The organism is Embleya hyalina (assembly GCF_003967355.1).
Lineage (GTDB): Bacteria > Actinomycetota > Actinomycetes > Streptomycetales > Streptomycetaceae > Embleya > Embleya hyalina.
The window spans coordinates 230131-287801 of record NZ_BIFH01000025.1; the positions used below are offsets into that span (position 1 = coordinate 230131).

The following is a 57671-nucleotide window of genomic DNA, read 5'->3' on the forward strand; positions in this document are numbered from 1 at the left end:
GTGCGTCGACCGCGGCCCGCGTGTCGACGATCGTCATGGCGTTGCCGTACGACCGAGCGCACCGGACCCGGCACGGACCGGCGCGGGACACCTCGCGCCCGCGGCCGGGCCGCCGCACCGGAGGGTGCGTGTTCCCCACTCCGACGACACGTCGATCGCCCACCCGTCCCCGTCGACGGACCGCGGGACCGCCCCGGGACGCAGCGGCGTACCGGGCCCGGGTCCGGACACCCGGGAACGCCGCGTGGGCGTGGCGAGTCGGTCGCGACGGGGTCGCGGGTCTGTTCCTGCGGGCACGTCACGCGTAGTACGTTGAGCATTGCTCCGAGTCTTCGCGCGTCTCGTCCCTCATCGAGGAGGCAGCCTGATGTCCGAGGGTGCTCGTTCCGGTCCGCGTCCGTGGGGTTTGCGTCACCTGACCGGGTACGGGCCCGGGGCGACGGTGAATCTGCCGTACTGCGGCGTCGAGCTCGATCCGGTGACCCAGACCACCCGCTACCGCGATGCGGACGGGCGGATCGTGACGATGGGCGATCACGCCAAGACCGCGCCGGCCACCAACACCATGGAGGCGACCGGCGGTTCGGACGGCAGGGATCCGGGGCAGGGCGGGGCACCGGACCACCGCCCCGTGACGAAGACCGACGAGGATTGAGTACGCATTCGTACGGGACCGGACCGTGCCGCCCGGTCCTGGTGTGTGCCCCGCTCGGTGATCGCAGCGCGGACGCCGTGATCGAGGCGCTGGGCCGACGCGAGGTGCCCGTGGCGCGCATCGACCCGGGCGTGGATTTTCCCCTCGGGTCGACCCTGTCCGCCTGCTTCGACCCCGGCCGCGGAATGACGGGCGTACTGGAGACGACGAGTCGTCGCGTCCTTCTGGACGCGGTGCGCGCGGTGTATCACCGGCAAGCGACCGACTACGGGCCGGCATTCACGCATCTGTCCGACCAGGACGCCCTGTTCGCCGTCGCGCAGGCGCGGCACGGTCTGGGTGGTGTGTTGGCCGCGTTGCCGTGCCTGCACGTGAACCATCCGCACGCGGCGACGGCCGCCTCGTACAAGCCGGTGGGTCTGGCCGCCGCGCTGCGCGTGGGTCTGAGCGTGCCGCCCACCCTGATCACCTCGGATCCCGAAGCCGCCCGGGCGTTCGCGAAGCGGCACGGGCCGATCGTCTACAAGGTGCTGCGAACCGTGCGCTACCGCGACCCGGACGACCGGCCGCTGACCGTATGGACCACGGCCGTGGACCCCGACGACATCGACGACGCGGTCGCCGGGACGGCCCACCTGTTCCAGGCACGCGTGGATGCCGTCGCCGATCTGCGGGTGACGTTCGTGGGCGGGCGGATGTTCGTCGCGCGCATCGACTCGGGCCTGCTCGACTGGCGCAGCGACTACGACCGGCACCGGTACGACGTCGTCGACCTTCCCGAGCCGGTGGCGGCGGCCGTCACCCGGTACATGCGCGATCAACGCCTGTGCTACGGAGCTCTGGACCTGGCGGTGACCTCGTCCGGAGAGCATCTGTTCTACGAGTGCAATCCCCTGGGCCGGTACGGATGGATCGAGGCGGCGACCGGGATGCCGATCTCCGCGGCGATCGCCGACCTCCTGCGGAACGGATCCCCGCCGTGAACGCTCCTCCCTCCTCCCCGGCCCCGGCCACGGACGCCGTCGTGTTGCGGCGGCGCCTCGCGGACGCGCTGGCCGCGACCGGTGATCTGCGCGGTCCCGCATGGCGGGCGGCGGTGGAGTCGGTGCCGCGGGAGGTGTTCGCGCCCGCGTGGTTCGAGCGCAGCGACACCGAGCGGGGCACGATGTGGTCCCCTGTGGTCGGGGACGCCGCGACGTTGGCGCGGGTGTACGAGGACACCACGCTGGTGACCCAGCTCGACGGCGGGGTGGCCCCCGGGGACGTGGAGGGTCCGGTGTTCGGCGCGCCGTCGTCGTCGTCGACGCTGCCCGGTCTGGTCGTGGGGATGTTGGAGGATCTGGGTGTCGAGGACGGTGATCGCGTTCTGGAGATCGGCAGCGGCACCGGATACTCCACCGCCCTGCTGGCCCGGCGCCTGGGCGACGACCTCGTGACGTCGATCGAGGTCGATCCGGAAACCGCTCGACGGGCGGCCGCAGCTCTGAAGGCGGCCGGATTCGAGCCGCACCTGGTGGTGGGTGACGGCCTCGACGGGGTCCCGGACCGGGCCCCGTTCGATCGGCTGATCGCGACCTGCTCGGTACGCGAGATCCCCCGCCCGTGGCTGGAGCAGTCCCGGCCCGGCACGGTGATCCTCGCCAACCTCACCGGCTGGCTCTACGCGTTCGGGCAGGCCCGTGTGACGGTGACCGGGCCCGGTCGTGCCGCCGGCGAATTCCTGCCGGGCACCGTCTCGTTCATGCCCGCCCGCCGGCACACCCCGCCTGCCCCCGACACCGGGGCGGCCCTGGCCGCCGCAGGCCCGGACAGGCCCACCGAGCTCGGGCCGGAGATCCTGCGGGACTGGGTCGGCCGATTCGTCGTCCAGGGCGCGCTGCCGAACTCGCAGCAGGTCACCGCGCAGGTCGGCGACGGTCCCTGTCTCGACCACGTCCTGGACGTCGACGGCTCCCACGCCACACTGCTGCCGCAGCAGGACGGATCGTGGCGGGTTCGCGAAGGCGGGCCCCGCCGGCTCTGGTCCCTCGCGGAGCGGGCCGTGACCGCGTGGCGGGCCCAGGGTTCACCACCCATCGACGCCTTCCGCCTGTCGATCGATCCCGACCGGCACACGATCCACCTCCCCGATCGATCGCTGAGCTGGGACCTCCCCCGCCTCGAACAGCGGCGCCGTTGACACCTTCTTCCGGGCGGGTGATCTCCCACGCCGGGTTCGGCCCCGGCCCGGGTCGGGGCTCCGTCGCGTCGACCATGTGCGAGAGGTGCGATGTTTCGGATACGCCGCCTCTGGCGCCTTCGGGGAGACCGGGCCGCGGATCACGGCGGGAGGGGTGCTCCCCAGGGCGAGAGGTCGAGGGTTGGGTAGCGCTGTGCCATGGCGCGCAGCGTGTCGGGGTTCCAGAACGGGTGCCCGGCGGGCGGGAATCCGAACAGGGCGAGTTGGCTCGCCGTCGCGCGTTCGACGAACCGGTACCAGGCGGTGTCGTGGCTGCGGTCCGCCCACGGTCCGCGCAGGGCCCAATCGGCCGATGCCGGACGGTAGTTGACGTGCATGGTGAAGCGTGCCCCTCGGGGGCGGGTCAGTCCGGTGCCGCGATGGAAGGTGTCGAGTCCGAAGGCTACGACGGTGCCGGCCGGGCCGGCGGCGGACACCTCCGCGTCGTAGAGCGCGCCGGTGTCGCCGGCGGTGACGAACGCGCGCAGGTCGTCGTCGGGGGCGGCCCCGGGATCGGCCCCGGGGCGCAGGTACCAGTTGGGGCGGGCGGGGAGGTGCCGGGTGTGCTCGCGGGGGACCAGATGCGGCGGTCCCAGGTCCTCCGGCACGTCGCACAGGTAGACGAACATCTCCACCTGGCGGCACCCGGCGGCGACGGTGGGGACCAGGACGGTGTGGTTGAGGTAGTCCCGGTGCAGGTCCTGGTCGTAGTCGGCGGCACCGGTGTACTTCGCCCACACCTCGGCCTGGTACATCCGCAGGTCGTCGTCCCCCGCGAGCGCGGCGGCCAGGCCCGTCAGGCGAGGGTGTACCGCCAACAGGCTCAGTTCGGGGGAGGCGAAGGGGAACGTGTCGATCCCCGCGAACTCGTCGTCGACGTATCTGCGGCGGCGGGGGTCGAGCCCGTCGTGGAAGTCCGCGGCCGTCGGGTGGAGCGCTTCGAGACCGGCCTGTGCGGACGCCAGATCCTCGGCCGGGACAAACCCCGGCAACACGACGAACCCGTCCCGCGACCATCGCGCGCAGACCTCGTTGGTGTCCATTGACCCAGAGTGCGCCGAACTCCCCATCCGGACAAACGAATTCGAGCAGGGAACGCCCCTCCTGCAGGGAGCCACCGGGGACGGCGCAGACCGTCTCGAAGGTCGCGCCCGTGAGCCTGAAGCGGTAGAGCCGGCCGCGCTCGGGACCCGGCCACCTCGGTCCCGACGGCCGCGGTCGGGCACGCCACGGCAGTTCGAGGCAGTTCGTTCTCGGAACTCGAAGGCGTGCCACCGCCTTTGCCGTTTTCTCGGCATCGAGCCCGATCGCTTTCTTGTGATTCCCGGTCGTCCCGAACGGCGACCGCCACTCCGATCGTGCAGGGCGGACCGGGAGCGTTGGTTAACAGAACGAAACCTCGGCGTCACTAGGTTCGGAGCCGTCCGAGATTGTCGAACGCAGCCGAATGGAGCGTGACTTCGTGGGTTTTCGAGATCGGGTGGTGGGATCGCGACGCGGTTCCCTGCTGGCGGTCTGTGTGTCCGTCGTCTTCGGGGTGACGGTGGTTCCCGCCGCGGCGGAGGATCCCGGGCCCGGGTCGTTCCCGGGGCAACGGGCGTCCTGGGCGCCGTGCGTTCCCGGCCCGCCCCCACCCGACGTTCCGCAGGAGGAGTGGAACAAGCGGTGGGCCGGGATGGACTGCGCCACACTCACCGTCCCGATGAACTACCGCCGCCCCGGCGACGGCCGACTCGACATCGCGGTCAGCCGCCGCAAGGCCAACTTTCCGGACAGGCGAAAGGGTGTCCTGCTACTGAATCCGGGTGGTCCCGGCGGCGAAGGACTGGCGTTGCCGACCGAACTGGCGGGCGAGGCGATCGCCGACCGTTTCGACCTGATCGGCTTCGACCCGCGCGGGGTGGGCCGGTCCACTCGCCTGCACTGCGATGCCGTGGAGCAGGACCCGCCGCGGCCGACCCGCCCGACGGACGCGCAGTTCGCCGCGCTGGCGGCCGCCGCGCTCCAACGGGAACAGGCATGTCAACGAGCGGGCGGTTTCCTGCGGCCGTTCGTCAGCACCGCGAACACCGCGCGGGACATGGACGTGATCCGGGCCGCGCTGGGCGAGAAGAAGATCAACTACCTCGGCTTCTCCTACGGCACCTACCTCGGCGCCGTCTACGGCACGCTGTTCCCCGGAAGGCTCAACCGCAGTGTGCTCGACTCGTCCATGCACCCGGACTGGCTCTACTACGAACAGTTCAAGCAACAGGCCGTCGCATCCCGGCGAAACGTCGAGGCCTGGGCCGCCTGGGTGGCCGAACGGGACAACACCTACCACCTGGGCAACTCGCTCGCGCGGGTGATGGCCACCCTCGACACGATCGGCGAGCGACTGGCGGTCGAACCGATACCGTCGCCCGGGCATCCCGAGGACCCGCCGATCGACCGCAACTACTTCGACCGGATGCTGGGCCACGAGACCGTTCCGCGTGCCGTCTGGGCGCTGGAAGCCGAACTGGTCGTCGCGATCGGGAAGGCGGTCGGCGGAACGCTGTCCGCCGACGCGGGCAAAGCCCTCGCCGCGCTCGCCAAGGCATCCGCTCCGGCGACGGTCGACGGCACGTACCAGGCGGTGACCTGTGAGGCCGACTGGCCCAGGGACCTGAACGTCTACTACGAGCAGATGCGAATCTTCCGCGACCGGTACCCGTACGGCAGGGGCGCGGCGGCGACCGAGCCGACCGAGTGCACCTTCCGGTCGTTCACACCCCCGGAGCGGATCACCGACCTGAAACGCAAGGGGTATCCGACCGGAGTCGTGGTGCAGGCCGAGTTCGACCCGGCCACCGGATACGACGGCGGACCCGCGATGGCGAACCGGCTGGACGACAACCTGATCACGGTCACCGACGAGGGCACACACAGCCTGTACGGCCGCAACGCCTGCGTCACCAAGAAGATCGACGACTACCTGATCGACGGCGTACTCCCCGGCTCCCGCGCGAGTTGTGCCGGTCCCCCGCGGCCGGATGTACCCGCCGACGGAACGGCCGCCCGCTCCACACGTCCATCGAACCGGTCGCTGGAGGAACGCGCCCACGAACTGATCGAGGCATACAAACTCGACCGCCGATTCTGAACCCCTTGGACTGCCACCGCCCCCGTTCCGCCGAAGCGCGCGGGGGCGGGCGACTCCCGTACGTCGGCCGCCCGCCCGAGAATTCGGCGCGGGCGGCCCCGCGCGGGTCCGGAGCCGGGGCAACCCTCGCCGAGCGATCAACTCGGCCGGCGGTGTCTCACGCGCCACCACCGTGGTCCGGCGGATCATCGAGGCCGGTGACACACAGCAACAACGGCTCGTTCTCGGAGTCCGCGGCGGCAACCGCCTCGAAGCGGACGTCCGTCGCTTCGCGGGCGGCGTGGACGTCGCCGTGGGATTCGGGATCGGCGGCATCGAAGTACTCGGGTATCAAAGGGATCTCCTGGCGCGGCCACAGTGAGGTGCGGGTGTGAGGGGGCGACGAGGCGCGAAGCGGCGACCTGTCCGGGCTCAGCCGAACACGGTCCCGGAGTTCGCGCTGTTGATACTGCGTCGGCGGGAGAACGTGCCCAGGTCTATGGTCTCGCCGGTGTACGGACCGACGAAGCGCACCGGATGGGCGTCGTGGTCCGCCCCGTTGTCCACCGCCTCGATCAGCGTGGCCATCATCCGCCCCACCAGCGGGGCGTTCTTGAACTGGTTCCCGCTGGTGCCCATGGCCACGAAGTAGCCGTCCAGTTCGGTCCGGTCGTAGATCGGCGTCCAGTCGTCGGCGACGTCGTACACCCCGACCACCCCGCACGCCCGGTTCGGCACGGTCAGCCCGCTCAACCGCCGGGCCGCCCGGGTCACCTGCGCCTCGAACACGGCCGATGTCGGGTTGGGGTTCACCGCGTCCGGGTCGTCGACCCACTCGAGTGGGTCGCATTCCGGCTCGGTCCCGCCGATCAGGAGCCCGCCACCGACCTCGCCGCGGATGTACACCCCCAGGTCCATGTCGGCCACGGCGATCCCGGACGATCCCTTCGGGTCGAGGCCGCCGGACGCCCGGAGGTGGGCGACCTCCTGTCGCAAGGGTCGGACTCCGATGGTGAAGTCCGAGCCCACCCCGGCCAGATCGTTGATCCGCCCGGACCAGGGGCCGGCCGCGTTGACCACCGTCGCACAGCCCAACCGGGACCCGTCGTCGAGCACCACGGCGGTGACCCGCCCGCCGGTCGACTCGACTGCGGTCACCGCGCGCCGGAACCGGAATTCGGTACCGTGCCGCTCCGCGGCGGAGGCCAGGTTCAGCGCCGCCAACTGCGGATCGCCGACATACCCCGCGTCGGGGGTGAACACTGCCCCGAGCGTGCCGGTCGCCGGCGCCCAGAACGCGTCGTCGTCCAGTCGTTTGGGCGGCCAGTACCGCCCGGCGTCCAGACCCGGGACCCTGGCCGACAGGGTGGCCGCGTCCCACTCCTCGTAGCGGACCCCGACCGCGTCGAACAGCGGCAGGTAGACGGCGCGGGGCGCGGCGTCCACGTCCAGCACGGCCATCCCACAGCGCTCGAAACGTACGGGATCGGGGACCACGCAGCCCAGATGTTCCTCCCATGCCCGCCAGCAGAAGTGCGCCTCCCACGACGCGGCCACTCCGGCGTGCGTGGAGAAGTTGAACCGCACGATGGCACTGGAGGCACCGGTGGACCCCAGGCCGACACCGCCGGCCTTGTCCACCACGGTCACCCGCCGCCCCGCGCGGGCGAGTTCGAGGGCGATCGAGGAACCCATCACCCCCGCGCCGATCACCACGACATCCGTATTCATCCGTACTTCCTCCCTCGCCCTACGACGGCGTGGTGACGTCTTGTCGGCCCGCCGAGACCGGAGATCACAGGGGCAGCCGCGTGCCGACGCCGTGCTCGAGCGCATGGTGCATGATCGCGTGACCCACCGCGATGTCGCAGACGGCCATGCCGATGTTGCTGTTGACGATGATCTCGTCGGCGTGCTCCCGACCGGGCTTCACACCGGCCAGCACCTCGCCGGTCTCGGCGACGACCTCGGGCAGGCCGTCGGGGAAGTACCCCATCGACGCGAACAGTTCGTGTTCCTCGATGCTGTCGACGAGGTACTTGTCCGCGCGGTGGGCGGTGCGCGGATCCCAGAAGGTGTTCAGGTCACACGGCAGGATCGTCTGGCCGGCGGTCACCCACTCGTCCTTCACCACCGCGAGCGGCCGACGCAGGATGACCGTCGCCGAGCTCAGCACCTGCGCGCTCTTGACGATCGCTTCGGGCGATTCACCCTTGACGATCCGCAGGTCCAGGTCGGGCCGCAGCTTCGCGATCAGCGCGTCGGCGGCCGCCTCGTCGGTGTCGTAGACGTGGATGGTCTCCAGCTTGGGCATCGCCAGGGCCGCGTAGCGGACATGCTCGATGCCCTGCACGCCGCAGCCGAACATCGCGAACGTGGTGGCGTCGGGGTGCAGCGCCGCGGCGGCCAGAACCGTCACCGCCGGGGTGCGCATCGCGGTCAGCCACGCCGAGTCCATGACGGCCAGCGGCACCCCGCTGTCCACGTCGTTGAGGACGAGCAGCCCGGTGGTCTGCGGAAGGTCGAACGTGCGCGGGTTGTCCGGGTAGCACTCGATCCACTTCATGCCCACGATCCCCGGCCCCGGCAGGTAGGCCGGCATGGCGTGGTAGAAGACGTTGTCGTACGGGTGGACGCCGATCTTGGCCGGCATCTCGTAGCGGCGGTGGCCGTGCTCGACCAGGGCCTGGCGGGTCAGCTCCAGGATGGCGTCCCGCGTCAGGTGCAGATGTTCGACGTCCCGCCGGGACAGGTAGAGCAGTTCCGAGCCGATCCGCAACCGGCTTGCGACACGCTCTCGGTTCGTGGGGAGGGTCATGTGTGGGTTTCCTTCGGGCTCGATCCTCACCCGGCGGCCGCCGGCCGGGTCCGTACAGCCTCCAGCCGCCGGACCCCCACCGGCATCGGCACGGATCAGGAACCTCCCCGGCGTTGTTCCTCTCCCCGTAGCAACGCCGGAATGCCGCTGTCGAGGAGGCGCCGCATCTTCAGTCCCAGGTGCAAGGTCAACCGATCACGGCCGTTCTTCAGGCTCCACCCGGTCCTGTTCTCGATCTGGGCCAGCCGGTAGTACAGCGTCGTCCGGTGGATCATCAGCCGCTCCGATGCCGTCGCGGTGTCCCCCGCGGCATCCAGGAACACCTCGGCGGTGTGGGCCGGCGAGTCGGCGCGTCCAGGGGTACCGAGGTCGGCGATCCGGGGCGGCACGACCGACTCGGGAGACGCCACCGCGGCGAGCATGAGCGGACCGTAGACACCGGTGTCCCGCCAGGAGGAAACCGGTGCCAACTCCGGGAACTCGGCGGCGGCGAAGGCCGCCAGCACGGCTTGCCGCCAGAGATCCGGGGCCTGACCGAGCGAGCCGGTGTCGCTCAGACCGACGAAGACGCCGTCGTCTCGCGCGTCGCGCCGCCGCACACCTTTCCGGATCGCCTCGGCCAGCCGTGCCGCCGTGCGTTCCACCTGGGTTCGGCCGGTGACCAGGACCGCACCGCGATCGCCCGGCGCGGCCGTGAGCGGGCCGATGGCCGGCCCGTCGTGGCCGGCCCGGCCGGTCGAATCCATGATCACGGCCGCGACCGTCTCGGGGTCGGTGGTCGCGTCGGTGGCGATGACCACGATCTCGTCCCGGGCGTCGACGAGCCCCCGATCGACCAGGTCCTTCGCGGCACGAGCGGAGTCCTCGCCCCCGCCCAGGAGGTCGGCCACCAGGGCCCGGCGTCGCCTTTCCTCCTCGGCCACCTGGAGCATCCGCTCCCGCATCCGCGCCGACAGCCGGAGCACGTACGCACCGACCAGCTCGTCCAAGCGCTCCGCGCCTTCGTCGATCAGCCACAGATAGCCGAGCAGCCGTCCGTGATCACGGATCGGATAGCACCGTCGGGAATCGAGGCCGAGGGCCGGACTGCCGGGTATCGACAGGGGCTTGTCGGAGGTGGAGATGCCGAAGCCGTCGAGGTATTCGGCGACGCGGGCCGGCAGGTGCCGGGACAGCACCACGTCGATACGGAGCCTGTCCTCGTCACCGTAGTGGCGGCTGGACACGATGAGGCTGCCGCGCTGGTCGTCCACGGCGACCGACCGGTGGATCCGCGCGGCGAGCGAGTCGACCAGTTGCTGGATCGCGTCTGTGTACGGAGGGATCACCGCGGCACCGCCGACGCGACGCCGCGGCGCGATCCCACCGACCGATCTCGGACACTCACGAAGTCCTCCTCCATGCAGATGGGTTCCACGGGTGACGGCACGGTTCGGCGCGGCCCGGCGAACCGTGTCCGACACCCTGTGAGAACGCGCCGCGGGCGAGCCGGCGTTCGGCGACGCCCGCGGCGACGGCGAGCCGTCGGCCGTCCTGCGCCTTGACCGGACCCGTGCCCGGCCGGGGTTGCCCGGCCGGGCACGCGGGGCTGCCGTGGGCAGTACAGCTAGGTCCCCGGATGCGTCGGGGGGTTCGTGTTCGCGAGTGCCCATGTACGGACGGGGGCGAGGTCGATCGGCACGACCTCGGGGAACTCGGTCATCTGCGGTTGCGGGAAGCGGTTGTCGATGCCGAGCAGTACCGCGTCGAAGTAGGCGCGGATGAAGGCGTTCACGAGGTCGATCGTGCGTTGCGCCTCGGCCTTTCCGCCGCCGGGCAGTACGGTCGCGCGGTCGTGGGCCGGGATCAGCACGAGATCCGTCAGTTCGAGGTGGCTCACATCGGTCATCCGCAGTCGGTGCACGTCCCGTCTCGTGCCTGCGGTGCGAAGGGGTTCGAAGAAGAACTCGTTGGCGTCGAGCGCGGTGACGGGCGGGAAGCCCATCGTCTCCAGCTGCACGCGCATGTCGGTCGCGAGGTGGAGCAACGGAACGCGGATGTCGGTGTCGAGCAGATCGGACAGGAATTGCCCGCCGTCGAGGTTGACCACCGCCTTCACCCGGTGATCCTGCTGTGCCGTCGAGGCCGCCGCCGCGGCGCCGAAGGACATGCCGAACACACCCGTTCGGGCGGTGTCGCCGGCGCCGGCCAGGTCGGCGGCGGCGCCGGAGACCATACCCGTCTCGAGCGCGTCGATCACCGCGCGCATGTCGTCGACCCAGCGCTGCGACCACGGCCCCATGGTGTGCTCGTCCAGGAACGCCGGCGTCAGCGCGAAGCGCGTCGCGACGTCACCGGTGATCCTGTCCAGGTAGTGCGGGTCCGCGACCGTGCCGAGGAACGTTTTGTTGAACGCGTCGTCGTATCTGACCGTGTCGCCGTTGGGATAGCGCACGCCGCACGCCTCTCCCGGGTGCGCGACGCTCCACACGATGTATCCGTGGCTCGCGAGGTGTTCCATCAACGGCGTGTTCTGGGACACCCAGCCGACGGCGCCGTGCGAGAAGACGAGCGTCGGGAAGCCGCGGCCGGCCGGCTCCGCGCCGGCGACGCCGTGGGTCCGCACGTCGGCCAGCCGGTCCACCCATTCCCGGGGCGCGCCCGTCGCCTCGGTGAGCCACCGCAGTGACCGCGCCTCGTCGTCCACGAGGTAGGGGCGGCGGGTCCGGCCGTCGGTCTGTGCGGGGTACCAGACGCGCACCATGAGGCGGCGGCCGTTCGCGTCCTGGGGCCGCAGCGTGGGATATGCCGTGTCCAGGACCTCGCCGTCCCGCACTCCGACGGGGTAGGGGCCCGTCGGCGCGGCGTAGGTGAGCGCGGCCATCAGCAGGCGTCCTTGACGACGCGGCCGCCCTGGATCACCAGTGCCGCCTTGTCGGGTTCGCCGAACACCTCGGGGTGCTCCAGGGGGTCGCTCGCCCAAACGGTGAGGTCGGCGAGCTTGCCGACCTCGATGGTCCCCACCTTGTCGGCGATGCCCAGGATCCGGGCGTTGACGCGGGTGGCCGCCTCCAGCGCGAGCATCGGGCTCTCGATGTCCGAGCGCAGGGTCAACTCGCGGCCGCGGCCTCGTTGGTCGGCGCCGATGAGGTCGGAGCCCAGGCCGATCCTGACGCCGGCGGCCCGGGCGGCCCGCAGTCCGTCGATCTGGCCCTGGAGCACGGGGCCGACCCGGTCGGCGATCCCCGCAGGCAGGCCGGCCCGGGTGGGGTCCTCGAGAAGTGCGTGCATCGTCGCCAGTGTGGGCACCAGGTCCACTCCCTTCGCCGCCATCAGGCCGGCGGTCTCCTCGTCGATCTCGGAACCGTGTTCCACGCAGGTGACACCGGCGTGGATCGCGTTGCGGATGCCGGCGTTGTTGTGCGCGTGGACGGTGACGTACGTGGCGCGGGCCTTCGCCTCGGTCACGGCGACCGCGATCTCCTCGCTGGTGAACTGGGTGTCGCCGATCTTGTCGTGGGTCGACATCACACCGCCGGTCACGCACAGTTTGAGGAAGTCGGCGCCGCGGCGAAACGTCTCGCGGACGTTCCTGCGCATCTGTTCGGGCCCGTCGGACAGGAGCGATACCGACCGCAACCCGGGGATGTCGTGGTCGTACCAGTCCGCCGTCGGTTCCCACCGAGCGGCGAAGTGCCCGTGGCCGCCGGTCTGGCACTGGACCGGACCGCACTGCAGAATCCGCGGCCCGCGTACCTTTCCGCCCGACACCGCTCGGGCAAGCCCCGCGTCGATGCCCCCGGTGTCTCGTACCGTGGTGAAACCGGCGTCCAGGGTTCGGCCGCAGTTGTCGAACATGTCCGCCGCCAGTTCGGCGACCGACAACTCCCGGCGCAGGCTCGGGTCGATGTCACTGGACAGCCCGAGGTGGACGTGCGCGTCGATCAGCCCCGGCGTGATCGTCAGTCCCCGGGCGTCGAGCGTCCGCGCACCGGCGATCGGCCTGCCCAGCGCCGTGATGCGGTCGCCCTCGACGTGGATCGCCGGCCCGTGGACGGGATCCGCGCCCGTGCCGTCGACGATCCGCGCTCCCACGATCCAATAGTCAGACACTCGTCCGCTCCTTCTCCCGCTGCGTCGCGAGCGCGCCTTCGCCGGGCATGTAGCGCTCGAACCAGTCCAATACGCGGGTCATGAAGTCGATCTGCGCGGGGTAGGCCCGCACTCCGTGCCCCTCCTGCGGGTAGATCACCAGCACCGACGGCACCCCGTGTGCCCGAAGCGCGTGGTGGAACTCCTGTGCCTGGGTCGGCGGAGTGCAGTTGTCCAGGGCGCCGGCGACGTTCAGACACGGCGTGCGGGCCTGGCCGGCGTGCAGCACCGGGCTGCGCGTGTGCACGCGGGATCCGGGCTGGGTCGGATCGGCGTCGAGGAACCGGTTGCCCCACGCGGCGATGTTGCTCGTGAAGCCCTGGCTGTACCAGTCGGTCACCGGGGAGATGGGCACGGCCGCCGCGAACCGCGGGTCCTGGGTGACCAGCCACGACGACATGTAGCCTCCGTAGCTCGCGCCGATCAGGCCGACCCTGGACCCGTCGACGATGCCGCGTTCGACGAGCGCGTCGATCCCGGACAGGTAGTCCAGGGTGTCGTCGCCGCCCATGTCGCCCACGACCAGGCCCGCGAAGGCCTGTCCGCGACCGCTGCTGCCGCGGGGGTTGGGGTTGAGCACCGCGTATCCGCGCGACACCAGCAGCGGCACCCACGGGTACTTCATCGACCACATGTCGCGGAACTGCCAGATCGGGCCGCCGTGGATGTTCACGACCAGGGGGAAGGGCCCCTCGCCCGCGGGCCTGCACAGGATGCCGTCGATCTCCAGTCCGTCGGGGGCGCTCCAGGTCACCGGTTCCGCGGTGCCGGCCACCGACCTCAGGTAGTCGGTGCCCTCGTGGGCGGTGGACGCGAGTACTCGGTCGCCGTCCTTTCCGGACAACACCAGTTGTTGCGGAAGCCGGTAGGACTCCTGGATCGTGCACACGCGGCCGTCGTCGGTGAACGCGCCGTCGGTGTGGAACGTGCTGCCACCACAGGCGTTGGCGGTGGCGAGCACCTCGGACACGCTGCCGTCGTCGATCCGGACGATGCCGGCCACCGAGTCCAACCGGCGCTGCCCCAGATAGCCGAGCCGCTCGTCGTCGATCCACTCGAGGCGGGTCACGTCGGTGCCGAGGGTGTCGATCCGACGCACCGCACCGGAGGCGCCGTCGATCAGGAGGAGGTCACCGGCGACCAGCCAGCGGTCGCTGCACACCGCCTCCGCCACCGCCACCCAGCGGCCGTTCGGCGAGCCGGTCGGCAGCCCGAGTTGAACCTTGCTGTCCAACACCTCGTTTACCGCGCCGTCCAGGTCGATCAGGCTCAGGACCGCGCCGTACCAGGAGTCCTCCCAGGGAGCCTCGGAGGTGACGGCCGCGACACGACCGGGCCCGCACCACCCGGCTTCCCAGCAGTTCAGGCCCTCGGCGGACAGACGTTCGAGCACACCGGTGGCGGGCGTGTACAGCCACAGGCTGCGCCAGGCCTCGTCGGCGACGTCATCGTCGACGCGCGGGAACCACGGCGGCGCGTCGTCGATGCCCCCGCGGTTGGTGCCCGATCCCTGTCCGCCGGAGAGTTCCGCGCCGAGACCGGCGACGCCCAGCAGGATGCGCCGACCGTCCGGCGACCAGTGGAGGTATTCCACCGTTCCCGGGACCGCGGGCGCCGCCTCCGCCTCGCCCAGCCGATCCTCCGCCCACAGGTGCAACTGGTACACGCCCTTGTCCGCGCGGTCCGACAGGAACGCCAGCGTGCGCCCGTCGGGGGAGAACCGCCCCGACCGCGCCGAGGCACCGGGCGCCGACACCTGCCGGAATCGGCCGTCCTCCGCGGTGAAGAGGGCGGTTCGCGGCGCTCCCGCGAGCTTGTGCAGGACGTCCGCCGTCACCACCGTGCGGGTGCCGTCGCGCGTCACGTGCGGCTCCCGAAGGCTCGACGGCCGGCCGAAACCGGGCCGGTGCAGCGCACGCAGGTGCTCCAGAACCCTCTCGTACTGCATGGAGGCGCTCCGCTCTTCCAACAATGGCTTTTCCCTTCACATGATGTCCACGCCGCCGGTCTCCCCGGCCACCTCGATGAGAAGGGGCGGTACTCGGCGACACAGGGCGCGTTGTCGCCCATGGCCCGACCGGAGGTCGGACGATCGCCGTCTCGGCCTCTCGGCGTTTCGCGTTGACATTTGCTACCGTACATGTACGGTACTCGTACGGCTAGCGGCCTCGAGGGGTCGACGGGGCAAACCTCAGGAGCGACACCATGGACGACAGCCCTTCGAAACGCACCGCTCCGCGCAAACGCGCCCCTCGCGGAAGCCTCGACCGAGCGCGGGTGGTCGCGGCCGCGACGGCGATCATGGACTCGGAAGGCATCGACGCGATCACGATGCGGCGCATCGCCGACGACCTCGACGTGCGCCCGATGTCGCTGTACACCCACTTCCGCAGCAAGGACGAAGTCCTCGCCGCGGTATACGACAACGCGATCGCCGCGGTACGGGTCCCGGCGGTGGAGGAGGGCCTCGACGGCATCCGCACGCTGCTGCGGTCGTATTTCCGGCTGATGGTCGAGCACGCCGAAGTCGCCCGCATCCATCTCGCCGTCAACGCCTCCGGCCCCAGCGATCTACGGATCAGCGAGACGCTCTACGCCGTCCTGCTGACCCACGGCATGGGCGTCCGCGACGCGGTGGGAATGGTGGCGACCCTGATCCGCTTCACGATCGGCGCCGCCACCTTGTATCCGACGCGCAAGCCGTCGGACGAGGACCCGGGCGCGTGGTCGAAGGAGCAGCGGAGCCTGCAGGCCCTCCCCGCCGAGGAGTATCCGACGCTGCACGCCTTGGGGCTGGGACTTCCCGCCTTCACCCAGGAGGAACTCTTCGAGCACGGGCTCGATCTCATCCTTCGACAGATTCCGCCCCGGTAGGCGGATCCGGCGAAGTCTCCCTGGGCTTTCATCACAACGAACTGCCTGAAAAGGGGTGCATCGTGACCACACTCACGACCGCCGACTACCGCCGCGCCGAGCAACTGCTTCCACACAACGCGGCGCGCCTGGTTCCGGGCGCGAGGATCCGCCCGAACCGGGAGGACGGCACCGACCGTTTCTGGTACCGCGTCGACACCGCACAGGGCCGCCGGTTCGTCCTGGTCGACCCCGCCGCCGGCGATCGCGGGGCGGCGTTCGATCACGACCGGCTGGCCGCCGCCCTGTCGGCGGCGTCCGGCACGGCGGTGGAAGGCGCACATCTCCCGTTCACCTCGATCGGCCGCAGCGGCGACACCGTCGAGTTCACCGCGTTCGACGCCCGATGGCGGTACGTACCCGACGACGACCGGTGCACCCGGATCGACGACCCCGGGCACAACGCCATCCACGAACAGCCCTCACCCGACGGGGCGTGGGTCGCGTTCGTGCGCGACCACGACATCTGGGTGCGCTCGGCCGACCGCACCGAGGAGTTCGCCCTCACCCACGACGGCGAAGAGTACTTCGACTACGGTTCGAACCTCGACGTGGCACTGTCGCGGATCATGCTGCGCAACGCGGGCGTCACCGCGCCCCCGATGCTGGCCTGGTCACCCGACTCGCGCCGACTGGTCACCCACCGGATCGACCAACGGCACCTGCGCGAACAGGTGTTGGTCGAGTCGACCCCCCGCGACGGCGGGCCGCCGGTGGCGCACTCCTTCCGCTACGCCATGCCGCAGGACGAACAGCACGCCCGCATGCACTTCGTCGTGCTGGACGTGGCGCGCCGTTCGGCGGTGTGGGAGGCGACCGGCCCGTCGCACATCGGCCACCTGTCCCCGTTCGCGCGCGGCTGGGTCTGGTGGTCCCCCGACGGCGCCTCCCTGTATTTCCTGCGACAGCCCCGCTACTCCCGCTCGCTCGGGCTGTACCGCCTCGATCCCGACACCGGCGCCGTCGACCTCCTCGTGGACGAGCACGGCACCACCCGCGTGGAACCCGCACAACTGATCTTCGACCGACCGATGGTCCGAGTGCTGAGCACCGGTGAGGTCCTGTGGTACTCCCAGCGCGACGGCTGGGGACACCTGTACCTCTACCCCGCACCACCGCGGCCGCCGGACCCCGCCTCGACCGACGAGCCGGCGCCGACCCGGATCACGTCGGGGGCGTGGGCGGTCCGCGGCATCCTGCACGTCGACGAGGACAACCGCACCGTCCTGTTCCTCGCCTCCGGGCTGGTACCCGGTGAGCCCTACGCCCGGCAACTGTGCACCGTCGGACTCGACGGCACCGGATTCGTCAATCACAGCGACGACGCGTTCGATCACGAGGTCGTCGTCGCCGTGTCCGGCGCCTGGTTCCTCGACACGGCCTCCACCGTGGACACACCGCCGAGGACCGTCGTGTGCGATGTCGCCGGCGCGACCGTGCTCGAACTCGAGCGACCCGACACCGCGTTGCTGGTCGGCGCGGGCTGGACGCCACCGGAGCGGTTCAGCGCCAAGGCCGCCGACGGGGTCACCGACATCCACGGCACCCTCTGGCGCCCACACGGATTCGATCCGTCCCGGCGGTATCCGCTGGTCGATTCGGCCTACCCCGGCCCTCAGGTCATGCGCACCACCGCGGGCTTCGCCAACCCCCACTTCGTGTCCCCGGAAACGCTCGCCGCCCTGGGATTCGCCGTCGTCACGGTGGACGGACGCGGCACCCCCGGCCGCAGCAAGGCATTCCACGACGCCTCCTACGGCAACCTCGGCAACGCCGGCTTCCTCGAGGACCACGTCGCCGCGATCCACCAACTGGTCGACCGCCACCCCTGGATCGACCTCGACCGGGTAGGCATCGCCGGCGCGTCCGGCGGCGGCTTCGCCACCGTCCGGGCGATGCTCACCCACCCCGACCTGTACAAGGTCGGTGTCGCACTGTGCGGCAACCACGACATCCGCCACTACCTGGCCCTGTGGGCCGACACCTACCTCGGCGAAGGCACCCCGGAGCAATGGGCCGACGCCGCCAATCCGGGCCTGGCCGCCAACCTGTCCGGGAAGCTGCTGCTCGTCCACGGCGAACTCGACGACAACGTCCTGCCCTATCAGACCCTCAACCTCGTCGACGCCCTGATCGACGCCGACAAGGACTTCGACCTGCTCGTCGTCCCCGGCGTCGAACACATCTTCATGGGCCGCGAGCACTACGTCACGCGCCGGATGTGGGACCACCTCGTCCGACACCTGCTCGGGACGCAACCACCCTCGGGATACGCGCTGCGGCCCTTCCCCGCCGGCGCCGAACACCTCGCCGAACTGCTCGGATAGGCCCACTCGCGAATCCCCGGACTCGGGATCGGAAGTCGGCCCCTCCCGTACGGGAGCCGAGCCGCACCGTCGCCTCGACCACCCGCACCGGCTCGATCATCGAGCCGGTCTCCGGGCACCCCATCCGCGACCGGACGTACTCGTCCGACGACAGCGGCCGAACGCCTCCCACCACGAGCGGCATCCGCCACGCACGCCACCACCCCGACCACCCGCCGTGATCCCCGATCAGGAGAATCGTCATGACCGCCGAAGTCAGATCCATCCGCACGGCAAGACCGGGCGCTACGCCCTTCATCCTCACCGTGGTGCTCTCCGTCTACACCGCGCTGGAGGCAATGCTGATCCCGGCACTGCCGCAAATCCGGGCAGATCTCGACGCCTCGCCCCAGGCGGTCACCTGGGCCTTCACCGGCCTGCTGCTCGTCGGCGCCGTCGCGACCCCGGTGATCGGCCGCCTGTGCGACGTCGCCGACAAACGCCGGGTCCTCATCGCCGTCGTCGCCGTCGTGCTCGTCGGCATCGTCGTGTCCGCGACGGCGAACTCGGTGGGGCAACTGATCGCGGGTCAGATGATCCAGGGCGTCGGAGCCGGACTGCAACCCCTCGCCATCGGCCTGCTCAACGACACCCAGCCCGCGAACCGACTCAAGCCCGCCATCGGCCTGATCGTCGGCTCGACGGCACTGGCCGCCGCGTTCGGCCTCCTGGCCTCCGGCTGGATCATCAGCGCCCTGTCGTTCACCTGGCTGTTCTGGATCCCGCTGACCGTCATGTTCATCGCACTCGTCGTCGTCTGTCAGATCGTGCCCGACTGCCCGGCCGCGGGCAGCGGATCGATCGACTGGCTCGGCGCCGTCCTCCTGGGCTCCGGACTGGTCGCCCTGCTGCTGGGCCTGACGGTCGCACCCGAACACGGCTGGACCTCGGCGCCGTTCCTCATCCGTGTCGCGATCGCGGCCGTCCTGCTCCCCCTGTTCGTGGCCCGCGAACTCCGCACGACACACCCGTTGATCGACCTGCGCGGACTCCGGAACCGACCGGTCGTCCTGACCTGCGTGGTGGCCTTCGTCGTCGGGTTCGGCACATTCGCCCTGTACGTCGTGGTACCCAGCCTGGCCAGCCTCCCCAAGAGCACCGGATACGGACTCGGAGCCGACACCGCCACCGTCGGGCTGCTGCTCCTGCCCCTCGGGGTGTTCGCCCTGGCGAGTTCTCCGCTCACCCCCCACGCGGAGCGTATCCTCGGCACCCGCGGCGTGATGGCCCTGAGCACCGCGCTCATCGTCGGCTCCAGCCTGCTGCTGCTCCTCGCCGACGGCAAGGCCGTGGCCCTCTACCTCTCCAGTGCCGTCTGCGGCATCGGGATCGGCCTCAGCACGACCCAGTCGATGAACATCGTGGTCAGCGTCGTCCCCGCCGACCGCACCGCGAGCGTGGCCGGCACCGCGTTCGTCCTGCGCAGCGTCGGCGCCACCCTCGGTGGCCAGATCGGCGCCAGTGTGCTCGCCTCCGATCCCGTTCCCGGCACACCGATACCGAGCTGGGACGCCTACACGACCACCTTCGTGATCAGCGCGGCGGTCGGCATGATCGCCCTCGTCCTCAGCGTCGCACTGCCCCGGCGTCTCCCGACCCCGGTGCCGGCATGACCCCGGGATTCGTCACCCGACGACCGGCGGCACCGGCTCCCGGCCTCCCGGCGCCGCGGAGGCCGGGGAAGCCGCAGCGGTCGGCCGCGTAGGTGACCGGGTTGGTTCGAGGCCGCCGCTCCCGGCCCGGACCAACCGCACCACCAAACCGCGGTCCTTCCCCGCCGACCGGGGCACTTCGTCGGTCGACTCGCCCGGCCGGTGGATCCCGGCCGTCCGCCGCACAGCCGTGACAGGGAGCATCGAGCACGCCGGAGCGGTCGTGGCCACAGTCGAGCCGACGAGCGCCGCGGGACGGCCGAACGATGGTGCGACAACCTGCGGCAGGACGCTCCTGTTCGGGCAACTCCGGGCACTGCGCGGCGACTTCCGCCTTGGCCCTCCCGGACAACCTCATCGTCGCCCGTCGCCGTCCCCCGGCTCCTCACCGTCCTCCCATGGAGCTCCGCCGATGTCCTCTTCCTCCGTCGACCTCTTCTGTGACGCCACACGCGCCGACCCCTACCCCCGATACGCGGAGCTCCGGGCCCAAGGCTCGGCAATCCACCTGACCGAGCACGACGCCTGGGCCCTGCCCCGATACGCCGACGTCCTCGCCGCGCTCACCCACCCGCGCGTCTTCTCCCCTGTCGACCGCATCGCTGCGGTTCCCGAGGCCGATCGCGACATTCCCGCCGGGACCGTGTCGGCCTCCGACGGACCCGACCACGCCCGGCTGTGCCGGATCCTGTCGCGGCAACTCGCCCGGCCCGCCATCGACGTGCTGACCGCCGGCGTGCACAAGCGGGCCGACAGGTTGGTGCGGGAACTCGTCGCACGCGAAACGTTCGACGCCGCCCGGGACTTGGCGCGGCCCCTGGTTGTCGACATCGTCCTGGGTCTGATGGGGTTCCCGGCCGCGACCCGCGACTCGCTGCTCGGCGACGCCGCGGCCGCGTTCGACCTGTTCGGCCCGGCCGACGCCCGCTGCGCGGGTGCGGGGCCTGTGACCGCCGCCATGTCCGCCTTCCTCGAAGACGTGGTCACCGTGGACGCGATGCGCCCCGGATCGTGGTTGGCCGCCACACACACCGCGGCCGGCGCGGGCGAGATCACGCAGGAGGAGGTCGTGCCCCTGATGTTCGCCTACACCACCGCGGGCATGGACACCACCGTCCACGGCATCTCCACCGCCATCCACCTCCTGGCCACCCACCCCGGCCAGTTCGCCAATCTGCGCAACAGACGCGTGACCGCCGATCAGGTCTTCCACGAGGCGCTGCGGTTCGACGCGCCCGTCCAGGCTTTCGGCCGTCGTGTCACCCGGGACGTCGCCATCGGCGACACGCGGATCCCGGCAGGGAATCGGGTGTGGCTCCTCCACGGTTCCGCCGGCCGCGACGAACGACGATGGGGGAAGTCCGCCGACCGGTTCGACGCCTACCGTCCGGACGCCGATCGCCACCTGGCGCTCGGGGTCGGATCCCACGTGTGCGCCGGCAACCGCCTGGCGACTCTCCAGGCCCGCGCGGTCCTGACCGCCTTGGCGCGGCGCTGTAGCCGGATACGCCCGGCCGGCACTCCCGAGCGAACACTCGGCAACGTCCTGCGTGGCTGGGAACGGCTCCCTCTCGACGTGACCCCCGACGGCCGCCGCACCGCCCGACGGGCCGGGACACGGACAACCACCGTCGGCACACCGACGACGAGCAACGCCGACGCGTGAACGTTCCGCGTCACCCGGACCCGGGCCGGACCCAGGCGCGTCCGAGGAGGATTTCGCCGCCCACGAGGATCGTGTCGATTCCAGTGCACTTCGCATCGAAACGTGTTAACGTACTCGTACGGTATCAATACGGTACAAGTAAGGACGGTGGCCTCGAATGGCCGCCGGGGCGAATCCCAGGAGCGACGCCATGTACTTCGAACCCACCGTTCCGCGGAAACGAACGCCACGCGGAACCCTCGACCGGGCCCAAGCCGTCGCCACCACGGCGACGATCACGAATTCGGACACCCATACCGCCCGCGGTATCGGAACCGGCCTCGGCGCGACCCGGGGATTCGTCACCGACGCATACGGGCTGCACTTCAAGGAATCGTCATGAACACCCCGGTCTACGACACGCACCCCGTCTATCAGGTCGACGTTCCCATCCGTGATCCCAGGACCGACACGCACGGCATCCACGTACTCACCGGAAATGCCGCCACGGCCGAGGACGCCCTGGCCACGGCCCGCCACGTCTACACCCAGGCCGTCCACCACACCACCACCGGTGCCCTCCCCTCCCGACGCCCCGACGGCTGGGGCGTGCGCGGCCTGCGCCCGGGCTGGGAACCCGACTGGTCCGGGGCAACCTGCCGCCCCTGGACCGGGACGCTGGAGACGATGGTGTTGTTCCACCCCTGCCACACACCGCCCCGGCGCAGCGGAGCGAAGTTCGTCGAGCCCCTCACCGCGGCGCTGCTCTGACTCCACTCGGCGACCGTCGGCACCCGCCTCGGGTCCGAGAACAAAGTGCGCGCGCCGAACATCGCGAGGCGGTCGCCGGATCTCCGACACCCACCGAAGCGTCGGATCGGACGGGTCAGCCGCGCGGCCGCGAACCGAGTTCCAGGGCCAGCGCGCTCCGCAGCAGGAAACGTGCCCGATCCAGGGGGAGCGAACCGGCCAGCCAGCGCTCGCTCAGGCCCTCGACGAGGGCCGTGAGTCGCTCGGCCGCGTCGGCCGGGGTCACGGTCGGGGCGATGTCGCCGTTGTCCTGCCCGCGGCGGATCAACTCCTGCGCGTCCCGCACCCAGTGCATGGTCGCTTCGCGCACCTGAAGACCCAGTTCCGGCACGAAGACGGAGCTCGCCCGGAACTCCCCCCAGGCCGTGCTGTTCTCCCGCACCTCGGGGGCGTCCTGGAGTTCGAGCAGCAGCATTTCCTCCAGCCGGCCGCGCGGATCCAGGTCCGGATCGGCGTCGGACCGCGTGTAGCGCTCGGCACGCTCGTTGATGAACTCCCAGGTGCGCCGCATGAGTCCGGCCCGGTCGCCGAAGTGGTAGTAGACCAACCCGACGGACACTCCGGCCTCGGCGGCGAGTTCCTCCACCCGCAGGCCGCGCACCCCGCGTCGGGCGATGAGCCCGGCGGCGGCTTCCAAGATCAATGACTGACGGCTCGACACCCTGCCACCCCACCGGGGCGGCACAGGACCGCCCATTTGACTGACTGAATATTCAGTCATCGTATCGTGCGGCGCGTCCGCGATCATCGGTCACCGCCCCGGGCCCGCGGGGTGCCCGTGGGGCCGGAGGGTAGGGTGTCGAGCCGTGGCCGCCGATCGTCGTACCGTGATCATGGAGGCCGCGGCGCGGCTCATCGCCCGCCGCGGGGTACGCGGGCTGCGCATCGAGGAGTTGGCCGCCGAGGCCGGCGTGTCGAACGGGCTGATCTACTACCACTTCAAGGACCGCGCCGGAGTCCTGCGCGCGACCCTGGAGTTCATCAACGACCGGGCCGAGCGGTACACCGCCGACCGCGTCGCCGCCGAGCATCGGACGGACCCGCGCTCCGTGCTGGAGCAGACGCTGCTCCTCGAGTTCCAGGACACCGCCGAAGTCCGCGAGAACAGCACCGCGTGGGGCGAGTTGCGGGCGAGCGCGATGTTCGACGCCCTGCTGCGCACCGAACTCGCCGAGGCCACCCATGTGTGGGACGGCGAGGTCGCCGACCTGATCACCGCGGTCCTGCCGGCGGCACCCGCATGGCGGGCACTGGAGGCCGCCCAACGGCTCACCGCGCTCCTCGAAGGACTCAGCGGGCGCTGGCTGAGCGAGGGGCTGACGCTCGATCACGCCCGCACCCTCATACTCGCCGCGATCGAAGCCGAGTTGTCCCACCTCGACTCCGCCTGAGAGATCCCCCGGCCGTGGGCCGGAGCGCCCTGCGCGGCGCCGTCCGCACCGGCATCCCGCGGGGCGTACCTGCGGGCGCCGGCCCCGCAACACCGAATCCGCCGATCTCCATGCTCGTTCCCGCGCCGTGCGATCCGCTCCGTCGGGCGGCCGATCGATGCCCGCGACCGCCCCCGCGAACACCGCGGCACCCACGGGAGCGCGACCGGCCCCGACCCCGTCCGAAATCCGCGACGGCCGTTTCCCCTCCGCACTATTGACTGACTTTTCAGTCAGTGGAACAGTGTGGGCACGCCGGACCGGGACTCCGGGTGCCATGCGCACCCCGTCCCGTCGGCAACCCCACGCATCCGCGAGTTCGTCCATCCGTGCCGCCGAGCGGCGGAGCTACCACCCGACAGGGAGAGTCAGCCATGCATGGATCGCGCACCACCCCCTCCGGTTCCGCACCCGAGACCGTCGCAGGGCCCTCGCGTCGCCGTGTCCTCGGCGGCGTCCTCCTCGGCGCCGCCGGTCTCACGATCGGCGGTCAGGCGGCCCTGGCCCCGGCCGCGCGCGCCGCGGCTGCCCGGCGGGTGCCCGCCGACGACGTCGCGCACGTCCGCACCTGGATGGCCTGGCCGACCAGTTCGTCCATCTGGGGTCGACAGCTGAGCGGCGTGCAGAACGACATCGCCTTGATCGCCCGGACGATCGCCCGATTCGAACCGGTGATCATGTGTGCGCCGGACGCCTCCGGCGCGAGCGCCGCGCGCGCCAAGTGCGGCTCCACGGTCACCGTCATCAGCTCGATACCCGTCGACGACCTCTGGGCCCGCGACACCGCGCCCGTCTTCCGCACCGACGGCCAAGGCGGCCGCGACACCGTCGGCCTCGGCTTCAACGGCTGGGGAAACAAGCAGACGCACACCAGGGACGCCCGGGTCGCCGCCGGCATCGCGGCGTACGACCGACTCGCCTTCACCCGTGCCGGGTTCACCGGCGAAGGCGGTGCCATCGAGACCGACGGCGACGGCACCGTCATGGCCACCGAGTCCAGCCTGGTCAACAGCAACCGCAACCCCGGCATGAGCAAGGCGCAGATCGAGCAGGCGGTGCTGGCCGCCTACGGCGCGAGCAAGATGATCTGGGTGCCCGGCATCAAGGGCCAGGACATCACCGACGACCACATCGACGCCACCTCGCGCTTCATCGGCCCCGGCGTGGTGATGGTGCAGGTCCCGCCCGCGAACCGCACCGACATCTGGGCCCAGGACGCCCGCAAACAGCTCGCGATCCTGTCCGCCGCCACGGACGCCCGCGGCCGCCGTCTCCAGGTCGTCCGCATCGACGGCCCCGACACCATCCGATCCACGAACCCCGACTTCGTCGACTCCTACGTCAACTTCCACGTCTGCAACGGCGGCGTGGTCATGTCCCAGTTCGGTGACCGCGCCAAGGACGAAGCGGCCCGCCGGGTCGTCGCCGCCGCCTACCCCGGCCGCCAGGTGGTCCAACTCGACACCGACCGAATCGGCGGCGGTGGCGGCGGCATCCACTGCTCGACCATGCAGGAACCGGTGGCCTGACCGCCCTGCCCCCGCGCCACGGCCGGCGCCGGTCGTTCCCGACGCCCTGCACGACCCCTCCCGGAGTTCCCCCATGTCTGCTGCCCTCCCGTCCCGCCGTGCCGTTCCGCGCCGTCCGCACGGTGCCGGTGTCGTCGCCCTCGGCGCCGTCGCCCGTATCGCGGACGCCGCGTCCGACACTCCCGGGGAGGGGGCCGGCCCCACGACGCCGGGAGGGGTCCCGGGTACGGCCGGCCCCGGAACACGGAGGCTCGGAGCCGAATGGGACCGGCACGAGCGCACGTCGACCGTCCGGTCCGCCGCCGCGCCGCATCCGGTGTCGTCCTGCCGGGCACCGCGTTCCCCGGCGGCCCCGCGGACTCCCGGTCGCGGGCCGGCGACCGGGCCCGTTCCGTGCCGAAATCCGCCGTCGACGCCCGAGGCGAGCCCTTCGAGGTGGTCGACCTCCCGCAACCCGACCCGGACCTGATCACCTGCCGCGGCCACGCGTTCGCCTCCGGCTGCGCCGACTTCTCCGTGGCCGACGGCGCGCCGTACATGCCGCGCTTCGGCGACGAGCGCGCGGACGACCCGGCCCGGCGGATCTTCCGCGACCACTGCTTCGGCCGTGACGTCGTGCCCGTCCCGATCGGCGCCATCGCGTCCGGCGGCGGCGGTGTCCACTGCGCCACCCACGACCGACCCGCCGCGCCGGCACCCGAGTAGGCCGTCGCCGACGGCACATCCGCTCCATCCGCACGGGGACGAGCCCGTCGCCCCGTCCGCGTATCACGAACCACCTGGAGACACCGTGCAGTTGACCCCGACCGAGCGCGATCGGCTGCTGCTGTTCACGGCGGCCGAACTGGCGCGCCGTCGCCGGGACGCCGGGCTGCCGCTGAACATGCCCGAGGCGACCGCGCTGATCGCCGACACCGTGTGCGAGGCGGCCCGTGCGGGACACCGGCTCGCGGACGCCGTCGAGGCCGCCCGCCGCGTGCTCGGCCCGGACGACGTGCTGCCCGGCGTCGTCGACCTGGTCACCGAGGTATACGTGGAAGCCGTCTTCCCCGACGGCACCCGACTTGCCGTGGTGACCGACCCGTTCGGCCATCCCGGCCACGGCGACGCGGCGCCCGGCGCGGTGATCCCGGCGACCGAGGCCGCCGCCGGGCCGGAGCCGGTGACCCGGATCACGGTGCGCAACACCGCCTCGGTACCGGTCAGTGTGACCTCACACTTCCACTTCTTCGAGGCCAACCCGCGCCTGGACTTCGACCGGGCGGCGGCCTACGGCATGCGACCGGCGGCGCCCGCGGGCGTGTCGACCCGGTTCGACCCCGGCGCCGATGTCGAGATCGGCCTCGTGCCGATGGGCGGCGCGCGCATCGCGATCGGCTTCGCCGGTCTGGTCGACGGACCGCTGGACGCGCCGGGCGCCAAGGCCGAGGCGCTGCGCCGCGCGGCGGCGTCCGGCTACCTCGGCGCGGCCCCCGGCGCCGGCGATGCCTCGGCCGCGCCCGAGCCGGGGCACGGAAGGGAACTCGCATGAGTGGCGGCCCCCTCGACGCCCGCGAGTACGCGGCCGTGCACGGCCCCCGGGCGGGTGACCGGATCCGCCTGGGCGACTCCGGTCTGGTCGTCCGGGTCGAGTCCGACGCGCAGGCCGGCGGGGACGAGTTCCTCGCGGGTTTCGGCAAGACCGCCCGGGACGGCCTGCATCTGAAGGCCGTGACGGTCCGCGAGACCTGCGACGTGGTGATCTCCAACGTCGTGGTGATCGACGCGATCCAGGGCATCCGCAAGGTGTCCATCGGCATCCGCGAGGGGCGCATCGCCTCGATCGGGCGGGCCGGCAACCCGGACACCCTCGACGGCGTCGACGTCGTCGTGGGCACCGGCACCGCGATCGTGTCGGGGGAGGGACTGATCGCCACCGCCGGCGCCATCGACACGCACGTCCATCTGCTCAGCCCGCGGATCATGGAGGCGTCGCTCGCGTCGGGCGTGACCACGATCATCGGCCAGGAGTTCGGCCCGCTCTGGGGCGTCGGCGTCAACTCGCCGTGGGCGCTGCGGCACGCTTTCAACTCCTTCGACGCGTGGCCGGTGAACATCGGCTTCCTCGGCCGCGGTTCGGCCTCCGAACCGGCGCCGCTCGTGGAAGCGCTCGCGGAAGGCGGCGCCTGCGGGTTCAAGGTCCACGAGGACATGGGGGCGCACGCCCGCGCCCTCGACACCGCGCTGCGGGTGGCCGAGGACCACGACGTGCAAGTGGCGCTGCACAGCGACGGGTTGAACGAGTGCCTGTCGGTCGAGGACACCCTGTCCGTACTCGAAGGGCGCACCATCCACGCCTTCCACATCGAAGGCTGCGGCGGCGGACACGTCCCGAACGTCCTCAAGATGGCCGGGGTCGCCAACGTCATCGGCTCGTCCACCAATCCCACGCTGCCCTTCGGGCGCGACGCCGTGGCCGAGCACTACGGCATGATCGTCTCCGTCCACGGCCTCAAGACCGACCTTCCCGGCGACGCCGCCATGGCGCGCGACCGCATCCGGGCGGGGACGATGGGCGCCGAGGACGTCCTGCACGACCTGGGCGTCATCGGCATCACGTCGTCGGACGCCCAGGGCATGGGCCGCGCGGGCGAGACCGTGCGCCGCACCTTCGCGGTCGCCGGGAAGATGAGGCACGAGTTCGGCCCGGCGGACGGGGACGGGCCGCACGACGACAACGCCCGCGTGCTCCGCTACATCGCCAAGCTCACCATCAACCCGGCCATCGCCCACGGACTCTCCCACGAGGTCGGGTCGCTCGAGGTCGGCAAGATGGCGGACATCGTGCTCTGGCGTCCGGCGACGTTCGGGGCCAAGCCGCAGATGGTCCTCAAGTCCGGCTTCCCGGCGTACGGCGTCACCGGCGACCCGAACGCCGCCACGGACAACTGCCAACCGTTGGTGATGGGGCCGTTGTTCGGCGGACACGGCGCGACGCCCGCCGACCTGTCCGTGGCCTTCGTCAGCCGAGCCGCCGCGGAAGCCGGGTCGGCCGGCCGGCCGTACGACGGCATGACCACCCGCCGCCGCCGGGTCGCCGTGCGCGGCACCCGCGGCATCGGCCCCGCCGACATGGTGCGCAACGCGCGCACCGGCCGGGTGCAGGTGGACGCCCGCACCGGCCTGGTGACCCTCGACGGCGCCCCGCTGCACTCCGAACCCGCGGACGAGGTCTCCCTCAACCGCCTGTACTTCCTCTGAAATCCCGGGGCGTCCCCGGACCCATCGGCCGGCACCACACCGCGCCTGCCCACGCACGACGAAACGAGAAACCCATGACGTACCGAATGCCCGCCGAGTGGACCCCTCACGACGGCTGCCTCATGGCCTGGCCCACCCGGCCCGACCTGTGGGGCGACATGTTCGACCACGCCAAGCACGAGTACGCCGCCGTCGCCCGCGCCATCGCCGAGTTCGAACCCGTCACCATGGTCACCGTCCCCGGTGCCGCCCGGGACGCCCGCGCACTGTGCGGCGACGGCATCCGCATCATCGAACTGCCCATCGACGACTCGTGGTTCCGCGACTCCGGCCCGATCTTCGTACTCGACGAAGCCGGCGCGCGGGCGGGCGTCGACTTCCGCTTCAACGCGTGGGGCGGCAAGCACCACCCGTGGGACGCCGACGACAGGATCGCCGCGGCCCTGACCGACACGCTCGGCGACCCGCGCATCGACTCCCCGATGATCCTCGAAGGCGGCGCCATCACCGTCGACGGCGAAGGCACACTCATCACCACCGAGCAGTGCCTGCTGCACCCCAACCGCAACCCGGGCATGACCCGCGCCGAGATCGAGACCGAACTCAAGGCGCGCCTGGGCGTCACCAAGGTGATCTGGCTGCCGTACGGCGGGCTCCTGGACACCGAGACCGACGGACACGTCGACGGCGTCTGCGCGTTCACCGCCCCCGGCAAGCTCATCGTGCAACTGCCGGCCGACCCGGCACACCCCGACTACGCGCGCATGCGCGCCAACCGCGCGGTGCTGGAGGCGTCCAGCGACGCGCGGGGACGCCGGTTCGAGATCGTCGACGTCCCCCAGACGGCGTTCGTCGCGTGGGGCGGCAGCGACATCGAGGTCTGCTACCTCAACTTCTACGTCGCCAACGGCGGCGTGATCGTGCCGATCGCCGACCACCCCGAGGACGCGGGCGCGCTCGCGATCGTCCAGTCCGCCTTCCCCGACCGCAAGGTCGTCGGCGTCCCGACCCGCACCGTGGCGTTCGGCGGCGGCGGCGTCCACTGCATCACCCAGCAGATCCCCGCGGCGCGCCCGACGACCACCGAAGGGAACCTCCGATGACGACACCCGGGTCCACCCTCCTCGGACGATCGCGGCGGGCCGCATTGCCCGCGGTCGCCGCCGCGGCGGCCCTCGCCATGGTCGCGGCCTGCTCCGGACCGCCCAAGCACGACCCGGCTCGGCAGGCCGCGAACTACCGGCTGTCCCCCGGTACCCCGCCGGCCAAGGGGAACATCGACTCGTTCCGCTGGGCGCTGTACGCCGAACCGCTCTCCCTGGACTACATCACCGCGTTCGACTACCCGCAGAACACGGTGCTGTCCAACGTCTGCGAGAGTCTGATGCGCTGGACGCCGCAACTGACCCTGGCACCGGGCCTGGCCGAGAAGGCGGCCAACCCGGACCCCACCACGTGGGTCTACGACCTCAGGCCGGGCGTGAAATTCCACGACGGGTCGGTGATGACCGCCGACGACGTCGTCTACAGCTTCGGCCGCCAGACGAACCCCGAACTGGGCGCCGCGTGGGCCGAGTCGTTCGAGAACGTCGACACCGTCACCGCCACCGGACCGCTCCAGGTCACCGTCAAGCTCAAGCAGGCCGACTCCCTCTTCCCCCAACTGATGGCCACCGCGGCCGGCGTCGTGGCGAGCAGGAAGGGCGTGGAGGCCGCCGGCAAGGACTACGGCACCACCGGCGGCCTCGACTGCACCGGCCCGTACAGGCTCGGCGACTGGGCCAAGGGCCAGTCCCTCAAGCTCGAACGCTTCGACGACTACTGGGGCACCAAGGCCAAGGCCCGGACCGTCGAGTTCAAGTTCCTCACCGACGCGTCGGCGCGCACCAACGCGATGCTCGGCGGCGAGGTCGACGGCGGATTCCTCATACCGAGCGAGAGCTACGAGCGGCTGCGCACCGGCGGCGCGGGCACCCTGTACTTCGGTGAGGGCCTGAGCACCCTCAACGTCAACGTCACCAGCATGAAGGGCACCCTCTCCGACGTCCGCGTGCGCAGGGCCCTGTCGATGGCGCTGGACCGTCCCGGAATCGTCAGGACGGCGCTCGCCGGCAACGGGACGGCGACCGCCTCCCTGACCCCGCGCGCGGCCTGGGCGGGCGCCCCCGCCGACGCGCAGGCCGCCGCGTTCGACCACCTGCCGTCGAGTACGCAGGACATCGAGCAGGCGAAGAAGCTCATCGAGGAGGCCGGCGCCAAGGGCAAGACGGTCACCGTCGCCACCAGCCCGATCGGCCAGGACGTCTCCGTGGTCGCCACCGCGATCCGCGACGCCGGCGCCAGGATCGGCCTCGAGGTCGAATTGAAGACCATCGCCCCGGACGCCTTCTCCGCGCTGTTCACCGACCCCAAGGCCCGCGAGGGCATCGACCTGTTCCCCGAGACGTACTACCTGTCCGTCACCGACCCGGTCGACCTGCTGCGGAACTTCCGCACCGGTGGCTACCAGAACCACGCGGGCTACAGCGACGCCGAGTTCGACGCCCTGGTCGCGAAGATCACCGAAACCTACGATCCGACACAACGGTTCGCGCTGGAGGCGAAACTCCAGCAGAAGGCCGCGGACGACGTGCTGTGGATGCCCATCGCCGAATGGCCGTCCACGGTCTTCCTGAACAAGAGGATCACCGGCGCGCCGACGACCATCGCGTACATGTACTACCCGTGGGCGGCGGATGTGGGGGCCTCGGGGTGAATTTCGTGAGATTCGCCGTCCGGCGGCTGCTGGAGATGGCCGCCACCCTGCTCGGCGCTTCGTTCGTGGTCTTCGGCGCGATGTACCTCGCGCCGGGCAATCCGGCGAGTTTCCTGCTGGGCGGGCGGTCGGCGTCCCCGGCCGCCCTCGCGGCGATCGACAGGCAGTACCACCTGAACGACCCGTTCATCGAGCAGTACGCGCGCTGGCTCGGGAACATCCTGCACGGCGACTTCGGCCGCTCGATCGAGTACCGCACCGACGTGTCCCACCTGCTCTCCTCCCGCCTGCCCACCACACTGCTGCTGGTCGGCATGGCCCTGGTCGTCGTGGTGCTCCTCGGACTCGCACTCGGCTGGGCCGGCGCCGTGCGCGGCGGCGCGACCGACTCCGCGATCCTCGTCGGCACCACCTTCGCGATCGGCACCCCGGCGTTCGTCGCGGCCATCCTGCTGCAAGGCTTCCTCGCGGTCGAACTCGGCTGGTTCCCCTCCAGCGGGAGCGGCAGCGGCGACGGCATCGCCGCCATGCTGTGGCACCTGACACTGCCGGCCATCGCGCTCGCGCTGTACCTGGTCGGGATGCTCGCCCGGGTGACCCGCAGCGCCATGCTCGAGCAACTCACCTCCGAACACGTCGCCGTCGCCCGCAGCCGCGGCATCCCGGAACGGCACGTCATCAGCCGCCACGTCTTCCGCAACGCCCTCGGCGCGGTGCTGACCACCGCCGGACTGATCGTCTCCAGCCTGCTGGTGTGCACCGTCCTCGTCGAAACCGCGTTCAGCGTCGGCGGCGTCGGCCAGCTCCTCGAACTCTCCTCCACCACCAAGGACTTCCCCGTCGTCCAGGCCATCTCCCTGATCATCGTCGCACTGTTCATGACCGTGAACCTGATCATCGACCTGCTGCTCCCCGTCGTCGACCCGCGCATCACCCTGGGAACGAGGGCCACCGGATGACCATGACCCTCGTGCGCCGCCCCGGGCTCGCGCGGCTGCGCGCGACCGACCGCGGTCCCCTGTACCTGGCGAGTGCCGGCTTCGTCGGCCTCGTCGTGGCGGTCGCCCTGCTCGCGCCGTGGATCGCCCCGCACGACCCGAACACGGTGGAACTGGGCAACGCCCTCGCGGCGCCGTCCGGCGACCACCTGCTCGGCGTCGACGCGGCCGGCCGAGACACCCTGTCCCGCCTCGTGGTGGGTGCCCGCACCTCGCTCCTCGGCCCGCTCGGGGTCGTGGTGTTCTCCACCCTGGCGGGCGGCGCCGTCGGCGTCGTGGCCGGGTGGCGGGGCGGATGGCTGGACTCGCTCCTGTCCCGCACCACCGAACTGACTCTGGCCTTCCCCGGTCTGCTCCTCGCCATCTTGTTCACGTCGGTCTACGGCGAGGGGCTCCTCGCACCGGTGGTCGCACTGTCGATCGCGTACCTGCCCTATGTCGCCCGGCTGGCCCGCTCCCTCGTGCTCGCCGAACGCGAACGCCCTTACGTGGCCGCGTACCGGGTGCAAGGCCACTCGGGCACCGACGTCTGTCTGCGGCACGTGGTCCCCAACATCGCCCCCGTCGTCCTGGCCCAGTGCACCGTCAACTTCGGCTACGCGCTGATCGACCTGGCCGGCCTGTCCTTCCTCGGCCTGGGCGTACCCGCCCTCACCCCGGACTGGGGACGCATGGTCTTCGACGGCAAGTCCGCCATCCAGAGCGGCTACCCGCTCTCCGCGATCGTCCCCTGCCTGGTGATCATCCTGACCGTCGTGGCCTTCAACGTGGTCGGCGAACACTGGGCCGACAAGGTCGCCGGAAGGAACCGATGAACACCACCGAACAGCACCCCGCCGACACCCCGCGACCCGCCCCCGGCGGGCGCCCGAACACCCCGGCCGCCCTCGACATCCGCAACCTCCGGATGCGCCTGCCACACACCGCCCGACCGGTCCTGGACGGCGTCGACCTCACCGTCGGCGCCGGAGAGACCGTGGCCCTGGTCGGCGAATCCGGCTCCGGCAAGACACTCACCTCGCGCACCGTCCTGCGACTCCTGCCCGCCGGCACCACCACCGAGGGCACCGTGCACGTGGCGGGCGACGACGTCCTGACCATGAACGCCCGACAACTGCGCCACCTGCGCACCCGGACCGCGGCCATGATCTTCCAGGACCCACGCGCCGCCATCAACCCACTGCGCCGCATCGGCGACTTCCTCACCGAGAGCGTGCGCCTCAACAAGATCATGACCCCCGCCGCCGCACAGGCCCGCGCCGGCGAACTCCTCGAAGCCGTCGGACTGACCACCGAAGTGCCGCGCCGGTACCCCGGCCAACTCTCCGGCGGCATGCTCCAACGAGTGATGATCGCCGCCGCCCTCATGGGCGACCCGACCCTGCTGCTGGCCGACGAGCCCACCACCGCGCTGGACGTGACCACCCAGGCCGAGGTCGTCGCCCTGCTCGGCGACCTGCGCGCACGCTTCGGCACCGGACTGCTGTTCGTCACCCACGACCTGGGCCTCGCGGCTGCGATCAGCGACCGCGTCTACGTCATGTACGCGGGCCGCATCGCCGAAACCGGCCCCGCCGCATCGGTGTTCGCCCGACCCCGCCACCCCTACACCAAGGCACTCCTGGACTCCACACCCGGACTGGACGCCCCACCGGGCCGACTCGTCGCCATCGACGGCCAACCCCCGGACCTGCGCCGCGAACCGACCGGTTGCCCCTTCGCGCCGCGCTGCGCCCACGCCACCGAACTGTGCACCACCGAGACCCCCCGAAGCATGCCCGCACGCGGCGAACCCGCACACACCGCCGCCTGCCACCACAGCGACCGTCTCGAAGGGACACCCGGCGATGCCTGAACCCCTCCTCGAAGTCCGCGGACTGTGCCGGACGTTCGGCGACGTACGGGCCGTCGACGACGTCACCTTCACCCTCCCGGACGGCGGTTCTCTCGGGATCGTCGGCGAATCCGGCTCCGGGAAGACCACGACCGCCCGCATCGTGGTGGGACTGGACCGCGCCGACGCCGGACACGTCCGCGTGCGCGGACAGGACCGCACCACGCAACCCCGCGGCCGCGCCGAACGCCTCGCCCGCGCCCGCCAGATCCAGATGGTCTTCCAGGACCCGTACCTGTCCCTCGATCCGCGCACCAGCGTCGAGGCCGTGCTCCGCGAGACACTCGAACTGCACCGGCCCGGCACCGACCCGGCACCGCGGATCCGCGAACTCCTCGACCAGGTCGGCCTCGGCACCCGGGCCGCCGACGCGCTCCCCCGCGAACTGTCCGGCGGACAGCGGCAACGCGTCGCCATCGCCCGGGCACTCGCCGTCGAGCCGGCCGTCCTCGTCCTCGACGAGGCCGTCGCCGCACTCGACGTGTCCGTGCAGGCGCAGATCCTCAACCTGCTCGCCGACATCCGCGACGCCACCGGCGTCGGCTACCTCTTCATCACCCACGACCTCGGCGTGGTCCGGTGCGTCACCGACGACGTCATCGTGATGCGCCGCGGCCGGATCGTCGAATCCGGACGCACCGCCGACGTGCTGGCCCTGCCGAACCACGCCTACACCCGACTGCTCATGGACTCCGTACCGCGACCGGGCTGGGACCCACACGCCATCGGCGCGGCACGGCGCGCGCTGCGGAACGACGACACGCCGGCGTGATGCGGCACTGTCGATCGGTGCGCGGTCAGTCCGGTTTCCCCATGACGAACAGCGCCAGGTTTCGGGCGGTGGTGAACGACGCCTGGAGGAACGTGGCGCTCGCCTCGGTGTACCAGTCCTGGTGGGCGAGGTCCGGGGGCGGGGCGACGTCGTAGGGTTCGCCGTCGGCGGTGAGGTCGTTCTCCAGATGCCGCAACAACTCGGCCGGGCGCGGCATTCGCGGGCACAGCACGAGCGCGCGGCGGAACTCCTGGGCGGCCTCGAAGCGGTCGTCGGCGTGCCCGGATGATCGCGGGTTGTCGGCGCGGAACAGGAACTCGCCCATCCGGGTGCGGTATTCGGCCCAGGCCCGGGTGTACGCGGGTCCGAGTTCGCGGTGTACCTCCGCCCACCAGGAATCCTCGGTGTGGGTGCGCGGGGCCGGTATCGGATCGGCACGAAGGCGCAGTCCGGAATACTCGACCGTCGCCACCCGGACCCGCGCCCCGTCCGGTGCGGTCAGGGCCGCGTCGATCAGCGTCGCGGCGAGTGCGGTGACCGCGTCGGCGTCGATGCCGCCGCCGTTGCCCCGGTGGCTCTCGGCGACCAGCAGCACCGGGTGACCCGCCGCGCGCAGCACGAACCCGGGTTCGTGGGTGATCTCTCGGGCGATCAGCACCAGGCGGGCCCCGGGCGCCGGGTTCTCGGCCCGTATGCGCTTCGACAACTCACCGTCGACGTCGATGGTGTCGCGCAGGTGCAACCAGTCGCCCGCGCCGGCGATGGTGTCGGTATCGGAGGTCATCGGGCCTTCCCCTTCCGCGTGGTGTCCGTCCCGCGGTCAAGCCTGCCCGGTGCCGATTGGCGCTCGCTGGGTGTACGCCGGCGCGGTCAGCCTGCCCGGCCCGGCTCCGGCCGACCGTCCCCCGTGACCCGATCGGTGTCCCTCGGGCCCATGGCGTCGACGCGTGCGGGTGGGCGCAGGCGGACCATACGGCGGGTGCCCCACACCCTGTCGTAGGCGTACGTCACCCGGATGCCGATCCTCAGCGCCAGGCGCCGGCCACGCGACCAGCCGAGCAGACGACCCATGCGGTCCATCACCGCGAGGCTCACGTCGCGGTTCACCTCGATCTCGGCACGGGCGGTCCTGCGCAGGGCCCGCCCGATGTCCGCCCCGCCGTCGCGCGCGGACAGCCGCAGCAACTCCTCGTGGCAGTACGCGAGGTGATTCTCCTCGTCCTCGCAGATCATGCGAATGCCCCGGCCGATGTCGGGGTCGTCGCCGAGGTATCGACGCAACATCCGCATGTCCTCCGCGGCGCGCTGCTCGGTCACCCGGCTGTGCACCAGGTATTCGACGATGTCGCCCTCGGTCAACGGCTCGTCGCGGCGCAGTCGATCGTGGGCGAGGCCGAAACCCCGGCGTTCGAGCAACATGCAGTAGTCCGTCTCGGGCGGGACGTCGACCGGATCGAGCCCACGGCGGTGCAGCATGGCGTTGAAGATGCGCCCGTGCTTGTCCTCGTCGGCGCCGTGCCGCGCGATCTTGGGGGCCAGTTCCGGGTCGCGGGCCAGGGCGGCGATCCGCCCGTTCTCCCACCCGCCCTGGCTCTCGCCCTTCGCCGCGATGCTGCAGAACAGCCGGAACGCCTCGTCGTCCCGATGGATCTCTCGAAGAATGTCGCGAGGACCGAGCACGACAGACCCCTCCATCTCCACAGGCACCGCGGATACCGCCGAACCCCGCCACCGGACCGGATACCGGCACAGCCGCCGGAAGTGCCCGAATACCACCTCCCCACGAAGTGAAACCGCGCGATCCCGCGATTGCCGGCGCTCCTTGGGGGCCAAGACACTTGCATGCACGCTATATATGCGCCGGCCGATATTTCAAAGCATGCAGTATCCTGAACGCCCGCCAGTCGTACCCGGAGGAGACTCGGGCCCATGCCCGCCACGGATCCCGCGCTGACCGCCCTCGCCAACGGATGGGCCGCGCTCTACGTCCTGTACGGCCGGATCGAGGCGCAGATCGAACGTGCGTTGCAGGCCGAGCACGAGCTGAGCGTGCGAGAGTACTCGCTGCTCGACGTGCTCAGCCGTCAGCACGACGGCGAGGGCGGCCACCTGCAGATGAAGCAGGTCGCCGACGCGGTGGTGCTCAGCCAGAGCGCCACCACGCGCCTGGTCACCCGGCTGGAGGACCGCGGCCTGCTCTCGCGCTACCTGTGCCCCACCGACCGCCGCGGCATCTACACCGACGTCGGCGACGCCGGCCTGAGGCTCCTGGCGCAGGCGCGGCCGACCAACGACGCCGCCCTGCGCGAGGCCCTGGACGAAGCGGCCGGGAACCCCGAGTTGGCCCCCCTGGTCAAGGCGGTCGAAGCGATCGACCCCGCCGGCGGCGTGTCGACGGCGCCGGACGCCGGACCGTCGTGATCGCACACAGAACCGGAATCGGAGCACACATGGACACGACCGTGGCGTGGGTGGACGTACGCGAGGGGCTGCCGAGCGACGGCATGCCCGTGGCGGCGGCAACGACGGGCCGCTACCCGATCGACGACGAGGCGGGGGTGGAGGACGAGGCCGCGCGGGACTTCTGGCTGGTGATGCCGATGGTCTTCGCCGCCCGCCACGTCGACGCCGACGGCACCGAGCACCACGACTGCTTCGTCGACTCCGACCGGGTCGTGCGCCTGCCGTACGGCCGCCCCTGCGCCGAACCCGTCACCCATTGGGCGTCGTTGCCCACACTGCCCGGCACGACCGTACACACCCTGCTGGGCGAGCACGTACGGCCGGCCCTGCACGAGGTCCTGGGACGGGAGTAGGGCCGGCCCCGCCCTCACCGACGGGGGATGCGTCGGTGAGGGCTAGGCCGGCCGGGTGGGCTCGAACACGTGCGCCGTGGTCGGCGCTCGCCCGTCACGCGGTGCGCATCCAGTGGCCGTCCGTGGCCCAGCCGAGGAAGCGCCGGGTGTTGGGCGATGCCGGGTCGTCCAGGGTGCCGCCCGTGAACACGTGCCGCAGACCCGCCAGCACCGGCGCGAGGCGGCGTACCGTGTGCTTCGGACGCCGCGCCGTCTCCTCCGCCATCCACGCGATCACCGCGAACTGGTCCTCCACCCCGCACAGGGACAGGAAGAACAACGTCTGCCGCCACGCGTACGCGGCGTCCTTGACGGTGCCCAACGACCGCGGGTTGCCGGCGATCTGCTGTACCAGGCGGCACACCGTGCGATACGCGCCCCGCGCCGGCTCCGCCCAGCCCTCCGCCGGTTCCACCCCGATCGGGTGCACCAGCGCGGCGAGGTTGTGCGTGGTGAGGATCTGCGCCTGTTCGATCACCTTCCCGTTCGCCGCGACCCACGAGCGGCCCCGGGTGTCGATGTCGGCCCGTTCCCGGCACAACGTCGCGAAGGCGTCGGAGGTGTCCGCGGCGAACCCGCGCTCACGCCCGACGTCGGCGATCTCCCGGATCGCGGCGTAGTCGATGCCGTAGTACCGCGCGTACAACGACCCTTCGAGCAACTCGCCGGCGTTCTGCGCGGCGCGCAGGAACTTCACGGAGAACGTGCCCATGAAGATGTCCGCCGCCAACTCCTCGGTGAACACCGCCCCGACCCCGGCCTGCCGCGCCAGCGAACCCAACTCCTGGAGCATCGGGTTCGGCACGATCGTGCCGGGGAACGCGCGCACCGTCAGCGTGCCCAACTCGGCCAGCGCCTCCCGGGCGTTGCCCGCGGTGTCGGTCGACACCCGTCGGTACGCGGACACCGCCCGCACCCACGGCAACTCCTCCATCCGCACCTGGTGTTCCAGGTTGAGCAGCAGCAACGAGCGGCGCTCGGCGAACGCCCCGTAGCCGGCGGTCATCAGCGTGCGCAGCGCCGGATCGTGGTACGCCAACGCGGTCGTCGCGGCGACCAGTTGCGGCACCAACTCGGCCAACACCTCCGCCGACGGCACGATGCCGCGTTCGACGAGCGTCGCGACGGGCGCGCTGAGCGCCCGCTCGACCGGATGACGCAGGCTGTCCGGAATCGGGCTGCCCGCCCGCACGCCGGTACGCTCGGCCTCCTCGTCGGTCACCGGTACGAGCAACCACGCCGTGTCGGGCAGACCCGCGTCGTCGCGCAGGTTCGCCAGCCGGGTGATCAGCACGCGCGCCAACTCGTGGAGCGTGGCCGTCGACGCGTCCGCCGCCTGCCGGGCCCGCAGTTCGGCGTGCGCCGGGGAACCGGGCACGCCGCGCTTGGCGACCATCGCGTCGACGGCGTGCCGGAGCAGGCCGGGACGCGCCGCCCCGCGCGCGGCGCCGCGAGGTCCGGCGCCGCGCGCCGTGCGGCCCGTGAGGTGGTCCGCGATGCGCGCACCGGCGCCGCGTGCCTTCCCCGTCCGCGGGCCGTCGAGCGCCTCGGCCAGCGCCGCCAGCAGGATCGCGGAGTTGCCCCTGGGGTTGCGGTGCTTGGTGCACAGCGTGTGTCGCACCGACAAACGCCGGTACCGCTCCAGGAGTTCACGGCCGCGTTCGGTCCAGCCCGCCGGGTGTACCGCGCCGAGACGGCCGTCGTCGACAGTCTCCAGCCAGTGCGCGAGCAACTGGTCGGCGAACGGGTTCCACACCGTCAGCGCCTCGTTCATCGCCTCGACCGCGGGCTTGGGCCGCCGCGCGCCGAGCGTGGCGCGCAACGAGCCCACGGACTCGCGGTGTACGGCGGAGCCGTCGGGCACGGGCGTGTCGCAGACGCGCGGCAGGAAGCGCAGGCGGTCCGCGTACGGCGTGATCTCGTCGAGCAGGGTGAGCGCGGCGAACCGGTCCCCGGCACGCAGCAGCCACGCGACGGTGAGCAGCGCGGCCTCCTCGGGCACCGCGACGTGATACCGGCCGCTGTCGAGCATCGTGTACAGCTCGTCGAGGCCCGCGTCGGTGAGGAAGTATCGGAACACCGCGAGTCGGTCGTCGGTACGCAGCCCGGCGCGGGCGGCGACCTCGGCCTCGTGCGCGGTCCACGGCCCGCCGGCCGCGGCGTCGCCGGTGGCGAACCCGCCGCGCACGACCTCCGGGGTCACCCACGCGGGCAGTCCGCGCACGGGTGTCCGCGAGCCGATGGTCAACGAGCCGTCGGCCATGCCCTGGGCGACTCCCGTCCAGCGACGCACCCGCTCCTCGGCCCGGCGCCGGGTCGCCTCGTCCTCGTGGGTGGCGGCGGTGTGAAATGCCTTGGCCAACTGCCCACCCGCGTAACCCGGGTTGACGGCCGGGCGTACCTGCATCTCGTTCATGCCGACGTGGCGGGTCCTGCCCCCGCGCCCTCCGGGTTATGAGCCCGGTGCTCTGCTCGCTGAGCTACACGTCGCTGTCGTGCTCGCCAACGTGGCGGGTCCCGCCCCCGCGCCCTCCGGGTCCGGAGCCCGGTGCTCTACTGACTGAGCTACACGTTGTGGTGCGCCGGCGAAGCACCGTCGACCGGGGACGACTTTAGGACGCGATCCTCGCTCGGGGCAACGGAGTTATCGGCGGGGGCGGTGGTGCGGTGCGTGGCGAGGCGGACCGAGACCCGGCCGTTGCGCCACCGCGTGCGGTTGTAGGCGACCGTCACTCCGGTGCCGGTCTGCGAGACCTCCTCCTCGTCGACGAGGTACGGCCGGCCCTGGTCGAACCCCTCCCGAGTTCATCGCCTCGTAGGCCACCGGCGCGACGGCCGGCGGCGGGTCGGCCGGCGGGTGCGGGCGCAGCCGGTGCGCGCGGATCTCCCCGGCCACCTCGCTGCCCCGCGCGGGTGGCGACGCCCGGGTCGTGGTGGCGCCCCGGCGTCGCCCGGCGTGGCCCGGCGTCGGTCACAGGCGGGCGGTGGCCTTGGCGACGAGTCGGGGCAACAGGTCGGCCTCCCAGCCGCGTTGGGGGTATCCGTCCGGGGTGGACAGGTGGCCCAGCGGGGTGATCCGGACGATGAACTCGTCCTTGCGGAACTGCACGCCTCCCTGCGCGCTGTAGCCGGCATCCGCGCCCGCCGACGGCGGCAGCTCCCGGTAGTCGGCGGGCCGGCGCGAACCGGAGGCGGTGAAGTCCCAGTCGTGGGTCATCTCGGCGCCGGTGGCGATCGACACGATGTCCACGGTCAGGCTGATCGTGCTGTACGCGTCGATCACCCGAGGTGTGTCCAGCGTGAGTTTGCAGGTCGTACTGCGCAATGCGGGCCCCTTGCTCTTGAGGAATCCGCGGGCGTCGGCGGTGCCGACGACTTCGACGCCGCGCACCTCGGGAAAGACCTCCCGGACGTCGGCGGCGGTGACGATGTCGCACACGTCCGGCCACGTGGTCGGGTCGTCGGGTCGAGCCGTGAACCTGCCGTCCTTCGCGGGCGCGGGCGGCGCCGAGGGCCGGACGTCGGCGGTGCGCGGCGGCTTCGCGCTCTCCGTCGGCATCCGGCCCGTGGTGTCGATCGACGGGAAGGGTGGCATCGGCTGTTGCTCCGCGGCCGCGGGTGGTCCCGCTCCGGCGGGATCCTGGAACGTCTTGCGATCGTGTCCGCCGTCCCCGTCCGCGCCGTTGATCAACAAGGCGGCGACCACGGTCGATACGATGCCCGCCGCGACCAGTGCGCCCCATCCGACCGGACCACCCGCAAACGCGCCGGAACGCTCCCGCGCACCGACCTCCCCCGGCCCGACCGGAGGCGGAAAGGGCGCGTACGCCGGAGTGGGCAAAGCCGCGGGAGGCGGCGGGGCGGATCCGGGTCGAGGCGGGTCGGGTAGGTCACGCTGGGCTTCGGACACACTGAACTCCCGGAAATCACGGACTCGTTCGGCGCCGGACGCCGTTCGCCACCCTGTCCGCGAACGGTCCCGGCCACGGCACGCTAGGCGCCCGGCCCCGCGCTCGGCATCCAACGAGCGCAGGAGAACCGGGTAAACCCTGGCGGTATGCGGGCTCCGTCGAGGGCGCCGATGCGGGCGCGTTCCTCGTCGGTGCACGTTCGGCTTCCCCGCCTACGTCGGCAGACGCGGCGGAATCGATGTCGCGCCGGCCACCGCGGGCCGCGACGAACCGGCCGAACTCGGCTCCGAGGCTTGACGGTTGACCCCACCGAAGCGGCGCGTGAAGGCGTACGACGCGGAAAATGCGTTGCCCGACGCCTGAGGCTCGCCTAGGTTCGCACCGGCCCGAGTCGCTCGGGCCGCACACGATCCGGCAAGACCCGAAGGAGAAGGCCGTTGCTCGTCTGAGGCAGGAGACCCGCACCGCACTCGGGCAACCGTGTCGCGGAGGCGCGCGATCTCGACCTCGGCACGGAGCCGCCTTCCCGGTCCTCGGGACCGCCTGACCCCAGGCGTTGCCGCCCTCCCCCTCCATCGGTCGACGCACCGCGCGCCCGCGGGTCTCCAGACGCCGCCCTGTACGCAAGCACCCTGGAGGCATCCACCATGTCAACCCTCCCCGTGTCCATCGTCTGCACCGACCTCGGTTTCGCGTGGCCGGACGGCGGCCCCCTCTTCGACGACTTCCAGATGGCCGTGGGCCCGGGCCGCACCGGCCTCGTGGGCCTGAACGGCGCCGGGAAGTCCACGCTGCTGCGTCTGATGGCGGGCGACCTCGCGCCCACCCGCGGCTCGGTGCGGGTCACCGGTGAACTCGGCTACCTGCCACAGGACCTCACGCTCGACACGACCGCCCGGGTGGACTCGGTGCTCGGCATCGCGGCGCGACGGGCGGCCCTGCACGCGGTCGAGGCGGGCGAGGTCGACGAGGCGCACTTCGCGGCAATCGGCGACGACTGGGACGTCGAGGAGCGCGCGATCGCGACGCTCGACCGCCTGGGCCTCGCGCACCTCGACCTGGACCGCACCACGGGCGAACTCTCCGGCGGGGAGTCCGTGATGCTGGCTCTCGCGGGCCGGTTGTTGCGCCGCCCGGACGTGCTGCTGCTCGACGAGCCGACCAACAACCTCGACCTCGAGGCGCGCGAACGCCTGTACGACGTGGTCGAGGCGTGGCCCGGCGTCCTGGTCGTGGTCAGCCACGACCGCGGCCTGTTGGAGCTGGTGGACCGGGTGGCCGATCTCCGGGACGGCGAAGTGCGCTGGTACGGCGGCACGTTCAGCGCGTACGAGAACTCGCTGGAGGTGGGGCAGGAGGCGGCCGAGCGCATGGTGCGGGCGGCCGAGTCCGACGTACGCCGCCAGAAGCGCGAGCTGACCGCGGCGCACCACAAGCTGGCCCGTCGCAAGCGCTACGGCCAGAAGATGTGGGACAACAAGCGCGAGCCGAAGGTCGTCATGGCCCAGCGCAAACGTTCGGCGCAGGTCGCGGCGGGCAAGCAGCGCACGATGCACGGCGAGCGCCTGGCCGACGCGCGCGAGCGTCTGACCGAGGCGGAGCGGGCGGTACGCGACGACGACGTGATCCGTGTCGACCTGCCGCTGACCGAGGTGCCGGAGGGCCGCCAGGTCGTGGCGCTGCCGGGCGTCGGGCTTCGGTTCGGGCCGCGCGTGCGGCTCGACGTACGCGGGCCCGAGCGCATCGCGCTGCTCGGCCGCAACGGTTCGGGCAAGACGACGCTGCTGCGGACCATCGCGGGGCTGACCGAGCCGCGCACCGGCGAGGTGCGGCGGGAGGTGCCGATGCGCTGCCTGCCGCAGCGCCTGGACCTGTTGTTCGACGACCTGACCGTGGTGGAGAACGTCGGCCGTTTCGCGCCGGGTGCGAGCGACAACGAGATCCGCGCGCGGCTGGCCCGGTTCCTCTTCCGGGGCAGTCGGGCCGACCAGCGGGCGGACTCGTTGTCGGGCGGCGAGCGGTTCCGGGCCACGCTGGCGGCGCTGCTGCTGGCCGAGCCCGCGCCGCGGTTGCTGATGCTCGACGAGCCGACGAACAACCTCGACATGGCGAGCGTGCGGCAGTTGACGACCGCGCTGGAGTCGTACCGGGGTGCGCTGATCGTGGCGAGCCACGACGTGTCGTTCCTGCGCGGGCTCGGCATCACGCGGTGGCTGAACCTCGACGAGCGGGGGCTGACGGCGGTGGATCCGCGGTAGTGCGGGCGTGACGCGCGCCGTCGTCGGCGCGTCCGCGGGTGGGCCGCCCAGGACCGGCAGGACCGATGCGGCCCCGGCAGGATCGCCGCGCCCGGCGGGGCGGGTGCCGACGGCCGTGGGTTCGGGGCCGCATCCGCCGTGGCGCTCGGCGAACCACGCGCCGTCGGGATCGTCAAACGCCCGAACGGCACCGCATGTGCTCGTCCCGCCCACGCCGGGCGCGCTCCCCTAGGGTTGGCCGTGCGTCCGATTCCCGGACGTGCGTCCGCGTCGGCGGGCGGCGGGCAGGATCGTCCGGGTACGCGGGCGGATCCGCACACGAGGAGTCGGGGATGGCAGGGCGTCAGCAGGAGATCTCGGAGGAGACGCGCAGGCGTCTGGTGGAGGCCGCGTTCGAACTCGCGGCGGACGGCGGCGCCGCGGCCGCGTCGATCCAGGCGGTGGCGACCCGGTCGGGGATCAGTCGGGGTTCGGTGGCCTGGCACTTCGGGTCGAAGGACGGCCTGCTGGTGGCCGTGGTCGAGGAAGCGTTCCGGCGCGGCACCGAGTTCCTCCGGGCCCGGCTCGCCGAGGCGCCGCCCGGAGCCGGCGCGCTCGCGGCGGCGAACTTCGCGTTGATGTCGCGGCCCGAGGCACGGATCTACGCCACGCTGCTGCTGGAGGCGGTGAGCCGGGAGTCGGTGGTGGGGCGGGCGTACGCCGCGCAGTACGTCGCGCTGCGCCGGATGTACGCGGACTACCTGCGCGAGGTCGCCCCGTCCTCGGGCGACGTCCTGGATCCGGACGCGGTGGCGGTGGCCATGCTCGGCAGCAGTCTGGGCATCAACCTCCAGCACCGCCTGGACCCGGACGCGGTCGATCGGCCCGCGGCCGTCGGGGCGATGGAGACGATCTACGCCCGCGCGCTGCCCCCCGCCGACCGGGAAGGGCCCACCGACCGGAAGTGACCACGAACAATAACCGAATGATCACCTGCTGTCCGACACTTGCTGTGTTGAGCGTCCAATATTATGTTGGAGGTCCAACGAGAGGCAGGTGATCGTGCCATGCAGTTGATCGACCTCACCCGGACCCTGGATCCCGCCGACCGCGAACGGCTCCCCGAGGAACTGCGCGCGCTGGCCGGGGTGGTGGCCCCGCAGGTGACATACGCACACCCGACCGGCGACGGCCGGCAGGAATTCGCCCGCGCCATGGGATGCGGCGTCGAGGACCTGCCGGACGGCGAGGGCTGGGGCTCGGAGACGCTCGACGGCTTCAGCTCGCACCTGGGCACGCACGTCGACGCGCCGCTGCACTACGGATCCACGTGCGAGGGCCGCCCGGCACGCACCATCACCGACATCGCCGTGGACGAACTGTGGTGCGAGGCGATCGTCCTCGACCTGCGCGGTCGCTGCCGGCCGGACACCGCGATCGAGGTCGCGGCGCTCCGCGACGCCATCGAGGACACCGCGGCCGAGGTTCCCGCGGGCGGCGCCGTGCTCCTGCGCACCGGGCAGGAGGGATTCGGACCCGGGGACCCGGAGTTCTTCCGATACCCGGGGATGAGCCGCGAGGGCACCCTGTTCCTGGCCGACCGGGGCGCCAAGGTGCTCGGCACCGACGCCGCCGGCTGGGATCTGCCGTTCGGCGTGATGGCGCGCGCCTTCCGCGAGGGCCGCGACAACGCCGTCCTGTGGGACGGACACCGCGCCGGCCGCGAGCGCGAGGTCTTCATCGTCCAGCAACTCGCCAACCTGGCCGCCCTTCCGCCCGCCGGGTTCAAGGTGGCGTTCTTCCCGCTGAAGCTGGCCCGGGCCAGCGCCGCCCCCGCCCGCGTCGTCGCGTTCGTGTGACCCGACCCCTTCACCAGGAGGACCCTGTGAAACTTGCCACCGTCGGGTACGACGCGAGCGACCACGCCGCCGTCGTGATGGAGCACGAGCAACGCCTCGTCCTGCTCGACCGCGCCGCCGGCTACGCCCTGCCCCGGGAGAGCCGCCCGCTCCTGGCCTCGATGTCGGACATCATCGAGGGCGGCGACCGCGCCCGGGAGGCCATCGACCGCGTCCTCGCCGACCCGCCCGAGGCGGCCGTCGTCGACACGACCGACGTACAGTGGCGGTCGCCGCTTCCGAACCCGCCACAGATCCGCGACTTCGGCGGCTTCATGGACCACTTCCGCAACGCCCGCGCCCGCATGCAGGGCGTGCCCGCGCACAGCGTCGAACTGCCCCGGGTGCAACTCGAGCGCCCGCTGTACTACATCGCCAACCGGCTCGCGCTCGCCGGTCACGAGACCGACGTGCACTGGCCCGCCTACTCGACGGTGCGCGACTACGAACTGGAGTTCGCCTGCGTCCTCGGTCGCGGCGGCACCGACATCCCCCGGGAGCGGGCCGCCGAACACATCTTCGGCTACACGATCTTCAACGACTTCACCGCCCGCGACACCCAGATGGAGGAGATGGCCACGGGGCTCGGCCTGAGCAAGTGCAAGGACTTCACCGACGCGAACGTGCTCGGCCCCTGGATCGTCACCGCGGACGAACTGACCGACCCGTACCGGCTGTCCATGGTGGCCCGGATCAACGGCACCGAGGTCAGCCGGGGCACCAGCGCCGACATGGACCACACCTTCGCCGACATGATCGCCTTCGCCTCCACGGCCACCCGGCTGTACCCGGGCGAGGTCCTGTGCTCCGGCACCGTGCCCACCGGCTGCGGGGTCGAGCACGGCCGATTCCTGGAACCGGGTGACACCGTCGAGTTGGAGGTCTCCGGCATCGGCGTCCTGCGCAACACGGTGGTGACCGCGTGAACGCCTCCGCCGGCACCGACGACGTGGTGATCACGGGAGTCGGCTGCACCCCCTTCGGCCGGCACACCGACCGCACCGCCGCCGACCTCGCCGGATCCGCCGTCGCCGACGCGCTGAGCGACGCACACGTCCGACCCCACGAGATCGGCGCCGTGTTCTACGCCAACGTCAGCCAAAAGGCCCTCGAGGGACAGCACATGATCCCCGGCCAGACGGCGCTGCGCCCGCGCGGACTCGGGCACGCCCCGGTGGTCAACGTCGAGAACGCCTGCGCGGGCGGAGCCACCGCCCTGTGGCTGGCCGTCGCGCACGTACGCGCCGGCATGTCCGATGCCGCCCTGGCCGTCGGCGTCGACAAGCTCGTGTGCGCGGACACCGCCCTCGGGCTGGCCGTCTTCGACGGGGCCCTGGACGTGCACCGCCGCGAGGAGACACTCGCCGGCCTGCGCGCCCTCTCCGAGGGAGACGTGCCGCAGGGCACGCAAGCGCATCCCGGCGACGGCCGGCGGTCGGTGTTCATGGACATCTACGCCTCGCTGGCCCGCGCGCACATGCACCGCTTCGGCACCACCCGCCACCAGCTGGCCACCGTCGCCGCCAAGAACCACGCACACTCCGTGCACAACCCGCGCGCACACTTCCGCAGGCCCTTCACGCCCGAACAGATCCTCGCCGCACGCAAAGTGGCCCACCCGCTCACCGTGCCCATGTGCTCACCCGTCAGCGACGGAGCCGCCGCCGTCGTGGTCATGCGCGCCCACACCGCCCGCACCCGCCCCGGACACCCACGAGCCGTCCGCGTCCTCGCCAACACCCTCGTCTCCGGAAGCGACCGCCCCGCCGACCGCCCGGAACTGCACATCGGCCGCCGCGCGGCGCTCGCCGCGTACGAACAGGCCGGACTGGCACCCGCGGACGTCGACGTCGCCGAAGTCCACGACGCCACCGCGTTCGGCGAGATCCAACAGATCGAGAACCTCGGCTTCTGCGCCATCGGCGAGGGCGGCCCCTGGTCGCTGACCGGCGCCGGCGGCCTGGGCGGACACCTGCCCGTCAACCCGTCCGGCGGCCTGGAATCACGCGGACACCCGGTGTCGGCCACCGGCCTCGCGCAGATCTTCGAACTGGTCACCCAACTGCGCGGTGAAGCCGGCGCCCGGCAGGTCCCCGGCGCGCGAATCGCCGTCGCGGAGAACGGCGGCGGACTCTACGGCATCGAGGAAGCCGTCGCGGCCGTCACCATCCTGGGAGGCACCCGATGACCACCAGCGCACCCCACGCCCCCGACCCCGTGCACCACGACGGCGGCTACGCCCGACTGATCCTGTCCGCCCTGCGCCGCCGACCCGACCGCGAGGCGTTCCGCTGGACCGAGGACGGCCGGTCGCACACGCTCACCTATGGCGCCACCGCGGAGCGCATCGAACGCATCGCCGCCGTGCTGGGACGGCACGGACCCGCTCCCGAGCGCGCGCTGGCCCTGCTCACCGGGCCCCGCCCCGAGGCGTTCACGATCATGGCCGCCGCGTGCCTGGCGGGTGTCCGGTTCACCGCGCTGCACCCGCTCGGGAGCCGGGAGAACGACGCCTACGTGCTTCGCGACAGCGGCGCCGACCTGCTCGTCGTCGACGACACCCGGTTCGCCGACCGCGCCGCCGCGGCCCGCGCCGCCGCCACGAGGGTCGTGACCCTGTCCGAACTCGCCGACCTGGCCGAGGACATCGACACCACCCCCGCCGCCGGGGACCGGCGCGGCCCGGCCGACTACCTCTTCTACACCGGTGGAACCACCGGCGAACCCAAGGGTGTCGTCCTCGGCGACCGCTCGCTCACCGCCAATGCCTGGGCCGGCACCACCTGGGCCTGGCCCGAACGGACCACCTTCCTCGTCACCACCCCCATGTCGCACGCCGCAGGACTGCTGATCGCCCCGGGACTGCTGCGCGGCGCGACCTTCGTGATCCATCCCGGGTTCGACCCGGACCGGGTCCTGGACGCGGTCGAACACGACGGCGTCAACGCCACGTTCGTGGTGCCCACCATGCTCTACACCCTCCTCGACCACCCCCGCACCCCCACCGCCGACCTGTCCGCGCTGGCCTGGATCCTCTACGGCGCCGCACCCACCAGCCCCGCCCGGCTGATCCAGGCGCGGCAACGGTTCGGCCCCGTCCTCAGCCAGCACTACGGCCAGGCCGAGGCCCCCAACGCGCTGACCGTCCTGGACCCGGACGAGCACCACGACGACCCCGCGGTCCTCGTCTCCTGCGGACGCCCCGTCCCGGGATGCGAGATCCGACTGCTCGACCACGACGGCAACCCCGTCCCCGTCGGCGAACCGGGCGAGGTCTGCGTGCGCGGCCCGCTCGTCATGGACGGCTACTGGAACAAACCCGACCAGACGCGCGCGGCGCTGCGCGACGGCTGGCTGCACACCGGCGACATCGCCCGAGCCGACGCCTCGGGCCGGCTGACCATCGTCGACCGGATCAAGGACGTCGTCATCACCGGCGGATTCAACGTCTACCCGCGCGAGGTCGAGGACGTCCTGTCCGACCACCCGGCCGTCGCGCACTGCGCCGTCTACGGAGAACCCGACCCGCACTGGGGCGAGGCGGTCGTCGCCGCCGTCGTGCTGCACGACGGCCACGACGTGTCGCCCGACGAACTCGCCGACCACGTACGACGGACCAAGGGCGGCGTCTGGACCCCCAAACACATCAGCGTGCACGAGACGTTGCCCCTCACCGCGCTCGGCAAGGTCGACAAGAAGGCACTGCGCACCCGGTGACCACCTCGCGGGCCGGGACCCCGCCGGGGTGGTGGATCATGGCCCGGGGCGTCGGCGGGCCTCAGTCGGTGGCGGCCTTCGCGACCATCTCGCCGATCCGATCGACGGCGGCGGAAGGGCCGGGAAAGAACCGGTTCTTGGTCAGCGCGAAGGAGATGCCGGTCGCGGGGTCGGCCCACGCCGCGCTGCCCCCCATGCCGGGCATGCCGAAAACGCCCGACGTCCGTTGCGGGACGGCGCCGGGCCGGCCGAGGTTGTAGCCCAGCGCCCGCGGCATCGGAAAGCCGACCATCTGGTCGATGTCGGCCGTGGCCAGGGCCGTGACCGCACGCAGCCGTGCCTCCGAGACCAGCCGGACACCGTCGACCTCGCCCAGCAGCGCGGCGTACATCCGGGCCACCGCGCGGGCGGACATCGTGCCACCCGAGGGAATGTCCGACGTGAGCACCAAGGGATCGTTGCCGTATCGGGCGCTGGGGGTCACGGCGGGCGGCGTGGCCTTGAACATCGGCAGGTCGGCGGGCATCGCCGCCATCATCTCGGCGGCACCGGGCGCGTCCTCGAGTCGGGCAAGCCGGCCGAGCTCGGACTCCGGGACGCCGAAGAACAACTCGTCGGCGATGCCCAGCGGACCCGTCACCTCCTGCCGGAGCACGTGCGAAATCGGCGTGCCGGTGGCTCGGCGCACGATTTCGCCCATCACGAAGCCCCAGGTCGTGGCGTGGTAGCCGGTCTTGGTCCCGGGCTCCCACCAGGGCTCGGAACCGGCGATCAGGGCGCACATCCGATCCCAGTCGGCCAGATCCCGCACCGTCAGGTCGGACGGCACCGCCGGGACGCCGACCGAGTGGGTCAGCGCGTGGCGGACGGTCGCCCCGTCCTTGCCGTGGGCGCCGAACTCGGGCCACAGGTCGACGATCGGCGTGTCGTAGTCGAGGGCACCGCGGTCGGCGAGGACGTGCACCACCGTCGCGGTGACGCCCTTGCCCGTGGAGGCGCTGTAGAACGGGGTATCCGAGGCGACCGCACGCCCGCTGCCCGGATCGGCCGTCCCGGCCACCGCGTCCACCACCAACTCGCCGTGCCGGTACACCGCGACCTGGACACCCAGTTCGGCACCCGACTCGACCAGGCGGTCAACGGCCCGTTGCACAAGCTTCTGCATGACGTTCGTACCCTCTCGATCCTCGAAAACGGCACCTGTGGGCACCGTTCACCCGAGGGTCGGAACCAACGGCGGGATCTCGACATCCCGACAGCACTCCTTCACGCGGCCCGACCACCGGGCCACCCACCCGCCACGAGAACCCGAACGAACGAGCACGAATGACCACTGCCGTGGCAGTGGACGATCGTCGGCACGCGACGTCATACCGCCGCTCCCCCGACCCCGACCGAGGACCGCGCCGTCGCGGTGCGTCCCCACGCCACGTCCCCGACGAGATCGTCCAAGCCCCGGGCATTCCGCACACCCGCACCGGAAGGAAACGCCAAGACCGTGCCCGCGTCCCGGCAGGTGGAGGTCCGGCAGGCGGACGTCACCGATGCGAGCGGCTTTCCCGCGCTGAGCGATGTGGACGTGGTGGTCTCGGCCGTCGGCGTCGGCAAGGGCGACGGCCCGGGCGCGCTGATCGCCGGTGCCCGGCGAATGGCCGAGGCGCACGTGCGCACGGTGTGGCTGGGGGCACTCGGCTCGGGTGTCTCCAGGCGGTCGGGCGGGCTGATCTACGCCGGAGTGATGCGGATGTTCGTCGGATCGGAACCGGCGGAGAAGGCCGAGGCCGACGAAATCGCGCTGCGGGCCGGCGCCACGGTCTTCCACGCCCCGGAGGTCACCGGCGGACCGCTCGGCCCCACCCGCAGCGTCGTACCGCCGGCGCAACTGCGACGCCCGCTGCTGCCGCCCCGGATCTCCCGAACCACGCCGGCGTCGCTGCTGCTGGACGAGGCGGAGTCGGGCCGGTACGGAAACGACATCGTCGTACCCCTCACCTGATCACCACCGCCACCGCGACCGACGTCGACGCGGCCACCGCAGCCGTGACCGCCGAGATGATCGGGAAGGACGGCGGTCGGGCGCTGGTGTCGCGCGTCGACATCGCCGACGAGGAGGCGGTACGCACAGCCGTGGAGCGCACGGCCGAAACGTACGGAAGTCCCGACTTCGCCGGCGCCGCCCCCCGGCGGAACCACCACGCCGCCGCAGGGTACGGCTGCTCGGGCACGGTCGCCGAGCTCGGTCGGAGCGACCTCCGCACCGTCCGAGCGCCGGGCCCGGAATGCCCGTCGAGGGCCGCCGTGACCGGGGCCGTCACCGCCGGTCGAGGATGTGGACGGTGGCGACGACGTCACCGCGGCCGCCGCCGCGCAGGTGGGTGACGCCCAGCCCGGGAAGGCGGATGTCGTCAAGGTGTCGCGTGCCCGGCGGGATCTCGACCCGGGTGTCGTCCCCGGTGGCCTCGTCGGAGTCGAATGTTTGCAACGGGACCGTGGTGCCGTGCGCGGCGGCGGCTGCGGAGACCTCGACGGTGCAGTGCAGGTCGTCCCCGCGACGCCGGAACACCGCGTGCGGTTCCACGCTGACCTCGATGTACAGGTCACCCGCCGGGCCCCCGCCCGGGCCCACCTCGCCATCGCCCTTCAGCTGGATCCGGGTGCCGGTGTCGACGCCTCCCGGGATCTTGAACGTGAGCGTGCGTAGGACGCGCACGCGCCCTTCGCCCGCGCACTCCTCGCACGGATCGGGAACCGTGGTGCCCAATTCCGTGCACCGCAGGCACGAACGCCGGCCCGGCCGTGTCCGGACTCGGCCGTTGCCCGAGCACTGGGCACAAGGATGCCTCGCGGTGCCGGGGGCGACGCGTTCTCCGTCACAGAGTGGGCAGACGACGGCGCTGTCGAGCCGGATCTCCCGAATCGTGCCGAGGACGACCTCTTCGAGTTGCACGGGGATCCGGATCAGGGCGTCGTCGCCGCGCCGATCGTCCGACGACGAACCGTGGTGGGGCGGCTCGCGGTCCGGCGCCGATATGGCCGCCACGGCGGCCTCGATCCGTGCGGCGAGCCGGTCCGCGTCCTGCGTGTAACCGGTCAGCACCAGCCGTCCGCCACCCCTGAGCCGAAGGACCAGGTGCACGTCCCATCCCATGGCCCGGGCCAGGATGTGGCGCTGTCCGTGGTCGGCCACGCAGCGGATCGCTGTCCAGGGCAGCACCCGTAATCCTCCGGTCCACCGGCAGACCAGCCCGCCCTCGCGCAGCACGAACACCTCGTCGTGTCGCCGCACGGTCCGCAGCCCGCCGGAGATTCCGCCCCAGAGACCGATCAAGGCACCGCCCCACAGCAGCCCGACGAACTGCGCGGCCCCGGGGTCTTCGGTGAAGACGGAAATCGTCGACGGGACCGCGACGGCCGCCAGTGTCAGGCCGACCAGCAGCGCGACGACCGCGACGCGCCCGCGGCGTGCGTTGTCCGTCGGATGGTTGCGGATGAAGGCGCCCAACTCGCGCTCGGCATCTGTGATCATCGATTCCTCCCCGGGGTGCCGCCCCAGGTCCGCCGACCGGGGCGAGTGTTCGATCCGTCGCCGTTCAGGAGACCATGGTCGAGCAACTGCCGTGGTCCGAAAGCCACTTCTGGTCTGCGCCGGGCCTCCTCCCCGTCACGGGCCCGCCGAGAGACCATGAGCGGGTCGGTGTGCCGAGCCCCCGGGGATTACCAACAACCACGCAGGTGGGCGACCGTCGGAGTGCTGCGGGAGACGGGGGTCCAGCGCGGTCGGCTGTCGGAACCTGGGTGCGGCACGTTGCTCCAAGGGCGACGTACGCCAATCGACGAGCGTCGACACCACCCAGCGATTTCGGCCCGGATCAGTGCCCCGCGCCGCCCGTCGGCGCGGGGCCGGCCAGGCGTTCCTCCAGGCGTTTGCCCTCGATGTCCGGGTCGGGGACGTATTTCGCGAACCACTGCGGGTGGTACCAGAGTTTGGCCCGGACGATCGCCATCGTCGCCGGGACCAGGGTGAGCCGGACCACGAAGGCGTCCAGGAAGACACCGACCGCGAAGCTGAAGCCGATCACCTTGATGGTCGGGTCGTCGGTGAACATGAACGCCACGAAGATCGAGAACATGATCAGCGCCGCCGCCGTCACCACCCGCGCCGACAACCCGGTGCCGCGTGCGACCGCGCCTCGGGCATCGCCCGAGGTGGTGTAGTCCTCCTTGATCCGCGAGACGACGAACACCTCGTAGTCGCTGGACAGACCGAAGATGATCGCGAGCATCAGGATCGGCAGGAAGCTGATCGTCTCGGTGGGGGTGATGTCGAAGATGTCCTCGCCCCAGCCCCACTGGAACATCGCGACCTCCGCGCCGAAGGCCGCGCCGATCGACAGCAGGAAGCCGAGGATCGACTTGATCGGCACCAGGATGGTCCGAAACGCGAAGGTCAGCAGCACGAAGGCCAGCCCGACCACCACCAGCAGGAACACCGGCAGCGCGTCGGAGAGTTTCGTGGACACGTCGATGTTGGAAGCGGTGCTGCCGCCGACCAGGATCGGCGCGCCGACGCCGTTCTCGATCGCCGCGCGGTTGTCCCGGATGTGGTGCACCAGGTCGGCGGTGGTGTCGGAGTTGGGTCCGGTCGTCGGGATCACCCGCACCACGGCCACCTCGTTGTTCACGGCGAGCGGACCCGCCGCCGCGACGTCCGGTTGTTGCCGCAGCGCGTTCACCAACGTCTGCACGCCGCTCTGGTCGACGGGTCCGTCGGCGACCACCAGGAGGGGTCCGTTGAAGCCGGGCCCGAAGCTCTCCGCGGTCAGGTCGTACGCCTTGCGCTGGGTGGAGGACTCGGGCTGCGACGCGGCGCTGGGCAGCCCCAGGTCCATGCTCGCCGCGGGGATCGCCAGCACGAGCAACAGGCCGACGCCGAGGACCAGGACCGGGATCCGGAAACGCACCACGAAGCGCGCCCAGGTCGCGCCGAACGTCCGGGCCGGCTCGGTCGCGGTGATCCGCGCGACCTCCTCGTGGTGCCCGGGCCGCAGCCGGGTGTCGATGAACTTGGCGACCTTGGGACCGGCGAAGCCCAGGATCGCCGGCAGCAGGGTGAGCGCGATCAGCAGCGCGACCGACACCGCCGCCGCCGCACACAGCCCCATCAGGGTCAGGAACGGGATGCCCACGACGGCCAGCCCGCACAGGGCGATGATCACGGTGAGCCCGGCGAAGACCACCGAACTCCCGGCGGTGCCCAGGGCCAGCGACGCGGACTCCTCCGGCGTCATGCCGGCGATCAGGTTGTTGCGGTGCCGGAACAGGATGAACAGCCCGTAGTCGATCCCGCAGGACAGACCGAGCATCAGCGCCACCGTCGTGGACGCCGACGCGATGTCCACCACCGACGCGAGCGCGGTCACCCCCATCAGGGCGATCACCACGCCGATGATCGCGTTGACGATCGGCACGCCGGCGGCGACCACCGCGCCGAAGGTGATCAGCAGGATGATCAGCGCGATCGCCAGACCGATCAGCTCGGGCAGTTCGGAGGGGGTGATCCGCCAGCCCGGGTACACACTGCCCGAGTACTCGACCTGGACACCGGCCTGCTTGGCCGGCGCCACGGCATCCTCGAGCTTGTCCAGGGTGGAATCCTCGACGTCGGCCGGCTGCGCCGTGTACTGCACCCAGCCCAACGCGACCTGCTGGTCGGGCGCGACCCCCTGATCGGTGAACGGGTCCGACACGGAGGCCACTTGCGGCACGGTCCGCAATTGCGCGACGGCCGCCTCGATGCCGGCGCGAGGGCCCTGGTCGGTGACCTTGGCCGGGCTCTTCACGGCGAACACCACCTGGGTCTGCGCGCCGCCGAGCGCCGGCAACTTCTGCTCCAACAGGTCCGTCGTCCGCTGGGACTCGGTACCCGGGATGGTGAAGCTGTCGTTGGTCTGGCCACCGCTGACCGTGGCCAGGACGATGGCGGTCACCGCGACGGCGAGCCAGAATCCCAGGACCCACCGCCGACGCCGAAACGCCCATTTCCCCAGCCGGAACAGATAGGTGGACAAGCCGTTTCCCTCCACACCTACCGACAGGCCGCAACCGGCACACGAAGCACCACACGGCGACCCGCGACCACAAAGACACACAAGGACATACAAGGACATACAAAACCCAATAATCCCGCCCTATTTTGTCCTCTTCGGTGCACCAAAATCCCGCCGACGCGCCGACAACCCCGACCACCCGGCCCGGAGGCGGGTGGGCGTGCGTGCGGGGCGTGCGCGCCGGGCCACCGGCGTGGGCAGTCGCGGCGGGAGGCGAGCTCTACTCCTGGTTCCCCTCGAACGCCACCAACCTCGGCCTCCCACCAGGCCCTGCGCCACCGCCCCCGGTGACCTCGACGCCGCCGAACCAGGGCCGCGTTCAAGGCGAGTTCGTGGATGCGCGGGTGGGGTTTCTCCCAACCGACGATGGCCGAGTCGACGACGGCGTGCAGGCGGAGACTCGGGCTGCGCGAAACGACAAACATGGCCGTCGACGATGTGCCGGGATGTGCCGACCTCGATGGATCAACCGATCAGCGCCTCGGTGATCTGACGCGTCGTCTGCGCGGCGACCCGAGGGTTGACGGCGGCATAGGTGGTGTAGGCGTTCAGGCCGGTGGCCAGTGCCCACCCGCGGCCCCGGGTCCACGTGGCATCGTCCACATCGAGCGCGGCGCGGAACACGGACCGGCTCTCGGCGGACATCAGGGTGAAGGCGATGGTCAGATCGCAGGCCGGATCGCCGATGCCGAGTTCGCCGAAGTCGATCACGGCGCTGAGGCGACCATCGACGGTCAGCAGATTGCCGGTGTGGAAGTCGCCGTGGAACCAGACCGGAGGGCGCTCCCATCCGGGGGCGTTCAGCGCCGCGTCCCACAGCGCGGTCATGGCTGCGGCGTCGAACGTGCCGTCGACCTCCGCGATGGCGGCCCGTGTCGCATCGTCCCGTTCGACCAGCGGCCGCCCGGCGAGCTCGTCGAAAGCGGCCCCGTCCGGGAAGCCCTCGGGCGCGAACCCCTGGAGGGCGACCAGGAATTCCGCCAGCCGAACTGCGGCATCGGACGAATCGGCCAGACCCTCGACCGTTGCCGTCTCACCGTCCAACCAGCGGGCCACCGCCCACGGCCACGGATAGCCGAATCCGGGCTCACCCACTCCCACGGACACCGGAATCGCCAACGGCAGACGCGGCGCAAGCCCGGACAACCACACGGACTCCTTCTCGGCCTGCCCCATGGCCCCTTCATGGCGAGGCAACCGAACGGCCAGATCCTCCCCGAGCCGATAGATCACATGGTCCGACCCGGCCCGCGCGACCCGCGCGAGCGGCAACCCCGCCCACCGCGGAAACTGCGAACCCACCAGGCGCCCGACCAACACGGCATCGACCGAGGGCCGACGAGGGTCTGCGCCGGCACCGAATCCCAAGAACGACTCCCGAGCAGGGCCCGCCCACACGGCGGGCGACCGAAGCCATCACAACACCTCGTGAACCCGCCTGTCGCCCGAATTCACCAGGCATCGCCCGGAGGCCATGGGATGGTGGCGGTCGGCGAGAGCGGCACCACGTGTCCGCGCGGCGCCGTGACGGCTCCGCAGGTCGTGAGGTTCGCGCTGGAGGCCCTACCGCAGTAGGTCCGGTATGTACCGCGGTCGATGCCGGATACGATCGGCCGTCGATATCGACGACGTTGCGGGGACCGATGGATGACGTGATCGTGCGGCCGGCGGAGACGTGTGCGAGTCACCCATCGCAGTGGAACGCGCGGACCTCGGACGGCCGTTGCCTTTTCCCGCACCACCGCCACGGCATCAGCACCGTCGAGCGGCACCCGGACGGCGACCCGGACTCATCGACCAACGACGTGTGGGAAACCTGGCCGCCCCGAACGGTGAAGGGGTGGAACGACCGCACGAACGACGGGTACGTGGCCCTCACGGACTTTCTTGCGGCCACCGGCCTGCATCCGGCCTCCGACGCGGACGTCTCGGTCGACAGCCGGAGACCACGCCGATGACATCCGCTCCCGCAGAGCATCCGAACAACGCCGCGTACTTCGTTGCGGCGTTCCCGGGT

The 57671-nt window shown here is 71.5% G+C and carries 48 protein-coding genes and 2 tRNA genes (2 of these 50 only partly in view); 31 read left to right on the forward strand and 19 right to left on the reverse strand.

The genetic code is table 11. The annotated features are described in order from the left end of the window. The 4 genes in view from EMA17_RS54340 to tgmC are tightly spaced (at most 51 nt apart) and all read left to right on the forward strand, a layout consistent with a single transcriptional unit that may run on beyond the window. Positions 1-316, forward strand: partial view of a hypothetical protein gene (locus EMA17_RS54340; protein WP_246126937.1) — the 3' portion only. The gene continues 44 nt to the left of window position 1, outside the view; the window shows 316 of its 360 coding nt (coding positions 45-360); the start codon falls outside the window, past its left edge; the stop codon is at positions 314-316. 51 nt (positions 317-367) lie between these two features. Beyond that, positions 368-655 (forward strand): putative ATP-grasp-modified RiPP, encoded by a 288-nt coding sequence (tgmA, locus tag EMA17_RS27445; RefSeq protein ID WP_126639797.1) that lies wholly within the window; start codon positions 368-370, stop codon positions 653-655. After that, positions 652-1638: an ATP-grasp ribosomal peptide maturase gene (gene tgmB, locus EMA17_RS27450; protein ID WP_246126923.1), complete on the forward strand. Its 987-nt coding sequence runs from the start codon at positions 652-654 to the stop codon at positions 1636-1638. The genes tgmA and tgmB overlap by 4 nt, the downstream gene beginning before the upstream one ends. Then, positions 1635-2834 carry an ATP-grasp peptide maturase system methyltransferase gene (gene tgmC, locus EMA17_RS27455; protein WP_246126924.1) on the forward strand — a complete coding sequence of 400 codons (1200 nt, stop codon included), beginning with the start codon at positions 1635-1637 and terminating at the stop codon, positions 2832-2834. Before tgmB ends, tgmC begins: the two co-directional genes overlap by 4 nt. Before the next feature lie 140 nt (positions 2835-2974). Here the strand turns inward: tgmC and EMA17_RS27460 are convergent, their stop codons facing one another. After that, positions 2975-3916: a phytanoyl-CoA dioxygenase family protein gene (locus EMA17_RS27460; protein WP_160161581.1), complete on the reverse strand. Its 942-nt coding sequence runs from the start codon at positions 3914-3916 to the stop codon at positions 2975-2977. A 419-nt stretch (positions 3917-4335) separates the two neighbouring features. On the opposite strand from EMA17_RS27460, the gene EMA17_RS27465 reads away from it, so the two are divergent. Beyond that, positions 4336-5997: an alpha/beta fold hydrolase gene (locus tag EMA17_RS27465; protein ID WP_246126925.1), complete on the forward strand. Its 1662-nt coding sequence runs from the start codon at positions 4336-4338 to the stop codon at positions 5995-5997. Between the two features lie 411 nt (positions 5998-6408). Here EMA17_RS27465 and EMA17_RS27470 read toward each other — a convergent pair whose 3' ends face one another. The 6 genes from EMA17_RS27470 to EMA17_RS27495 form a co-directional block, all read right to left on the reverse strand. Further along, complete coding sequence (locus tag EMA17_RS27470; RefSeq protein ID WP_126639800.1) at positions 6409-7707, reverse strand: NAD(P)/FAD-dependent oxidoreductase; 1299 nt, start codon at positions 7705-7707, stop codon at positions 6409-6411. Between the two features lie 64 nt (positions 7708-7771). Then, a complete protein-coding gene (locus EMA17_RS27475; protein ID WP_126639801.1) occupies positions 7772-8794 on the reverse strand; it encodes an ornithine cyclodeaminase family protein in 1023 nt (340 codons plus the stop codon). Between the two features lie 95 nt (positions 8795-8889). Next, positions 8890-10122, reverse strand: a complete 1233-nt coding sequence (locus tag EMA17_RS27480) for a PucR family transcriptional regulator (RefSeq protein WP_126639802.1) — start codon at positions 10120-10122, stop codon at positions 8890-8892. A 278-nt stretch (positions 10123-10400) separates the two neighbouring features. Continuing rightward, entirely contained in the window at positions 10401-11657 is a 1257-nt protein-coding gene (locus EMA17_RS27485) for an alpha/beta hydrolase (RefSeq protein WP_126639803.1), read from the reverse strand. Beyond that, positions 11657-12886 (reverse strand): metal-dependent hydrolase family protein, encoded by a 1230-nt coding sequence (locus tag EMA17_RS27490; RefSeq protein ID WP_126639804.1) that lies wholly within the window; start codon positions 12884-12886, stop codon positions 11657-11659. Before EMA17_RS27490 ends, EMA17_RS27485 begins: the two co-directional genes overlap by 1 nt. Then, positions 12879-14873: an alpha/beta hydrolase family protein gene (locus EMA17_RS27495; protein ID WP_246126926.1), complete on the reverse strand. Its 1995-nt coding sequence runs from the start codon at positions 14871-14873 to the stop codon at positions 12879-12881. The genes EMA17_RS27490 and EMA17_RS27495 overlap by 8 nt, the downstream gene beginning before the upstream one ends. Before the next feature lie 257 nt (positions 14874-15130). Here EMA17_RS27495 and EMA17_RS27500 point away from each other — a divergent pair, with 257 nt between their 5' ends. The 5 genes from EMA17_RS27500 (at position 15131) to EMA17_RS27520 (ending at position 22272) form a co-directional block, all read left to right on the forward strand. Next, positions 15131-15799 (forward strand): TetR/AcrR family transcriptional regulator, encoded by a 669-nt coding sequence (locus EMA17_RS27500; protein ID WP_126639805.1) that lies wholly within the window; start codon positions 15131-15133, stop codon positions 15797-15799. A gap of 62 nt (positions 15800-15861) precedes the next feature. Further along, complete coding sequence (locus tag EMA17_RS27505; protein WP_126639806.1) at positions 15862-18165, forward strand: S9 family peptidase; 2304 nt, start codon at positions 15862-15864, stop codon at positions 18163-18165. A gap of 242 nt (positions 18166-18407) precedes the next feature. Continuing rightward, on the forward strand, positions 18408-19817 hold the full coding sequence (locus tag EMA17_RS27510) for an MFS transporter (protein WP_246126927.1): 1410 nt from the start codon (positions 18408-18410) through the stop codon (positions 19815-19817). Between the two features lie 451 nt (positions 19818-20268). Then, positions 20269-21522: a cytochrome P450 gene (locus EMA17_RS27515; RefSeq protein ID WP_126639807.1), complete on the forward strand. Its 1254-nt coding sequence runs from the start codon at positions 20269-20271 to the stop codon at positions 21520-21522. 378 nt (positions 21523-21900) lie between these two features. Then, the gene (locus tag EMA17_RS27520; protein WP_174861439.1) at positions 21901-22272 is read left to right on the forward strand and encodes a hypothetical protein; all 372 of its coding nucleotides are present in this window, start codon (positions 21901-21903) and stop codon (positions 22270-22272) included. Between the two features lie 115 nt (positions 22273-22387). On the opposite strand, the gene EMA17_RS27525 is transcribed toward EMA17_RS27520, so the two are convergent. Continuing rightward, a complete protein-coding gene (locus tag EMA17_RS27525) occupies positions 22388-22972 on the reverse strand; it encodes a TetR/AcrR family transcriptional regulator (RefSeq protein WP_126639808.1) in 585 nt (194 codons plus the stop codon). A 172-nt stretch (positions 22973-23144) separates the two neighbouring features. Between EMA17_RS27525 and EMA17_RS27530 the strand changes: the two genes are divergently transcribed. From EMA17_RS27530 to EMA17_RS27580, 11 genes are all read left to right on the forward strand, one after another. Next, positions 23145-23702 carry a TetR/AcrR family transcriptional regulator gene (locus tag EMA17_RS27530; protein ID WP_126639861.1) on the forward strand — a complete coding sequence of 186 codons (558 nt, stop codon included), beginning with the start codon at positions 23145-23147 and terminating at the stop codon, positions 23700-23702. A gap of 413 nt (positions 23703-24115) precedes the next feature. Continuing rightward, positions 24116-25270: an agmatine deiminase family protein gene (locus EMA17_RS27535; RefSeq protein ID WP_126639809.1), complete on the forward strand. Its 1155-nt coding sequence runs from the start codon at positions 24116-24118 to the stop codon at positions 25268-25270. A 261-nt stretch (positions 25271-25531) separates the two neighbouring features. After that, positions 25532-25975: an agmatine deiminase family protein gene (locus EMA17_RS27540; protein ID WP_126639810.1), complete on the forward strand. Its 444-nt coding sequence runs from the start codon at positions 25532-25534 to the stop codon at positions 25973-25975. 85 nt (positions 25976-26060) lie between these two features. After that, entirely contained in the window at positions 26061-26801 is a 741-nt protein-coding gene (ureA, locus tag EMA17_RS27545; protein WP_126639811.1) for an urease subunit gamma, read from the forward strand. Beyond that, positions 26798-28510 (forward strand): urease subunit alpha, encoded by a 1713-nt coding sequence (locus tag EMA17_RS27550; protein ID WP_126639812.1) that lies wholly within the window; start codon positions 26798-26800, stop codon positions 28508-28510. Before ureA ends, EMA17_RS27550 begins: the two co-directional genes overlap by 4 nt. A gap of 74 nt (positions 28511-28584) precedes the next feature. Next, a complete protein-coding gene (locus EMA17_RS27555; protein WP_218043069.1) occupies positions 28585-29613 on the forward strand; it encodes an agmatine deiminase family protein in 1029 nt (342 codons plus the stop codon). Further along, positions 29610-31265 carry an ABC transporter substrate-binding protein gene (locus EMA17_RS27560; protein WP_126639813.1) on the forward strand — a complete coding sequence of 552 codons (1656 nt, stop codon included), beginning with the start codon at positions 29610-29612 and terminating at the stop codon, positions 31263-31265. The genes EMA17_RS27555 and EMA17_RS27560 overlap by 4 nt, the downstream gene beginning before the upstream one ends. 5 nt (positions 31266-31270) lie before the next feature. Beyond that, positions 31271-32224, forward strand: a complete 954-nt coding sequence (locus EMA17_RS27565) for an ABC transporter permease (RefSeq protein WP_307721564.1) — start codon at positions 31271-31273, stop codon at positions 32222-32224. Beyond that, on the forward strand, positions 32221-33078 hold the full coding sequence (locus tag EMA17_RS27570) for an ABC transporter permease (RefSeq protein ID WP_126639815.1): 858 nt from the start codon (positions 32221-32223) through the stop codon (positions 33076-33078). Before EMA17_RS27565 ends, EMA17_RS27570 begins: the two co-directional genes overlap by 4 nt. Continuing rightward, the gene (locus EMA17_RS27575) at positions 33075-34118 is read left to right on the forward strand and encodes an ABC transporter ATP-binding protein (protein ID WP_126639816.1); all 1044 of its coding nucleotides are present in this window, start codon (positions 33075-33077) and stop codon (positions 34116-34118) included. The genes EMA17_RS27570 and EMA17_RS27575 overlap by 4 nt, the downstream gene beginning before the upstream one ends. Then, complete coding sequence (locus tag EMA17_RS27580) at positions 34111-34929, forward strand: ABC transporter ATP-binding protein (RefSeq protein ID WP_126639817.1); 819 nt, start codon at positions 34111-34113, stop codon at positions 34927-34929. Before EMA17_RS27575 ends, EMA17_RS27580 begins: the two co-directional genes overlap by 8 nt. Positions 34930-34954: 25 nt before the next feature. On the opposite strand, the gene EMA17_RS27585 is transcribed toward EMA17_RS27580, so the two are convergent. Together EMA17_RS27585 and EMA17_RS27590 are read right to left on the reverse strand one after the other, a co-directional pair. Then, the gene (locus EMA17_RS27585; RefSeq protein ID WP_126639818.1) at positions 34955-35713 is read right to left on the reverse strand and encodes a hypothetical protein; all 759 of its coding nucleotides are present in this window, start codon (positions 35711-35713) and stop codon (positions 34955-34957) included. Between the two features lie 86 nt (positions 35714-35799). Beyond that, positions 35800-36609 carry a ferritin-like domain-containing protein gene (locus EMA17_RS27590; RefSeq protein ID WP_126639819.1) on the reverse strand — a complete coding sequence of 270 codons (810 nt, stop codon included), beginning with the start codon at positions 36607-36609 and terminating at the stop codon, positions 35800-35802. A gap of 249 nt (positions 36610-36858) precedes the next feature. Between EMA17_RS27590 and EMA17_RS27595 the strand changes: the two genes are divergently transcribed. Both EMA17_RS27595 and EMA17_RS27600 read left to right on the forward strand, forming a co-directional pair. Next, positions 36859-37350 (forward strand): MarR family winged helix-turn-helix transcriptional regulator, encoded by a 492-nt coding sequence (locus EMA17_RS27595; protein WP_126639820.1) that lies wholly within the window; start codon positions 36859-36861, stop codon positions 37348-37350. Positions 37351-37379: 29 nt separating this feature from the next. Next, the gene (locus tag EMA17_RS27600) at positions 37380-37745 is read left to right on the forward strand and encodes an AQJ64_40280 family protein (protein WP_126639821.1); all 366 of its coding nucleotides are present in this window, start codon (positions 37380-37382) and stop codon (positions 37743-37745) included. Between the two features lie 94 nt (positions 37746-37839). On the opposite strand, the gene EMA17_RS27605 is transcribed toward EMA17_RS27600, so the two are convergent. From EMA17_RS27605 to EMA17_RS27620, 4 genes are all read right to left on the reverse strand, one after another. Then, positions 37840-40200, reverse strand: a complete 2361-nt coding sequence (locus tag EMA17_RS27605) for a hypothetical protein (RefSeq protein WP_126639822.1) — start codon at positions 40198-40200, stop codon at positions 37840-37842. 1 nt (position 40201) lies between these two features. Beyond that, positions 40202-40274: transfer RNA gene (locus EMA17_RS27610), tRNA-Met, on the reverse strand. A gap of 12 nt (positions 40275-40286) precedes the next feature. Next, positions 40287-40359 (reverse strand) — tRNA-Arg (locus EMA17_RS27615). 396 nt (positions 40360-40755) lie between these two features. Continuing rightward, positions 40756-41490, reverse strand: a complete 735-nt coding sequence (locus tag EMA17_RS27620) for a hypothetical protein (RefSeq protein ID WP_126639823.1) — start codon at positions 41488-41490, stop codon at positions 40756-40758. 852 nt (positions 41491-42342) lie between these two features. Between EMA17_RS27620 and EMA17_RS27625 the strand changes: the two genes are divergently transcribed. From EMA17_RS27625 to EMA17_RS27650, 6 genes are all read left to right on the forward strand, one after another. Next, positions 42343-43953, forward strand: coding sequence for an ABC-F family ATP-binding cassette domain-containing protein (locus EMA17_RS27625; protein ID WP_126639824.1), 1611 nt, complete (start codon positions 42343-42345; stop codon positions 43951-43953). Between the two features lie 332 nt (positions 43954-44285). Beyond that, complete coding sequence (locus EMA17_RS27630) at positions 44286-44900, forward strand: TetR/AcrR family transcriptional regulator (RefSeq protein ID WP_160161582.1); 615 nt, start codon at positions 44286-44288, stop codon at positions 44898-44900. A gap of 99 nt (positions 44901-44999) precedes the next feature. Continuing rightward, positions 45000-45791 carry a cyclase family protein gene (locus tag EMA17_RS27635; RefSeq protein WP_160161583.1) on the forward strand — a complete coding sequence of 264 codons (792 nt, stop codon included), beginning with the start codon at positions 45000-45002 and terminating at the stop codon, positions 45789-45791. 26 nt (positions 45792-45817) lie between these two features. Next, positions 45818-46756 (forward strand): fumarylacetoacetate hydrolase family protein, encoded by a 939-nt coding sequence (locus EMA17_RS27640; RefSeq protein ID WP_126639827.1) that lies wholly within the window; start codon positions 45818-45820, stop codon positions 46754-46756. After that, positions 46753-48018, forward strand: a complete 1266-nt coding sequence (locus tag EMA17_RS27645; RefSeq protein WP_126639828.1) for a thiolase family protein — start codon at positions 46753-46755, stop codon at positions 48016-48018. The genes EMA17_RS27640 and EMA17_RS27645 overlap by 4 nt, the downstream gene beginning before the upstream one ends. Beyond that, entirely contained in the window at positions 48015-49547 is a 1533-nt protein-coding gene (locus tag EMA17_RS27650; RefSeq protein ID WP_126639829.1) for an AMP-binding protein, read from the forward strand. Before EMA17_RS27645 ends, EMA17_RS27650 begins: the two co-directional genes overlap by 4 nt. Positions 49548-49608: 61 nt before the next feature. On the opposite strand, the gene EMA17_RS27655 is transcribed toward EMA17_RS27650, so the two are convergent. Further along, positions 49609-50712: a serine hydrolase domain-containing protein gene (locus EMA17_RS27655; protein ID WP_126639830.1), complete on the reverse strand. Its 1104-nt coding sequence runs from the start codon at positions 50710-50712 to the stop codon at positions 49609-49611. Between the two features lie 333 nt (positions 50713-51045). Here EMA17_RS27655 and EMA17_RS27660 point away from each other — a divergent pair, with 333 nt between their 5' ends. Beyond that, entirely contained in the window at positions 51046-51543 is a 498-nt protein-coding gene (locus tag EMA17_RS27660; RefSeq protein ID WP_246126928.1) for an NAD(P)-dependent oxidoreductase, read from the forward strand. Here the strand turns inward: EMA17_RS27660 and EMA17_RS51985 are convergent. The 4 genes from EMA17_RS51985 to EMA17_RS27675 all read right to left on the reverse strand — a co-directional run bounded on the left by EMA17_RS51985 (position 51536) and on the right by EMA17_RS27675 (position 57022). Further along, complete coding sequence (locus tag EMA17_RS51985) at positions 51536-51685, reverse strand: hypothetical protein (RefSeq protein ID WP_160161584.1); 150 nt, start codon at positions 51683-51685, stop codon at positions 51536-51538. The two genes, EMA17_RS27660 and EMA17_RS51985, sit on opposite strands and share 8 nt — an antisense overlap. A gap of 173 nt (positions 51686-51858) precedes the next feature. Then, entirely contained in the window at positions 51859-53073 is a 1215-nt protein-coding gene (locus EMA17_RS27665) for a DnaJ C-terminal domain-containing protein (protein ID WP_246126929.1), read from the reverse strand. 343 nt (positions 53074-53416) lie between these two features. After that, complete coding sequence (locus tag EMA17_RS27670) at positions 53417-55615, reverse strand: MMPL family transporter (protein WP_126639831.1); 2199 nt, start codon at positions 55613-55615, stop codon at positions 53417-53419. 504 nt (positions 55616-56119) lie between these two features. Then, positions 56120-57022 (reverse strand): aminoglycoside phosphotransferase family protein, encoded by a 903-nt coding sequence (locus EMA17_RS27675; protein ID WP_126639832.1) that lies wholly within the window; start codon positions 57020-57022, stop codon positions 56120-56122. 586 nt (positions 57023-57608) lie between these two features. On the opposite strand from EMA17_RS27675, the gene EMA17_RS27680 reads away from it, so the two are divergent. Continuing rightward, a protein-coding gene (locus tag EMA17_RS27680) for a hypothetical protein (RefSeq protein WP_126639833.1) crosses the window boundary here: on the forward strand, positions 57609-57671 show its start. 537 nt of this gene lie beyond the right edge of the window; 63 of the gene's 600 nt are visible here — the first part of the coding sequence; the start codon lies at positions 57609-57611; its stop codon lies off the right edge, out of view.

What these genes read in the sequence shown, in the direction of transcription:
- tgmA (WP_126639797.1), top strand. Translation starts at nt 368, where the DNA reads ATGTCCGAGGGTGCTCGTTCCGGTCCGCGTCCGTGGGGTTTGCGTCAC.
- EMA17_RS27460 (WP_160161581.1), bottom strand. Translation starts at nt 3,916, where the DNA reads ATGGACACCAACGAGGTCTGCGCGCGATGGTCGCGGGACGGGTTCGTC.
- EMA17_RS27470 (WP_126639800.1), bottom strand. Translation starts at nt 7,707, where the DNA reads ATGAATACGGATGTCGTGGTGATCGGCGCGGGGGTGATGGGTTCCTCG.
- EMA17_RS27475 (WP_126639801.1), bottom strand. Translation starts at nt 8,794, where the DNA reads ATGACCCTCCCCACGAACCGAGAGCGTGTCGCAAGCCGGTTGCGGATC.
- EMA17_RS27485 (WP_126639803.1), bottom strand. Translation starts at nt 11,657, where the DNA reads ATGGCCGCGCTCACCTACGCCGCGCCGACGGGCCCCTACCCCGTCGGA.
- EMA17_RS27495 (WP_246126926.1), bottom strand. Translation starts at nt 14,873, where the DNA reads ATGCAGTACGAGAGGGTTCTGGAGCACCTGCGTGCGCTGCACCGGCCC.
- EMA17_RS27500 (WP_126639805.1), top strand. Translation starts at nt 15,131, where the DNA reads ATGGACGACAGCCCTTCGAAACGCACCGCTCCGCGCAAACGCGCCCCT.
- EMA17_RS27510 (WP_246126927.1), top strand. Translation starts at nt 18,408, where the DNA reads ATGACCGCCGAAGTCAGATCCATCCGCACGGCAAGACCGGGCGCTACG.
- EMA17_RS27515 (WP_126639807.1), top strand. Translation starts at nt 20,269, where the DNA reads ATGTCCTCTTCCTCCGTCGACCTCTTCTGTGACGCCACACGCGCCGAC.
- EMA17_RS27520 (WP_174861439.1), top strand. Translation starts at nt 21,901, where the DNA reads ATGAACACCCCGGTCTACGACACGCACCCCGTCTATCAGGTCGACGTT.
- EMA17_RS27530 (WP_126639861.1), top strand. Translation starts at nt 23,145, where the DNA reads ATGGAGGCCGCGGCGCGGCTCATCGCCCGCCGCGGGGTACGCGGGCTG.
- EMA17_RS27535 (WP_126639809.1), top strand. Translation starts at nt 24,116, where the DNA reads ATGCATGGATCGCGCACCACCCCCTCCGGTTCCGCACCCGAGACCGTC.
- EMA17_RS27540 (WP_126639810.1), top strand. Translation starts at nt 25,532, where the DNA reads ATGGGACCGGCACGAGCGCACGTCGACCGTCCGGTCCGCCGCCGCGCC.
- EMA17_RS27550 (WP_126639812.1), top strand. Translation starts at nt 26,798, where the DNA reads ATGAGTGGCGGCCCCCTCGACGCCCGCGAGTACGCGGCCGTGCACGGC.
- EMA17_RS27555 (WP_218043069.1), top strand. Translation starts at nt 28,585, where the DNA reads ATGACGTACCGAATGCCCGCCGAGTGGACCCCTCACGACGGCTGCCTC.
- EMA17_RS27560 (WP_126639813.1), top strand. Translation starts at nt 29,610, where the DNA reads ATGACGACACCCGGGTCCACCCTCCTCGGACGATCGCGGCGGGCCGCA.
- EMA17_RS27570 (WP_126639815.1), top strand. Translation starts at nt 32,221, where the DNA reads ATGACCATGACCCTCGTGCGCCGCCCCGGGCTCGCGCGGCTGCGCGCG.
- EMA17_RS27575 (WP_126639816.1), top strand. Translation starts at nt 33,075, where the DNA reads ATGAACACCACCGAACAGCACCCCGCCGACACCCCGCGACCCGCCCCC.
- EMA17_RS27580 (WP_126639817.1), top strand. Translation starts at nt 34,111, where the DNA reads ATGCCTGAACCCCTCCTCGAAGTCCGCGGACTGTGCCGGACGTTCGGC.
- EMA17_RS27585 (WP_126639818.1), bottom strand. Translation starts at nt 35,713, where the DNA reads ATGACCTCCGATACCGACACCATCGCCGGCGCGGGCGACTGGTTGCAC.
- EMA17_RS27595 (WP_126639820.1), top strand. Translation starts at nt 36,859, where the DNA reads ATGCCCGCCACGGATCCCGCGCTGACCGCCCTCGCCAACGGATGGGCC.
- EMA17_RS27600 (WP_126639821.1), top strand. Translation starts at nt 37,380, where the DNA reads ATGGACACGACCGTGGCGTGGGTGGACGTACGCGAGGGGCTGCCGAGC.
- EMA17_RS27605 (WP_126639822.1), bottom strand. Translation starts at nt 40,200, where the DNA reads ATGAACGAGATGCAGGTACGCCCGGCCGTCAACCCGGGTTACGCGGGT.
- EMA17_RS27625 (WP_126639824.1), top strand. Translation starts at nt 42,343, where the DNA reads ATGTCAACCCTCCCCGTGTCCATCGTCTGCACCGACCTCGGTTTCGCG.
- EMA17_RS27630 (WP_160161582.1), top strand. Translation starts at nt 44,286, where the DNA reads ATGGCAGGGCGTCAGCAGGAGATCTCGGAGGAGACGCGCAGGCGTCTG.
- EMA17_RS27635 (WP_160161583.1), top strand. Translation starts at nt 45,000, where the DNA reads ATGCAGTTGATCGACCTCACCCGGACCCTGGATCCCGCCGACCGCGAA.
- EMA17_RS27650 (WP_126639829.1), top strand. Translation starts at nt 48,015, where the DNA reads ATGACCACCAGCGCACCCCACGCCCCCGACCCCGTGCACCACGACGGC.
- EMA17_RS27655 (WP_126639830.1), bottom strand. Translation starts at nt 50,712, where the DNA reads ATGCAGAAGCTTGTGCAACGGGCCGTTGACCGCCTGGTCGAGTCGGGT.
- EMA17_RS27665 (WP_246126929.1), bottom strand. Translation starts at nt 53,073, where the DNA reads ATGATCACAGATGCCGAGCGCGAGTTGGGCGCCTTCATCCGCAACCAT.